At 49.5% G+C, this 57671-nt stretch carries 48 protein-coding genes and 1 tRNA gene (2 of these 49 only partly in view); 23 read left to right on the top strand and 26 right to left on the bottom strand.

Features of this window, described 5'->3' with window-relative positions:
• On the top strand, nucleotides 1–154 hold the 3' end of the coding sequence (locus DXD78_RS03065) for a DUF4373 domain-containing protein (RefSeq protein ID WP_117652488.1). The gene continues 686 nt to the left of window position 1, outside the view; 154 of the gene's 840 nt are visible here — the last part of the coding sequence; its start codon lies off the left edge, out of view; the stop codon is at nucleotides 152–154.
• Between the two features lie 127 nt (nucleotides 155–281).
• Here the strand turns inward: DXD78_RS03065 and DXD78_RS03060 are convergent, their stop codons facing one another.
• Nucleotides 282–878: an ACP phosphodiesterase gene (locus tag DXD78_RS03060; RefSeq protein WP_117652487.1), complete on the bottom strand. Its 597-nt coding sequence runs from the start codon at nucleotides 876–878 to the stop codon at nucleotides 282–284.
• Nucleotides 875–1546, bottom strand: a complete 672-nt coding sequence (gene lipB / locus DXD78_RS03055; RefSeq protein ID WP_255419753.1) for a lipoyl(octanoyl) transferase LipB — start codon at nucleotides 1544–1546, stop codon at nucleotides 875–877. Before lipB ends, DXD78_RS03060 begins: the two co-directional genes overlap by 4 nt.
• A 137-nt stretch (nucleotides 1547–1683) precedes the next feature.
• Between lipB and DXD78_RS03050 the strand changes: the two genes are divergently transcribed.
• Together DXD78_RS03050 and DXD78_RS03045 are read left to right on the top strand one after the other, a co-directional pair.
• Complete coding sequence (locus tag DXD78_RS03050) at nucleotides 1684–4530, top strand: TonB-dependent receptor (protein WP_117652485.1); 2847 nt, start codon at nucleotides 1684–1686, stop codon at nucleotides 4528–4530.
• A gap of 92 nt (nucleotides 4531–4622) precedes the next feature.
• A complete protein-coding gene (locus DXD78_RS03045) occupies nucleotides 4623–5456 on the top strand; it encodes a helix-turn-helix domain-containing protein (RefSeq protein ID WP_005828170.1) in 834 nt (277 codons plus the stop codon).
• 11 nt (nucleotides 5457–5467) lie between these two features.
• Here DXD78_RS03045 and DXD78_RS03040 read toward each other — a convergent pair whose 3' ends face one another.
• The 4 genes from DXD78_RS03040 to DXD78_RS03025 all read right to left on the bottom strand — a co-directional run bounded on the left by DXD78_RS03040 (nucleotide 5468) and on the right by DXD78_RS03025 (nucleotide 10271).
• Entirely contained in the window at nucleotides 5468–7162 is a 1695-nt protein-coding gene (locus DXD78_RS03040) for a heavy metal translocating P-type ATPase (RefSeq protein ID WP_035448221.1), read from the bottom strand.
• Between the two features lie 70 nt (nucleotides 7163–7232).
• Nucleotides 7233–7544, bottom strand: a complete 312-nt coding sequence (locus tag DXD78_RS03035; protein ID WP_005828167.1) for a heavy-metal-associated domain-containing protein — start codon at nucleotides 7542–7544, stop codon at nucleotides 7233–7235.
• 28 nt (nucleotides 7545–7572) lie between these two features.
• Nucleotides 7573–9789, bottom strand: coding sequence for a TonB-dependent receptor domain-containing protein (locus DXD78_RS03030; protein ID WP_117652484.1), 2217 nt, complete (start codon nucleotides 9787–9789; stop codon nucleotides 7573–7575).
• Between the two features lie 83 nt (nucleotides 9790–9872).
• The gene (locus DXD78_RS03025) at nucleotides 9873–10271 is read right to left on the bottom strand and encodes a hypothetical protein (RefSeq protein ID WP_034523146.1); all 399 of its coding nucleotides are present in this window, start codon (nucleotides 10269–10271) and stop codon (nucleotides 9873–9875) included.
• A 138-nt stretch (nucleotides 10272–10409) separates the two neighbouring features.
• On the opposite strand from DXD78_RS03025, the gene DXD78_RS03020 reads away from it, so the two are divergent.
• The 9 genes from DXD78_RS03020 to DXD78_RS02980 all read left to right on the top strand — a co-directional run bounded on the left by DXD78_RS03020 (nucleotide 10410) and on the right by DXD78_RS02980 (nucleotide 20797).
• Complete coding sequence (locus tag DXD78_RS03020; protein WP_117652483.1) at nucleotides 10410–11276, top strand: DUF3298 and DUF4163 domain-containing protein; 867 nt, start codon at nucleotides 10410–10412, stop codon at nucleotides 11274–11276.
• Nucleotides 11277–11313: 37 nt separating this feature from the next.
• Nucleotides 11314–11934 (top strand): 16S rRNA (guanine(527)-N(7))-methyltransferase RsmG, encoded by a 621-nt coding sequence (rsmG, locus tag DXD78_RS03015; protein WP_057253287.1) that lies wholly within the window; start codon nucleotides 11314–11316, stop codon nucleotides 11932–11934.
• A 15-nt stretch (nucleotides 11935–11949) separates the two neighbouring features.
• Entirely contained in the window at nucleotides 11950–12588 is a 639-nt protein-coding gene (locus DXD78_RS03010) for an MBL fold metallo-hydrolase (RefSeq protein ID WP_005828155.1), read from the top strand.
• A 31-nt stretch (nucleotides 12589–12619) separates the two neighbouring features.
• Nucleotides 12620–15469: an aminomethyl-transferring glycine dehydrogenase gene (gene gcvP, locus DXD78_RS03005; protein WP_117652482.1), complete on the top strand. Its 2850-nt coding sequence runs from the start codon at nucleotides 12620–12622 to the stop codon at nucleotides 15467–15469.
• Nucleotides 15469–16131, top strand: coding sequence for a hemolysin III family protein (locus DXD78_RS03000; RefSeq protein ID WP_009036899.1), 663 nt, complete (start codon nucleotides 15469–15471; stop codon nucleotides 16129–16131). Before gcvP ends, DXD78_RS03000 begins: the two co-directional genes overlap by 1 nt.
• A gap of 117 nt (nucleotides 16132–16248) precedes the next feature.
• Nucleotides 16249–17073 carry an ABC transporter ATP-binding protein gene (locus DXD78_RS02995; RefSeq protein WP_009036898.1) on the top strand — a complete coding sequence of 275 codons (825 nt, stop codon included), beginning with the start codon at nucleotides 16249–16251 and terminating at the stop codon, nucleotides 17071–17073.
• Entirely contained in the window at nucleotides 17070–17864 is a 795-nt protein-coding gene (locus DXD78_RS02990; RefSeq protein WP_083790039.1) for a hypothetical protein, read from the top strand. The genes DXD78_RS02995 and DXD78_RS02990 overlap by 4 nt, the downstream gene beginning before the upstream one ends.
• Before the next feature lie 3 nt (nucleotides 17865–17867).
• The gene (locus DXD78_RS02985) at nucleotides 17868–18236 is read left to right on the top strand and encodes a GntR family transcriptional regulator (RefSeq protein WP_009036896.1); all 369 of its coding nucleotides are present in this window, start codon (nucleotides 17868–17870) and stop codon (nucleotides 18234–18236) included.
• A 230-nt stretch (nucleotides 18237–18466) separates the two neighbouring features.
• A complete protein-coding gene (locus DXD78_RS02980; protein WP_009036895.1) occupies nucleotides 18467–20797 on the top strand; it encodes a TonB-dependent receptor in 2331 nt (776 codons plus the stop codon).
• Between the two features lie 111 nt (nucleotides 20798–20908).
• Here the strand turns inward: DXD78_RS02980 and DXD78_RS02975 are convergent, their stop codons facing one another.
• The 3 genes from DXD78_RS02975 to DXD78_RS02965 form a co-directional block, all read right to left on the bottom strand.
• Nucleotides 20909–21472 (bottom strand): nitroreductase, encoded by a 564-nt coding sequence (locus tag DXD78_RS02975; RefSeq protein WP_009036894.1) that lies wholly within the window; start codon nucleotides 21470–21472, stop codon nucleotides 20909–20911.
• Nucleotides 21473–21532: 60 nt separating this feature from the next.
• Nucleotides 21533–22657 (bottom strand): HpaII family restriction endonuclease, encoded by a 1125-nt coding sequence (locus DXD78_RS02970; RefSeq protein WP_009036893.1) that lies wholly within the window; start codon nucleotides 22655–22657, stop codon nucleotides 21533–21535.
• Between the two features lie 158 nt (nucleotides 22658–22815).
• The gene (locus tag DXD78_RS02965; RefSeq protein ID WP_009036892.1) at nucleotides 22816–23412 is read right to left on the bottom strand and encodes a YigZ family protein; all 597 of its coding nucleotides are present in this window, start codon (nucleotides 23410–23412) and stop codon (nucleotides 22816–22818) included.
• A gap of 131 nt (nucleotides 23413–23543) precedes the next feature.
• On the opposite strand from DXD78_RS02965, the gene DXD78_RS02960 reads away from it, so the two are divergent.
• Nucleotides 23544–24695, top strand: coding sequence for a glycerate kinase (locus tag DXD78_RS02960; protein ID WP_009036891.1), 1152 nt, complete (start codon nucleotides 23544–23546; stop codon nucleotides 24693–24695).
• On the opposite strand, the gene DXD78_RS02955 is transcribed toward DXD78_RS02960, so the two are convergent.
• The 12 genes from DXD78_RS02955 to ettA all read right to left on the bottom strand — a co-directional run bounded on the left by DXD78_RS02955 (nucleotide 24692) and on the right by ettA (nucleotide 41401).
• Complete coding sequence (locus tag DXD78_RS02955) at nucleotides 24692–26032, bottom strand: MATE family efflux transporter (RefSeq protein ID WP_009036890.1); 1341 nt, start codon at nucleotides 26030–26032, stop codon at nucleotides 24692–24694. The genes DXD78_RS02960 and DXD78_RS02955 overlap by 4 nt on opposite strands.
• 109 nt (nucleotides 26033–26141) lie before the next feature.
• Nucleotides 26142–26324 (bottom strand): hypothetical protein, encoded by a 183-nt coding sequence (locus tag DXD78_RS02950; RefSeq protein WP_005828120.1) that lies wholly within the window; start codon nucleotides 26322–26324, stop codon nucleotides 26142–26144.
• Between the two features lie 64 nt (nucleotides 26325–26388).
• The gene (locus tag DXD78_RS02945; protein ID WP_005836316.1) at nucleotides 26389–26790 is read right to left on the bottom strand and encodes an FKBP-type peptidyl-prolyl cis-trans isomerase; all 402 of its coding nucleotides are present in this window, start codon (nucleotides 26788–26790) and stop codon (nucleotides 26389–26391) included.
• 18 nt (nucleotides 26791–26808) lie between these two features.
• Nucleotides 26809–27384, bottom strand: coding sequence for a flavodoxin family protein (locus tag DXD78_RS02940; RefSeq protein ID WP_009036889.1), 576 nt, complete (start codon nucleotides 27382–27384; stop codon nucleotides 26809–26811).
• A 130-nt stretch (nucleotides 27385–27514) separates the two neighbouring features.
• Entirely contained in the window at nucleotides 27515–28762 is a 1248-nt protein-coding gene (locus DXD78_RS02935) for a DUF1015 domain-containing protein (RefSeq protein WP_009036888.1), read from the bottom strand.
• Nucleotides 28763–28978: 216 nt separating this feature from the next.
• Nucleotides 28979–29902: an NAD(P)-dependent oxidoreductase gene (locus tag DXD78_RS02925; RefSeq protein WP_009036886.1), complete on the bottom strand. Its 924-nt coding sequence runs from the start codon at nucleotides 29900–29902 to the stop codon at nucleotides 28979–28981.
• A gap of 110 nt (nucleotides 29903–30012) precedes the next feature.
• Nucleotides 30013–31080 carry a 3-phosphoserine/phosphohydroxythreonine transaminase gene (gene serC / locus DXD78_RS02920; protein ID WP_009036885.1) on the bottom strand — a complete coding sequence of 356 codons (1068 nt, stop codon included), beginning with the start codon at nucleotides 31078–31080 and terminating at the stop codon, nucleotides 30013–30015.
• Nucleotides 31081–31354: 274 nt separating this feature from the next.
• On the bottom strand, nucleotides 31355–32692 hold the full coding sequence (locus tag DXD78_RS02915) for a DEAD/DEAH box helicase (RefSeq protein ID WP_009036884.1): 1338 nt from the start codon (nucleotides 32690–32692) through the stop codon (nucleotides 31355–31357).
• 147 nt (nucleotides 32693–32839) lie between these two features.
• Nucleotides 32840–34129: a DNA/RNA non-specific endonuclease gene (locus DXD78_RS02910; protein ID WP_005828102.1), complete on the bottom strand. Its 1290-nt coding sequence runs from the start codon at nucleotides 34127–34129 to the stop codon at nucleotides 32840–32842.
• Between the two features lie 97 nt (nucleotides 34130–34226).
• The gene (locus DXD78_RS02905) at nucleotides 34227–36719 is read right to left on the bottom strand and encodes a choice-of-anchor J domain-containing protein (RefSeq protein WP_034528708.1); all 2493 of its coding nucleotides are present in this window, start codon (nucleotides 36717–36719) and stop codon (nucleotides 34227–34229) included.
• Between the two features lie 12 nt (nucleotides 36720–36731).
• The gene (locus tag DXD78_RS02900) at nucleotides 36732–39479 is read right to left on the bottom strand and encodes a TonB-dependent receptor (RefSeq protein ID WP_005828100.1); all 2748 of its coding nucleotides are present in this window, start codon (nucleotides 39477–39479) and stop codon (nucleotides 36732–36734) included.
• Between the two features lie 224 nt (nucleotides 39480–39703).
• Entirely contained in the window at nucleotides 39704–41401 is a 1698-nt protein-coding gene (gene ettA, locus DXD78_RS02895; RefSeq protein ID WP_005828098.1) for an energy-dependent translational throttle protein EttA, read from the bottom strand.
• Between the two features lie 138 nt (nucleotides 41402–41539).
• Between ettA and DXD78_RS02890 the strand changes: the two genes are divergently transcribed.
• Nucleotides 41540–41612 (top strand) — tRNA-Lys (locus tag DXD78_RS02890).
• A gap of 343 nt (nucleotides 41613–41955) precedes the next feature.
• Here the strand turns inward: DXD78_RS02890 and DXD78_RS02885 are convergent.
• Entirely contained in the window at nucleotides 41956–44160 is a 2205-nt protein-coding gene (locus tag DXD78_RS02885) for an alpha-galactosidase (protein WP_117652481.1), read from the bottom strand.
• Between the two features lie 100 nt (nucleotides 44161–44260).
• Complete coding sequence (locus DXD78_RS02880) at nucleotides 44261–45022, bottom strand: SDR family oxidoreductase (RefSeq protein WP_034525612.1); 762 nt, start codon at nucleotides 45020–45022, stop codon at nucleotides 44261–44263.
• Between the two features lie 213 nt (nucleotides 45023–45235).
• Between DXD78_RS02880 and potA the strand changes: the two genes are divergently transcribed.
• From potA to mtgA, 7 genes are all read left to right on the top strand, one after another.
• A complete protein-coding gene (gene potA, locus DXD78_RS02875; RefSeq protein ID WP_005828085.1) occupies nucleotides 45236–46642 on the top strand; it encodes a polyamine ABC transporter ATP-binding protein in 1407 nt (468 codons plus the stop codon).
• A 16-nt stretch (nucleotides 46643–46658) separates the two neighbouring features.
• Nucleotides 46659–47432 carry an ABC transporter permease gene (locus DXD78_RS02870; RefSeq protein ID WP_005828083.1) on the top strand — a complete coding sequence of 258 codons (774 nt, stop codon included), beginning with the start codon at nucleotides 46659–46661 and terminating at the stop codon, nucleotides 47430–47432.
• Nucleotides 47429–48220 carry an ABC transporter permease gene (locus tag DXD78_RS02865; protein WP_008663130.1) on the top strand — a complete coding sequence of 264 codons (792 nt, stop codon included), beginning with the start codon at nucleotides 47429–47431 and terminating at the stop codon, nucleotides 48218–48220. The genes DXD78_RS02870 and DXD78_RS02865 overlap by 4 nt, the downstream gene beginning before the upstream one ends.
• A 44-nt stretch (nucleotides 48221–48264) precedes the next feature.
• Nucleotides 48265–49602: an ABC transporter substrate-binding protein gene (locus DXD78_RS02860; RefSeq protein WP_193712459.1), complete on the top strand. Its 1338-nt coding sequence runs from the start codon at nucleotides 48265–48267 to the stop codon at nucleotides 49600–49602.
• A 32-nt stretch (nucleotides 49603–49634) separates the two neighbouring features.
• Entirely contained in the window at nucleotides 49635–50963 is a 1329-nt protein-coding gene (locus DXD78_RS02855; protein ID WP_005828079.1) for an MATE family efflux transporter, read from the top strand.
• Between the two features lie 100 nt (nucleotides 50964–51063).
• Entirely contained in the window at nucleotides 51064–51738 is a 675-nt protein-coding gene (locus tag DXD78_RS02850) for an OmpA family protein (protein ID WP_005828077.1), read from the top strand.
• 80 nt (nucleotides 51739–51818) lie between these two features.
• On the top strand, nucleotides 51819–52523 hold the full coding sequence (gene mtgA, locus DXD78_RS02845; protein ID WP_005828075.1) for a monofunctional biosynthetic peptidoglycan transglycosylase: 705 nt from the start codon (nucleotides 51819–51821) through the stop codon (nucleotides 52521–52523).
• A 75-nt stretch (nucleotides 52524–52598) separates the two neighbouring features.
• Here the strand turns inward: mtgA and DXD78_RS02840 are convergent, their stop codons facing one another.
• The 3 genes from DXD78_RS02840 to DXD78_RS02830 all read right to left on the bottom strand — a co-directional run bounded on the left by DXD78_RS02840 (nucleotide 52599) and on the right by DXD78_RS02830 (nucleotide 55680).
• Nucleotides 52599–53747, bottom strand: coding sequence for a cytochrome d ubiquinol oxidase subunit II (locus DXD78_RS02840; protein WP_005828073.1), 1149 nt, complete (start codon nucleotides 53745–53747; stop codon nucleotides 52599–52601).
• A gap of 20 nt (nucleotides 53748–53767) precedes the next feature.
• Entirely contained in the window at nucleotides 53768–55342 is a 1575-nt protein-coding gene (locus DXD78_RS02835; protein ID WP_117652530.1) for a cytochrome ubiquinol oxidase subunit I, read from the bottom strand.
• 116 nt (nucleotides 55343–55458) lie between these two features.
• Complete coding sequence (locus DXD78_RS02830; RefSeq protein ID WP_005836288.1) at nucleotides 55459–55680, bottom strand: DUF4492 domain-containing protein; 222 nt, start codon at nucleotides 55678–55680, stop codon at nucleotides 55459–55461.
• Between the two features lie 210 nt (nucleotides 55681–55890).
• On the opposite strand from DXD78_RS02830, the gene DXD78_RS02825 reads away from it, so the two are divergent.
• Both DXD78_RS02825 and DXD78_RS02820 read left to right on the top strand, forming a co-directional pair.
• Nucleotides 55891–57291 carry a TolC family protein gene (locus DXD78_RS02825; protein WP_117652479.1) on the top strand — a complete coding sequence of 467 codons (1401 nt, stop codon included), beginning with the start codon at nucleotides 55891–55893 and terminating at the stop codon, nucleotides 57289–57291.
• Nucleotides 57292–57303: 12 nt separating this feature from the next.
• A protein-coding gene (locus DXD78_RS02820) for an efflux RND transporter periplasmic adaptor subunit (protein ID WP_005828067.1) crosses the window boundary here: on the top strand, nucleotides 57304–57671 show its 5' end (the start). 862 nt of this gene lie beyond the right edge of the window; the window shows 368 of its 1230 coding nt (coding positions 1–368); it begins with the start codon at nucleotides 57304–57306; its stop codon lies off the right edge, out of view.

Below are 57671 nucleotides of genomic sequence, written 5' to 3'. Positions count from 1 at the left end.
GGAAATCAGGAAGATTCTGAAGTTATCGGACTACGGCAGGCTGGGAAACTACGTCTGGAAAATATTCAATGGAACAAACTGGAACAAGGTGAACAGCAAGGGAGGGTACATCATCTCGGTACTGGCAAGGGAGAAGCGGAGTACGGGAAGCTGATTCCACAGGGCACAAGCTATCAATAACATGTCATGCAGGAAATCAACAACGTGTGATACAAAAAACAAATATCGTGTCGGCAGGATATTAATTCCTTGCCGACACGATATTCATTCCTTCTTCGTCCTTAAAATTGTGACTTATAATTATGCTGATATTCAGCGCAAAACCTCTGCAATTCAATAAAAAATGGCTGGAACACAGCAAACAGTTCCTCATCGTGCTTTTCAAGGTATCGAATTGCCTTATCTACGGATATATCAATATGATGATATTCCACCATGATGTTCAAAGATTCTCTTATTCCGTTCAGAGTGGCGTATTTCTGCAAACGGTCGGTCAGGATAAAATGCCAGATAAAACGTTTGAACCGTAGCGGAAGATAGCGGTAATTGATAAGGAGGGAAAGATAAAAATTCCGGGTATACTTCCTCAAGGAGCCTCCGGAGAACGACTCGAAACGGGAAGCCAGCAAATAATCGAAATAAATATCCAGCAATACCCCCGAATACCGTCCGAATTCTGGTTGAAGCCTATGCACCACCTCGCAGACAGCCGGATGACGGTCGGTATAGTCGTCAATAGCGCGGTGAAGCTGAATACCCTTGGCTATATCCGGCGGATAATTCTTATAGGAGCTTCCCTTTACGGCATCGCCTACAAAATTTCCCAACTGTACTTTTCTGTTCGAACCGGAAAGGAATATATGTGCCAGATAGTTCATGACAAAAGATTTACCAGCTCCTTGCAAAGACGCTCCTTCACCTCTTCCATCGGCACTTCATGTCCCAGTTCTTTCTGCAAAGAAGTGACCCCCTTGTCGATGAATCCGCAGGGATTGATATAGCTGAAATAACGTAAATCGGTATTCACATTCAGTGCCAGCCCATGCATGGTAACAAAATGGCTGCTGCGCACGCCGATGGCACAAATCTTACGGGCACGGGGAGTATCGCCCTCCAGCCATACGCCCGTTGCCTTCTCCAGGCGTCCGGCAGCGATGCCAAACGAAGCACAAACGCGAATTACCGCCTCTTCCAGCAGATGCACATACTCCTTCAACCCCAAAGAAAAGTCCTCGAGGTTCAGAATAGGATAACAGACCAACTGTCCCGGACCATGATACGTAATGTCTCCACCACGGTCAATATGATAGAGCGTAGCCCCTATCCTGCGCAGTTGTTCTTCTCCCAGCAGCATATTCCTTTCTTTCCCGCTACGCCCCAATGTATAGACATGGGGATGCTCGCAGAGCACAATATGATTGACATAGCACTCTCCTGCCTGCTTGGCGTGTACAAGTGCGTCAAACCATTCCGTCTGCCGGCTCCATGCCCCGGCATAAGGAATCATGTTCCAATCTGATATTTCCAGTTTCATGCAAGCAAATATAGCACTTTTTTGAATTCACTCCCCGGATTTATCTTAAATATGTAGCATCTATTCATAAAAATACACCTTGATAATCTGATAATATCTCACGTACTTTGCAAACATTCTGATATAACTATTCACAAAAAGACAGACTTATGAAAAAAAGAATTCTAATAACGCTATTCGCAGCGTTACTGTTCAGCTTTTCCATATCTGCACAGATATTGAAGGGGCACGTATATGATGCAACGACCAATGAACCGCTTGCAGGGGCATCGGTCACCTACAAGCTGAAAGACACGCAAGGCGTAGTGACCGACATAAACGGTGCATACGAAGTACACCTGCCGGCGGGAGGTGTAGATTTGGTATTCAGCTACGTGGGATATGAGGATGTGCCAATGCCCATCGTCATCAGCAAAGGAGACATTATGCAGAAAGACGTGTACATGAAGGAAAGCACCAACCTGCTGGAAGATGTCGTGGTCTCGGCCGGACGGTTTGAACAGAAGCTGAGCGATGTGACGGTCTCCATGGATTTGATAAAGGCCAGTGACATTGCCCGCCAGGCTCCCACAGACATCACCTCGACACTGCAGACCATTCCGGGGGTGGATATCATCGACAAGCAACCCAGCATTCGAGGCGGTGGCGGCTGGACTTACAGCGTAGGTGCCCGCAGCCTGGTACTGGTAGACGGGATGAGCGTGCTCAGCCCCCAAAACGGAGTCATCAACTGGAACAGCGTACCTCTGGAAAATGTGCAGCAGGTAGAGGTCATCAAAGGAGCCTCCAGCGTGCTCTATGGTTCGTCGGCCCTGAACGGCATCATCAACATACGCACCGCACGGCCGGGACTGACCCCTCAGACCCGTTTCAGTGCCTATGTAGGAATCTATGACGACCCCGACAACAGCGATTACCAATGGAGTGACAAATCTTTCTGGAAAGAGGACAAATATCCGGTAAAGCCCTTGTTGCGCAACAGCCTTTTCAGCGGTGTACGCAATCCGCTCTACGAAGGTTTCGACCTCACCCACTCCCGCCGCATCGGTAACTTTGACGTCAGCGGCGGACTGAATCTCTTTACCGACGAGGGCTACCGCCAACAAGGTTACAACAAACGTTTCCACATCAACGGAAACCTCACCTACTATCAGCCGGATATGGGTATGAAACTGATGAACTACGGTTTCAACGTGGATTTCCTTTCCAACAAGTACGGGGATTTCTTCATCTGGCGCTCGCCCGGCGAGGCCTACCGCCCCTCTCCCTTTACTAATATGGGACGTGAGTCCAACAACTTCCGCATTGACCCTTTCTTCAACTTCACCAATCCTGAAAGAGGTACTTCACACAAAGTAAAGGGCCGTTTCTACTACAGTGCGGACAATGTGGTACGCCCTACACAATCCGCCTCCATTACGGATATTCTGGGCAACATGGGCACCGACGCACAAGTCATCCAGAACATTGCCAATGGAGACTACACAGCCCTCCAGCCACTGATGACCGGAGTTATCAAATGGCTGGGAAGCAACAAGCTGAGTGATTTGATGGACGGTGTCTTCGGCTCTCTGGACAACATATTCCCCAATGCCACCACTGCCGACTATTGCGACCTCATCTCCTGGGTAATGAGCAACGGCCTGCTGTCTGACATGGGAGGACTGCTTGAAGGGAAACTACCCAGCGACCTGGTTCCCTGGCTATCCGGTGTACTCAATCCGAAGCGCAATCAATCACCAACACGGACGGACAAGAATTACGACTATTATCTGGACTATCAGTTCAACAAGAAATGGGACGGCGGCGCACAAATCACCACGGGTCTGACTTACGAACATATCCGCACCTTCTCCGGCGAAACGGAAGAAGTACATCAAAGTGACAATGTTGCCGCCTATATGCAATACGACCAGCGCTTCTGGGACCGCCTCAGCGTATCGGCCGGTGTACGTGCCGAATACTACCGGATAGACAAGCACTACCGGGAAGCCGACACAAAGGTTTTCGGGAGCAAGATTCCTTTCCGCCCCGTGTTCCGTGCCGGGCTGAACTACCAGCTAGCCGATTACAGCTTCCTGCGTACCAGCTTCGGCCAGGGTTACCGTAATCCCTCCATCACCGAGAAATACCTTCGCAAAGACATCGGAGGTGTAGGTGTATATCCCAACTACAACGTACAGCCGGAAAAAGGATTCAATGCCGAGCTGGGATTCAAGCAAGGGTACAAGGCAGGCAATTTACAAGGATTTGCAGATGTCGCCGCTTTCTATACCCAATACAAGGATATGGTGGAATTCCAGTTCGGCCTATTCAACAATGCGGACCTGAGCATGATAAACAGCGTTACAGACGCCATACAAATGCTGAAGAACGGCAAGGGTTTCGGCATCGGGGCACAGTTCCACAACGTGTCCAAAGCACAGATTTATGGAATGGAAATCAGCACCAACGGCATGTACACCTTCAACAAAAACGCCAAGCTGCTCTATAACCTGGGATATGTATATACCGAACCGAGGGATGCCGACTACAAGAAACGCAATGCCCTGGAGAACACCTATACCGACCCGCTTCAGATGAAGGAGAAAAGCAATGACGGCAAGTACTTGAAATATCGTCCGAAACACAGTTTCAAGGCCACGCTGGACTTTCAGTGGAAACGCATCAACATAGGTGCCAACGTAAACTGGAAAAGCAAGATACTTGCCGTGGACTATATTATGCTGGACGAACGCAGCAAAAGTGAACCTGACCTGCTGGACTACGTGCGCGGCATCCTCTTCGGCTCGTCCAACGGGGAAACCCTGGCATCCTATTGGAAAAAGCATAATACGGACTATGCCACAGTGGACATGCGCTTCGGGGTGAAAGCCACCAAGGAAGTAGCTTTCCAGTTCATGATAAACAACCTGCTGAACAAGGAGTACAGCTATCGTCCCATGGCAGTGGGCGCGCCACGTACTTTCGTCGTAAAGATGGACGTTACATTTTAAAAAAAGAACATTTCATTTTAAAAACAGAATGTCTTCCGTTACTTTTTCCCGGAAAAGAATTACCTTTGTGCAAACTCTAAACGACAAAGCGTATGGAATTTCCTCAAGTCGACCTGCCAGTAGACATGATTGCATGGACTGAAGTAACGGAAGACATTCTAAACATATACAAACAGTCGTGCCGCCTGAAAGCATGCATCTTTGCACTATGCATAGAAGGTTCCATCACGGTATCCATCAATCTGATGGATACGGAAATCAAGCAAGGGGATTTTATTACCCTGCTTCCCGGAACTATCATACAGTTTTACGAACAAAAGGAAAAAGTGTGCCTGGGATTCGTGGGGTTTTCTTCCCATTGCCTCAATGGAGTCAACCTCATCCAGTCTACATTGAGCTCTTTCTCCAACATACTGGAGTATCCGGTACTGGCTGTCAACCCTACCGTCGCCTCCTACTTCAAGGACTATTTTGCCCTATGGGCACGCATCACGACCGGTCCCTATCCTCCCGATACAAAAATGGCTCAAAGCACATTGAACATGCTCCTCAGCGGCATAGACAGAATGTATTGCCACCGTCCGCAGATGCAAAAAGGGAATAAGAGCCGGAAAGAGGAAATATGCCGCGAACTGGTGCAGCTCGTCATCGAAAACTATACCCGCGAACGCCGCGCGCAATTCTATGCCGACAAACTGGGCATCTCCCTGCAACACCTCAGCACCACCGTGAGGCAGGTGACCGGCAGAAATGTATTGGACATCATCGCCCACGTCGTCATCGTAGACGTGAAAGCCAAGCTGAAATCAACCAACATGACCATTCAGGAGATTGCCTATTCCCTGAACTTCCCCAGTGCTTCCTTCTTTGGAAAATACTTCAAGAGGCACATGGGCATGAGTCCGCTGGAGTATAGGAACAGCTGAGAATACAGCCGTCAGAACCTGGAACTCAGACGAAGGCTGCTCAAAGCCACGGATACACAGGAAAGAGCCATGGCAGCACCTGCCAGCGCAGGACTCAGCAGGATGTCATAGACGGGATAGAGTACTCCGGCCGCGACAAAGATACCCACTGTATTATAGATGAAAGCCCAGAACAGATTCCGGTACATGAGGCTCACAGTCTGGCGAGACAACCGGAAAACTTTGGGCAACAGCAGCAGGTCTGAAGTCCTGAGAGTAATCATGGCGGTGTCCATCAACGTATCGGTCCCCTTTCCCATGGCAATGCTTACATCAGCACAGCTCAAGGCTTGCGCATCGTTCACGCCGTCACCTACCATGGCGACCGTTTTACCCTGAAGCTGCAGCTTATGGATGAAATCCTCTTTGTCGTCGGGCATGGCATCAGCCACAAAACGCATGATACCCAAACTGCCGGCCACGGAAGAAGCTGTACGCTCACCGTCTCCCGTAAGCATGCATATCTCGATGTCCTGGATACGCAGTTCCCGGATAGCTTCCATAGAAGTCACCCGCAACTGGTCCTTGATGGCAATAACGGCAAGTAAATCGTTCTCACGCCCAAAGTAGACAATACTGTTTCCGTCCGATTCATATTGTGTCAGCATATCGGCCAGGATATCCGACAAATTGGCTTGATAATCTTTCAGCAGTTTATGGCTTCCTACCCAATATTCCGCACCCTGATAGGCCACTCTGACACCTTTTCCGGTAATGTTTTCAAAACCGTCCAGGTGGGCAGGGATAACCTGCTCCTCCCCTTCCAGGGCCGTAACGATTGCTTCTGCCAGAGGATGGTCCGAAGTAGACTCGGCAGCAAGCAGTACATCTTTATAATGCTCCTCCTGCCCTTGCGCCCACAGCCAGCCTATTACCGTAGGATGTCCTTCTGTCAAGGTCCCGGTCTTGTCGAATACCACCACATCCACATTGCGCATCTGCTCTAAAGCGGAAGTGTCCCTGATAAGGATATGATTGCGGGCAGCTTTATTAAGGCCCGCCGCCAAAGCTACTGGAGTGGCCAGCCCTACCGCACACGGACAAGCCACCACCAATACGGACAAAGCGGCAAACAGACCGTGTGACACTACATCTATGCCTCCGAAAAACACCCATATAAAAAAGGTCAGCAGGGAAATGATGAGAATGACCGGGACAAAAAGCTCGGCAACGCGGTCGTCAATGCGTTGCTTCTCCGGCAGTACGCGGGCTGCGTTATGCTGCCAGCCTCCCAACCGGCAGATAGCCGCCGACACATTTCGCCGGGCACGTTCCTCCATAAACTCGCCGGTCAGGGAAAAGGCGATGATGACGGCGGCAACCCCATAATAGACATGCGGTTCCAGCCCGATGCCCAGCCAATAATCCGGGAAGAAAGTGTTGAACACACTGAACAGAAAAGCCACAGAGGTGGTAAGCGCCACCAGACGGTCTATATTGTTGCGGCCCGACCGGGTTCCCTTCCAGGCACCGGCATAAAAAGGAGCGCCGAAAAACAGCAGTACCGGAATTGCCAGTACCATCTGTATTTCACGGGTATAGGGTACATGCACAAAGACTGTAGAAAACAGTATCAGTACGATGGCAAAAAGCCATGCACCGACGACGCGCAATCCCGTGCTGTGCATATCCGGCACGGGATGTGCCTTAGTAATTATATTGCTCATTCGATTTATTTTTTAGATGGTTGTTGTTCCGCTTTAATAAAGCAACAACTGGAATGAGCAGTTTGTTCAATTACTTCTTATCGTCCTGCTTGGTTTCCTTGACAAACTCCGCTTCATAATGGAACTTTTGGAAACCTTCTTTCAACTTTTCCACATTGGTCTTGTCGGCATCATACGTGATGGTTACCGTCTTTGTCTTCAGGTCTGTGTGGAAGTCCTTCAGTCCCTTCTCAAAACGGATGTTATTGTTTATCTTCCTTACACAGTTCTCACACTTCATCTGTGCCACCTTGAACACGGCTGTACGGATGTCTTTTGCCATTGCGGCAGTCGTACAGAACAGTACGGCTGCCAAAGCAACTAAAAATCTTCTTGTTTTCATTGTTTTGCTATTGATTTAATAAATAATATTATATTCTCGGCAAGTTAAAACGGACACCTACATAGGCTTTTGCCCCATGCATCGGTCCCCACACCATCGTAGCATCAAAGTTGCTTCCCCAGGGATTGGAAGCATCGATGATGGGGTTTTTCTGCTTGAAGTTTGTCAGGTTCTCGCCACCGACGTATATAGACCAGCGACGGAAATAGCGCGTCACCTGGGCACTCAACTGCTCGAAGCCGCCATAACGCCTTTCCCACGACCAGTTGCCGTCTGTCAGTTCGTATGGAGCCGGCATGCGCCCGCCACCGTTCAACTGCAAAGTCACATCAAACTGCCACAATCCCAAAGGTGTCTGATAAGAAGCCGTCAGCAAACCTTTATACTTGCTGGTAAGGGGTTTCTCCATCAGCTCTCCGTTGTAATTCGTCTTGGCATCCGTCCAACGGTAAGCCGCGGTAAAGGTGAAACCCTGGAAGAACGGATAGCTTGCCTCCACCTGCACTACCTGCGAATAGGAACGGCCGTGAAGGTTGTAGAACAGAACGGCATGCGGGTCCGTATCCATATCCACCACCACCTGCTTGCTGAAATCCGTGTAATAGTATTCCGCATTCAGGTTCAAGGTTTTGCCGAACAAGGGAATATAGGCGGAAGTGCTTGCGCCATAGTTCCAGGCCTCATCCTGGTCAAGACGTTTGGCGATGTCTATCCGGCGGCTGCTTGCCAGCAGGTAGTTATTCTCGGCCAGCACATGGTTCGTGCGGTATCCCTTTCCTGCCGAAAGACGGAAATGTACATACTCGTTGGGATTGTACTTCACATGGAAACGCGGAGTGACGAAATAGCCGTACTCACTGCTATGGTCGCCGCGGATGCCACCCATCAGCACCAGTTTATCGTCCCAGTTGTAGGTGTACTGCACGTAGGCGCCGGGGACGGCTTCTTTGGTGAATTTCTTCGTCAAAGGCTGTGCGGCGTCATTGTCCAGGCGGTAGTGCTGGTCGTAGGAGTCATAGTTGAAGCTCAGTCCGGCAGAAAGGCTTTGACGCTTGGTCAGTTCCGTCTCGAACAGCAAGGAGGCATAAGCGTTGTGCTGGTCCACATCGTAGATTTTCCGTCCGTACAAGGCATCCTGCTTGTGCAGGGAGCCGGAAAGAATCAATGCCAGGTTGGTGTTCTTCTCCTTATTAAATATATAGGCGTTCTTGGTGAAGGCTTCGTAGCGGTCGGTACCTATACTTATCTTATAAGGGTCTGCCAGGGACGTTTTGCCATGGCTGACTTGCCCGCTGTTGCGGTCTTCTGTAAGCACTTTGATGCCTGCCTGGAAGACGTAGCGGTCGCCCATGTATGCCCAGCGGTTCCAGAGGTTGTACTGCTCCACACGGGGGATGTCGGCAAAGCCGTCGTCGTTGCTGTCGTGAGCTTTGGTCTCATTCTCGTAATGCGCCAGCAAAGAGGTGCTCCAACGTTTGGAGAGTTTCACCGTGGCATCGGCATTGGCTTCATAACGGTTGGTGCTGCTGGCAAAGAGGTTGGCGGAAAACCAATCGGCTTCGGGCAACTGGGGTTTCTTGAATTCCACATTGATTTGTCCCGTGATGGCCTCATAGCCGTTCTTCACGGATGAACTGCCCTTGCTCACCTGAATACTCTGCATCCATGGCCCGGGTACATAACCCAGTCCGTAGGGGGCGGCAGAGCCGCGGTAGTTGGGGATATTCTCCGTCATCATTTGCACATACGTACCGGACAAGCCGAGAAGCTTGATTTGCTTGGCACCGGTGGCGGCGTCAGAGTAGGTGACGTCCACCGAGGGATTGGTCACAAAACTCTCTCCCAGGTTACAGCAGGCGGCACGACTCAACTCGGCGCTACTTATCATATCTTCATTCATCACACTGTTGCGCAGCTTCATGGTGCCCAACTTACGGCTGACCACATTCACCTCGCTCAGTTCCACCCCTTCGCGCAAGACAATGTCGAGCGTCTCATTGCGGTTACTGACGTGTATCGTATCGTTCTCAAAACCGATAAAGCTGACTACAAGCATATGCTTGTCATTGGGTTTGGACAAGGAGAAAGTACCGTCCGCCGAAGTGGTGGTACCTTGGGTGGTTCCCTGCCAGAAGAGGTTGGCACCCGCAATCGGGTCGCCCAAATTATCCTTTACCGTTCCCTTTACCTGCGCCTGCAAGGCGGTGAAAGAGAACAGAAGAATGGCTATCAAACTATATTTCATTTCTGTTTTATACTTAAAGAAGTGATTAAAAAACAAACAGTTCCCTCCGGGCAATCCAGGTCATTGCCCCGTATAAAACAACACTAAATGAGAAGCGTGGAATAGAGCGCCAGATAATGACGCGAGCCGACGACATATGGCGGTGCTCCTGAAACAACTCTCGGAGTACAAGCCACCTGCGGCAAGGAGTGATCAAACAGCGGCAGTTGCTCGCAAAACAGTGTAAGGAATGGCACGAACGAAACAGACTCGTGTGCATGCTTCACGAAATCCACCTTGTAGTAGACGGCTGTACAGCCGGTATCCTTGCATGTTTGCCGTGAGGCACGATGTGTATTATGGCATTTGGAACAGCCGGAAGTGCAGCAGCTTTGCGTCGTCTCGCATCCGGCACAGCAATACTGAACTACAGAAATCCCCACTCCGCTTATAATGATAAGGGAGGAAAAGAGTACAGCCAGTATGTAACGGAGTTCCTTCATAAGCGCTGCAAAGATAGAAAGTTTTAACCGTTTGCCGGAATTAATTTTTCCTTTTTTATGTGTGCAGTTCGTTAATAAGTTCTATATTTGTCGATAAAGTTTTTTGATTGATATGTTGATTTATAAACGAAATTCAATATGAAAAAGCAAACTGTCAGCCTACTTGTCCTTCTGCTTGCGGCAAGCGGCTTTTTCTTTTCCTGCGGTAACACCGTGAACAAAAACGCATACGCGTTGGAGTTCGACAGTATACAAGTAAACGAAACCGTACATCTCTTCGGAGACACAGCCAATCCGGCCTGCAACCTCATCCTCAACTTTGCCTACGCCAGCCAGTCATCCGACGTGAGGCTGAAAGACAGTCTGAACGCCTTCTTCCTCTCCGCCTGCTTCGGCGACAAGTACATGGCGATGACACCCGAAGAAGCTGTCAAGAAATATACGGAGAAATATGTCAGCGACTACCGCAATGACCTGGAGCCGATGTACAAGAAAGACGAGGAGGACAAACAGGACGAGCAGAGCATAGGAGCCTGGTATTCCTATTATAAAGGAATCGAAAGCCATGTGCAGTTGTGCAATACCTTAATACTGACCTACCGTATAGATTACAACGAATATACCGGCGGCGCACACGGCATCTATATGTCCACCTTCCTCAACCTCGACCTAAAGACCCTAAGCCCCATCCACCTAGGCGACCTCTTTGAAGGCGACTATAAGGAAGCGCTGACCGACTTGCTTTGGAAACAGCTGATGGCAGACAACAACGTCAGCACCCGCCAAGAGCTGGAGGACATGGGTTACGCCACCACCGGTGACCTGGAGCCTATCGAGAATTTCTACCTGGACCCAACGGGAATCACCTTCTATTATAATGTATATGAAATTGCCCCATACGTAATGGGAGCAACCAAAATCACGTTGTCTTATGAGGACATAGCCCCTCTGATGAACGGTAAATTCATTGTATTGAGCAGCGCTATAAAAACAGACGGCGAATAGGAACTGTAATCAATTGTCTATCAACATAAAATTTACAATGGATTTAATACTCAAATATTTCCCGGACCTGACGGAAGAACAGAAACGGCAGTTTGCCGCACTCTACGACCTCTATCTGGACTGGAACTCTAAGATTAATGTCATTTCACGCAAAGATATAGAGAACTTGTACGAACACCATGTGCTGCATTCTCTGGGCATAGCCAAGGTAATCCACTTCAGGCCGGGGACACAGATTATGGACCTCGGCACGGGAGGAGGCTTTCCGGGAATCCCGCTTGCCATCCTTTTCCCCGAAGTACACTTCCATCTGGTGGACAGCATCGGAAAGAAAGTACGCGTAGCCTCCGAAATAGCCAACAGCATCGGGCTGAAAAACGTCACCTTCCGCCATGCCCGCGCAGAAGAGGAAAAAGGGAAGTTCGACTTTGTGGTGAGCCGTGCCGTGATGCCACTGACAGACCTACTGAAGATTATCCGCAAGAACATCTCCTCCAAACAACAGAATGCATTGCCCAACGGACTGATTTGCCTCAAGGGGGGCGAATTGGGAAATGAAACCATGCCCGTCAAGAACAAGACCACGTTGTGGGACTTGAAGGAGTTCTTTGAAGAGGAGTTCTTCGAGACAAAGAAAGTAGTATATGTAGGGGGATAAATCTAAATACATAATATGAAAATAAAGAGATTCGAATTTAATATGTTCCCGGAGAACTGTTATGTGCTTTGGGACGAAACCAATGAAGCGGTCGTCATTGACCCGGGCTGTTTTTATGAGGAAGAAAAGCAGGCCTTGAAAAACTTCATCATCAAGAATGGGCTGAATGTGAAACATCTGCTGAATACCCATCTGCATCTGGACCATATCTTCGGCAATCCTTTCATGCTGAAAGAGTTCGGTCTGAAGGCCGAAGCCAACCAGGCCGATGAGTTCTGGATTGACGAAGCGCCGAAACAAAGCCGCATGTTCGGCTTCCAACTGCAGGAAGCCCCCGTGCCCCTGGGCACTTATCTGCACGATGGAGACATCATCACCTTCGGCAATACAGAACTGGAAGCCATCCATGTGCCGGGACACTCGCCAGGCAGCCTGGTGTACTATTGCGCGGCAGACCACTGCATGTTCTCGGGGGATGTGCTGTTTCAAGGCAGCATCGGCCGTGCCGACCTTGCCGGCGGCAACTTCGACGAACTGATAGAGCATATTTGCAGCCGTCTGTTCATCCTGCCCAACGACACGATTGTCTATCCCGGACACGGAGCACCGACTACCATAGGAATAGAAAAAGCGGAGAATCCGTTCTTCCGGTAAATATACAGCAAACTTTTAAATCATTACAGCCATGAAAAACGACCTATTGGCCTACCGCCACATCGGCATCAGCGAAAAAGACGAGGAAAAGATGCTCCAAAAAATAGGAGTGAAAAGCCTGGACGAGCTGATTGATAAAACCATTCCTGCCAACATCCGCCTGAAAGAACCGCTGGCTCTGCCCAAGACAATGACGGAGTATGAATTCGGACAGCATATTACAGGACTGGCTGCCAAAAACAAACTTTACACAACCTATATCGGTATGGGATGGTACAATACCATCACTCCTGCCGTTATCCAACGGAATGTATTCGAGAACCCCGTTTGGTACACTTCCTATACCCCCTATCAGACCGAAGTCTCACAAGGACGCCTGGAAGCCCTGATGAACTTCCAGACTGCCGTATGCGACCTCACCGGCATGCCCCTTGCCAACTGCTCCCTGCTGGATGAAGCGACTGCCGCAGCCGAAGCCGTGACGATGATGTACGCCCTGCGTCCGCGCGACATGCAGAAATCGGGCGCCAACGTGGTATTTGTTGACGAAGCCGTCTTCCCGCAGACACTGGCAGTAATGACTACCCGCGCCATTCCGCAAGGTATCGAGCTGCGTATAGGAAAATACCATGAAATGGAATTCACGCCGGACATCTTCGCCTGCGTACTGCAATATCCCAACGCTACCGGCAACGTGGAAGATTATCGCGCCTTCGTGGAAAAAGCCCATGCAGCCAACTGCAAAGTGGCCGTTGCCGCCGACATTCTGAGCCTCGCCCTGCTCACCCCTCCGGGAGAATGGGGAGCTGACATCGTCTTCGGAACCACACAACGGCTCGGTACACCGATGTTCTACGGCGGGCCGTCGGCAGCCTACTTTGCCACCCGCGACGAGTACAAGCGCAATATGCCGGGACGCATCATCGGCTGGTCGAAAGACAAATACGGCAAGCTGTGCTACCGCATGGCGCTGCAAACCCGCGAGCAGCACATCAAGCGTGAAAAGGCGACTTCCAACATCTGTACCGCACAAGCACTGCTTGCCACGATGGCTGGCTTCTATGCCGTATATCACGGTCCGGAAGGCATCCGCACCATTGCAGAACGCATCCACAGCATTGCCGTATTTCTGGAAGAAAGTATCAACAGACTGGGATACAAGCAGGTCAATGTACAATATTTCGACACGCTCCGCTTTGCACTGCCCGACACCATTTCGGCACAGCAGATACGTACCATCGCCTTGAGCAAGGAAGTGAACCTGCGTTATTTCAAGAATGGGGACGTAGGTATGAGCATCGATGAGACTACGGACATCACTGCCGTCAACGTACTGCTCTCCATCTTTGCCATTGCCGCCGGAAGGGATTGGGAAAAGGCAAGCGACGTACCCATGGCAAGCAGCATCAGCGCGGAGATGAAACGCCAAAGCACCTATCTGACACATGAAGTATTCAACAAATACCATACGGAAACGGAGATGATGCGCTACATCAAGCGTCTCGACCGCAAGGACATCTCACTGGCACACTCCATGATTTCCCTCGGCTCGTGCACCATGAAGCTGAACGCTGCCGCAGAGATGCTGCCGCTCAGCCGTCCGGAATTCATGAACATGCATCCCCTGGTGCCCGAAGACCAGGCCGAAGGTTACCGCGAACTGATAAGCAACCTCAGTGAAGAGCTGAAGATAATTACCGGCTTTGCCGGTGTCAGCCTGCAACCCAACTCCGGTGCGGCAGGCGAATATGCAGGACTCCGCGTCATCCGCGCCTATCTGGAAAGTATAGGACAAGGGCACCGCAACAAAATACTGATACCGGCATCCGCACACGGCACCAACCCGGCATCTGCCATCCAGGCAGGCTTTACCACCGTGACCTGCGCCTGCGACGCACAAGGCAATGTGGATATGGCCGACCTGCGCGCCAAAGCGGAAGAAAACAAGGCGGACCTCGCCGCCCTAATGATCACCTACCCTTCCACACACGGTATCTTTGAAACGGAAATTGTGGAAATCTGCCACATCATACACGCCTGCGGTGCGCAGGTATATATGGACGGTGCCAATATGAATGCCCAAGTAGGCTTGACGAATCCCGGCTTTATCGGTGCGGATGTCTGCCATTTGAATCTGCACAAAACGTTCGCCTCTCCTCACGGTGGCGGCGGACCGGGCGTAGGTCCCATCTGCGTGGCAGAGCATCTGGTTCCGTTCCTTCCGGGACACAAATTGTTCGGCAATGCCGCCAACCAGGTGTCCGGAGCTCCTTTCGGCAGTGCAGGTATCCTCCCCATTACTTACGGCTATATCCGCATGATGGGAACAGAAGGGCTGACACGGGCCACAAAGATAGCCATCCTCAGCGCCAACTACCTGGCAGCCTGCCTCAAGGATACATACGGCATCGTTTACCGCGGTGCTACCGGCTTCGTAGGACACGAAATGATATTGGAATGCCGTAAGGTGCACGAAGAGACGGGCATCAGCGAAAACGACATCGCCAAGCGCCTGATGGATTATGGATATCATGCCCCTACCCTCTCCTTCCCGGTACACGGCACACTGATGATTGAACCGACGGAGAGCGAAAGCCTTGCCGAACTGGATAACTTCGTGCAGGTGATGCTGACCATCTGGGACGAGATTCAAGAAGTGAAGAACGGCGAAGCCGACAAGACGGACAACGTGCTGGTGAATGCCCCCCATCCCGAATACGAAGTGGTAGCCGACACGTGGGAGCACAGCTATACCCGCCAAAAGGCAGCCTACCCGATAGAAAGCGTGCGCGAAAACAAGTTCTGGGTGAACGTGGCACGTGTAGACAACACGTTGGGAGACCGTAAACTGTTGCCCACATGCTATGGATGCTTCGACTGATGAAAAGAAAGCGTAACGGACTATTTTATAGTAAAAAAGAAGAAACCATCAATTCCATCTCCCATGGCATCGGCATTGCCATGGGAGTAATTGTAAGTACACTATTCCTGATAAAATGCTACCAAGTACAGAATCTTTGGGCAGCATTCGGTGTATGGCTCTATCTGTTCGGCATGGGCGGTTCATATCTTGCCTCCACACTCTACCACTCCCTGAAACATCATAATCCGTGGAAACGACGCTTGCGGCATTGGGACCATGCGGCCATCTATTGGCACATTGCAGGCAGTTACTCCCCCATCACGCTCATTGCATTGAGAGAGGACGGCGGTTGGGGCTGGGGACTGTTCGGCTTCGTCTGGCTATGCGCCATTATCGGCACTGTTGTCAGCTTCCGCAAGATGGAGGAGCACAGTTACGTGGAAACAGTGTGTTACATCCTGATGGGGCTGTCCGTACTGGTAGTATTCAAGCAGCTTTTCGCCCTCTCCCCCACAGCCTGCTACTGGATTATTGCCGAAGGAGTATGCTACATCACGGGAGCCGCCTTCTACTCCTTGCGCAAGGCACGGTACATGCACTCGGTTTTCCATTTCTTTGTATTGGGCGGTTCAGCCTGCCACATGGTGGCTGTATGGGACATACTGGTGAAGATGCTGTAAGCAAACGACAAGCGCACAACTGCTAAAAGAAGTTAATAAGCATCTCTCCCCCTTGCTTTTCTCCATAACTTACCCTACGTTTGCAGTGTTGTACATCAGTACAACACCAATAAAGTTATGATAACGATAGAGAACACAAGCTACGGTTACAAGTCCAATCCACTTATTTTCAACAATATATCTTTGGAAATAGGAAACGGTATATATGGACTTCTGGGGGAAAACGGTGTAGGCAAAACGACGCTGATGCATCTCATCTGCGGACTACTCTTTCCCAAAAACGGAAAGTGCAGTATAGACGGAAGAAACACGGCAGAGAGACAGTCCGAAGGGTTGGCCCGTTACTTCTTCCTGCCCGAAGAATTGCAGATGCCTACCGAAAGCATCGCCAGCTTCGCTGCACGCCATTCCGTATTCTATCCACATTTCAATCAGGAAGAATTCAAGCTGAACCTGGAAGAGCTGAAAATCAACCGGAAACAAAAACTCTCTTCCGTCTCCTACGGACAACAGAAGAAGGCAATGCTGGCATACGCCTTTGCCCTGCATACTCCATACATCCTGCTCGACGAACCGACAAACGGGCTGGACATCACCTCCCGCCAAGCCTTGAAACGTATCATCAGCCGCAGCATGGACGATGAAAGCACGCTGCTCATCTCCACCCATCAGGCGCACGACTTCGAGAATCTGCTGGACCATCTCGTCATCCTTGGCAAAGGCGAAATATTACTGAACCGTTCGCTGGACGAAATCAGTAACCGGCTTCTCTTTGCCCGTACGGACATCCTGCCGGCAGAAAGCATCTACAGCGAACAAGACTTGTCGGGCCATTTCTCCATTCTCCCCAACGAGGACGGAGAAGAGAACACACCGGACATCGAACTGCTGTATAAAGCGGTGCTGCAACAACCGGAAAAGATACAGAGCATGTTTCAATGAAAATCCATCATACAAACAGAACTATGAACGCAACTTTTAATCTGAAACGCTTCCTGCTACTGGAACAATATAAAAGGAATGAGACCGGCAGGCACCTGCTTTGGTCGGCAGCCGTCGTATCGTTCATCTGCATCCTGTGCATTCTCTACGACATAAACCGCGGTGGAAGTTATTACGGCAAACATACCTCTGCCACCGAATTCTCCCGCTACGTACTATGGTTTATCCTCATGGCCCCCTGCCTGCTGGAAACAAATTTCAGCAAACGCAGCTCTACTCTCGATATACTGCTGCCGGCATCGGCATTCGAGAAGTTCCTGCATATCTGGATAAAATACCTGCTGCTGCTTCCCCTATTCTGCAGCCTGCTGATAGCCTGCCTCAAAGGTCTGCTGTCCTTAAGCGGCAGCGAGTTCCTGCAATATTTCGCAACGCACATCACGATGTTCCGGATACACAACACCCAGATACTGACCAATGCAATCCTGCATGCTTCCGCCTTCATCGGCTACTTCGCCTTCAGTCGGCAAGTCCTGCTGAAAAGCTTCACCATCTTTGTAGGCTCCATTGCCGTCTGCATAGGAATTGTAACTTTTGTGGCCTCCCTCATGCCCGAAGCCAGAGCGGACGGATATTGGATGGATAACATTGCCACATGGCCCCACACCAACTATCCGTTGTCGGCCGGTGCACAAGCCATCGTGACTTTCTGCAATTATGCGGCTCCCATCAGTGTGCTGCTCGGTTCATGGGTATCGAGCTACTTCCTGCTCAAAGAAAAACAACTGTAGCCTATGGACTTCAAGACCAACAAGCCGATATACCAGCAGATTGTAGACTTCTGTTTCAGCAAGATTCTCACCCGCGAATGGCGGGCAGAAGAGCGGGTGGTATCCGTGAGGGAGCTCTCCACACAACTGGCAGTGAACTCGCGCACCGTGCTGAAGGCCTATGAATACCTCCAGACGGAGGACATCATCTACCCGGAACGGGGAATGGGGTTCTACCTCTCCAAAGATGCGGTGAAGAAAGTGATGCGAATACAGAAGAAAGAGTTTTTTGACAACCAGCTTGCCGACATGTTCCGCAGCATGGAGCTACTCGGCATCAGTATAGAAGAAATAACAGAACGATATAACAAACTTAAAAAAGACGGTTCATGAAGAGATACGCAAAGACTGCATTATGGATTACCTTCGGACTCCTCTTCGGACTTACGATTGTCAAAGTTTCGACACTGATGTACGAGATTTATTCCTTCATGCATTCCTAACTTTCATCGGACAGACGAGGAAAGTATAAACAACTGATATACAAGCTTCAGCATCTTCCCTTAGCGGGAAGAGTGACTTTTACATCCCTATCCAACAGTAACAGACTAATACAAACGATTATGAAAACCAAACTTTTTTTACTATTGCTTGCCCTCTCCGTACTCCGTACGCAGGCACAGAGCCTCTCCATCAAAGGACGCGTCACGGACGCCTCGCAAGAAGCAGTTATAGCCGCCAATGTGTCATTATGGACCATAGACTCTACTTTGGTGACCGGAGTAACCTCGGATGCACAAGGCAAGTTCGCCCTCCCTAAAATCAAGGCAGGCGACTACCGCCTTTCCATCTCCTTCATCGGCCTCCAAAGTGAAAACATACTGCTGAAACTGAATAAAAGCCTCGACCTGGGCGATGTACAGTTGCAGGAAGATGCCGTGAGCCTCGGTGAAGTGACGGTATCTGCCAGCAATGTGCTGCAGCGGGTAGACCGGCAAATCATCCTACCTTCCGAAAGCCAGCTCAAACGCTCGTTCGGTGCCTACGACCTGCTGAACAATCTCGGCATTGCCCGTCTGCAAGTGGACAATCTGAGCAACAGCATGAGCGTCAGCGGTGGCGGGGCCGTACAAACCCGTATCAACGGCATTAAAGTGACAGACAAGGAGATAGCGGCCGTCAGAGCCAAAGACGTACTGCGTGTGGAGTTCATCGAAGACCCCGGCAAGCAGTACGGAGACGATGAGCTGGGCGCCGTAGTCAACATTATCCTGCGCCGCCGCGAAACGGGCGGTGTCGTGAACTTCCAGCTCTCCGATTCGCCCCACACCCTATGGGGAGAGAATTTTCTGAGCGCGAAGTTCAATTACAAGAACTCCGAATGGGGCATCGACTACTTCAACAAGAACGGCAAGTATCACAGCCGCCTCGAATCCCACGAAACCTTCTATCTGGGCGACCGCACCATCGACCGCATCAAGGAAGGCATCGAAGACGAGTCGCCCTCTCTGAGCTTCATCAACAACCTGAATCTGACGTACAATCTGACGAAAGCGGACAAATATGTATTCAATGCCATCTTCCGTAACAACCTCAGCAATGCCCCCTACCAGAATGAACTGAACAAGATGTGGGCAGTGGGCAGCACGGAGTCCATCTATTCGTACGTCAACAACCACACATCCAGCTACTCTCCGGCGCTCGACCTTTACTTCCAGCATACCCTGCCCCATCAGCAGAGCATCCAGATGAATGTGACGGGAACGCTCATCCATACCAAGAACAACCGGAAATACAAGGAGTACAAGGACGAGAACGCACCGCTGGCAGACATCCAGACATTAGTGGACGGCGACAAGCGCTCCGTCATCGGCGAAGCCATTTATGAAAAGAGCTTCAAGGAGGTGAAGCTGAGCGGCGGTGCCCGCCACTATCAGATGCGGACAGAGAATGAGTATAAAGGTTCCAATCCCACCACCTCGAAGATGGACCAGTCGCAAACATCCGCTTTCTTCGAGGTGCAAGGCAAGGTAAAGGACTTCAGCTATGCGGGCAGTGTAGGAATGACACGTGCCTGGTTCAAGGAAAGTGAGGAAGACCATGCTTACTATACCTTCACGCCCACCGTGCGGTTGAGCTATAATCTGAAGAAGGCGGGATTCCTGCGCTACCGGTTCAACATCAGTCCTGCCATACCGTCGCTCGGTTCGCTGACTGATGTGGAGCAGGCGATGGACACGATACAGATAGTCCGCGGAAACCCGTTGCTGAAAACGTATCAACAGTTCACGAACTCCTTGTCTTACAGCTATTCGAAGAAGCAGTTCAATGCCAATCTGAGCGTGCGCCACCAGTATTATGACAATCCCATCATGGAAAGCATCTTCGTGGAGGACGGCAAACTGATACTGAAGAATGAAAACCAGCGGTCGTTCCAAAGCCTGAATACGGAACTGATGGCCGGCATAAATGGCGCTACACTGTTCGGACTGAAAGATTTCTTGACGCTTTATGCTTCGGGAGGATATACGCGCAGTTGGTCGGAAGGCCTGAACTATAGCCATATGTACGATGAATTCTATTACAGCGTGATGGCGCAAGTGCAATATAAAGACTTCTCGCTGCTCGGGCAGTTCCGGAAAGTGCAGAACAATTTCTTCGGCGAAACCATCAAGAAGAACGAAAACCAGACGGCATTCATGGCAATGTACACCCGGCAGAACCTTCAGGCGGGAATCGGTATTATGTTTCCCTTCACCAATAACTATAAAGTGGGAAAAGAAAGAATCAGCAAAGTGGCTCCTTTCCGTTCCGAGACATTCGTCAGGGAGACGGGACAGATGGTCGTGCTGCGCGTGGGCTATACATTCGAGTTCGGACGCAAGCACAAGGCGGGCAACAAGGGGCTGAACAACAGTGATACGGACAGCGGCATCATCAATATGCAGCGATAACCCATTTCCTCTGTGAAGAGGAAGCCCAACGGAGAGTGGCGGAATTATACGTTATTTTGCTTCATGTATGATTAATTACCTGACCGCCACCTCTCCTGCGGGTATCTCTGTTTAGCGGATGATGGTCACCGTACCTTCCTTCACCTTTTTCTCCTTCACCGGAGCATCGGCGGGAGCATATCCCAGGGCTGCGCAGCCATATACCTTATGGCTCTCGGGTACACCCAGCTTTGTCAAGAAAGCGCGGACATCGGGGTCGTCGCAGGTCTGCCCCAACTGGTTAATCCAGCAGGAACCGATGCCGAGGGACTTGGCTGCAAGAAAAATATTCTCCAGAGCGCAAGCGCAATCCATAGCAGCCCACCATTGGGTAGGCTCGTTGGAGACAATGACCAGCGTGGGGGCATGATAGTAGCAGCAATAAGTCTGGCTATGTCCACGTTCCCGTGTATGAGGGTCGTCACTCTTGGCAAAGGCGCCTTTGATTTTATCATTCAACTCTTTCAGTACTTCCTTATTCTGAATGGCAGTGAAGTGCCACGTCTCCAAATGCATACCGTTGGGGGCATAAGTAGCCGCCTCAAGGATAAGATTCAAATCTTCTGCGGAAACCTGCTGTTCCATATAGGCACGGACGCTACGGCGTGCCTTGATAGTTTGTAATGTCTCGTTCATTTGTTTAATTGAGAATTGATAGTTGATAATGCACATCAGTACGTGTTCAGTGGGGCTGTTTCACCGTTTCACCAGCCCAATCTTTACATTCAGCTTGAAGTACCAGACGCCGTTCTCGCGCTCCAAGAAGCCGTATTTATCTTTCTCTACGGCACCTTTCTCCAAACGTGTGTTCTGATAAAGGAAGTCTGCAAAGACCTGCGGACGGGATTTGTGGTAGCAAAGTACCTGCCCGCTGCCGTCCGTCAGGAAGAAGCCTTCGACGGCAGAGTCCGTACCGTTATAAATTTTGGCAGGGCGCATGCCGAGGGCAAGTGCCAGCAGGAACTGCTTCATCTTGAACTCGTAGAAGCGGTGCTTGTTTATCAACTCGTCCTTTATCTTCAACGGATTCATCTCCTTGATGCGCTCCGTCAATTCGCTGATGCGGGTGATGCCGTCCAAGTGCATCAAGCGCACCATCTCGGCAAGCATGCGGGGGAAGTGGAGGTCTATCATCAGCAAGTTGCAACGGAACACGCGGTCGGCAACGTCGGCATACTTCAGCACGCCGCCCAGTCGCTCAATCATCATCATGCGTTCTGCCACTTCCGTAGGAGATTCCGGCAGGGCATTCACCTTGTTCACCGTGGGCACGGCAAACTTGACACCGCTTTGCTCCAGCTTCAGATTCGCCGTGCGCCCTCCGTCCAGCAACGGATTCATCGGGGCGAGACGACAACGGACATTGAAGCCCGTCAGAGGTGCTTCGGGATGCCAGAAGGCAACGGAAAAGTCGGTACGGTCTTCCGTCTTTGCTTCCAGGTCGAAGATGTTGGCAGCATCCAGGAAGGCTTCCAAGCCTTCGGACACTTCCACTTCCTCGCCCGAAACGTTCTTCAGCAGATGCAGGATAAGTGTTGCCGCATCGCCAAAGTCCTCGCGGGGAAAGCGCAGCTCCTCTTTCTCGCCCGGAACAAACGAACCGTCCTTCCCGGTAGTTCCGCTGACAACGCGTACTTCCTGCGCTTCGATATAGTAACGGCGCGTACCGTCATGCTCTTCCCTCTGTATCAAGGCAACGGGCCAGCGCAGGGTTTCGTCTTTTTCAGCTTTCGGTGTGCCCAATGACACGGCTCCATCCGCCAGCAGGCGAAAGAAGGTGTAGAGCTCGCCCAGTTCTCTTTTTGTTGCACTAAATGCCATAAACTTTCTTTTGTTTAAAGGGGGGGAGTCAGCCTTTCATAAGAAGTGGTACCGTTTCCGCAAAGAAAACAGTCTGTTCCTCATAGGAAAACAACTTGTTCCGTTAAAGGAAACGAACAACTTCCCTATTAAAAGGGGCTCTTATCCCATTTGTTGTATTATTCAAACCTTAATGTTTCTACTTTCTCCAACCGTGCCCGCAACTTCGGCATCATGGACTGACGGATGCGGAGCGTCATACGGCAGTCCATATCATACGACTGTTCCAGAATTTCCGGCTCCTCCTCCTTCACCACCCGCATCACATCGTTCATGAAGGGGTATTCGAAGAGGAAAGTCACCTCCTCATCTACCGTCTTTTCAATGATGGTGGCAGCGGCAATGGCTTCGGCGGCAGCAGCCTTATAAGCTACAATCAGTCCACTCGTACCCAACTTGATACCGCCAAAGTAGCGCACTACGATGACGAGAATATCCGTCAGTTCGTTGGAATTGATTTGTCCCAGAATCGGCTTGCCTGCCGTACCCGATGGTTCGCCGTTGTCGTTGGCACGGAAGTCCTTCCGCTCATGGCCCAACATGTAGGCATAGCACACGTGGCGGGCGTCGTAGTATTTCTTCTGGTAAGTTTCCAGATGCGCCTTCACCTCCTCTACTGTACGCACCGGCAGGGCAATAGCAATGAACTTGCTGCGCTTTTCAGTGTAAATGCCCTCGGAAGGGGCAACGATGGTTTTATACGTATCTTCGCTCATGCTGCAAAGATAATGCAAACCGAAGAGAGAACTTTCATGCTTGCATGAAAAAGAAATGAAATTTTGTATATACCTTTGTAATTGTACAACTTGTCATCCGAAGCATGACGAAATTATAAAAGACCGCATTTATGAAAAAGATAGTGATTGCCCTTGATTCCTTTAAAGGATGTCTCACCTCGGCAGAAGCCGGAGAAGCTGCCGCCCAAGGGGTACATGCCGCATGTCCCGAATGCCGGACCATCGTGCTCCCTGTGGCCGACGGTGGAGAAGGCATGCTCGACGTCCTGCTTGCAGCCAGTAACGGAAAACGTATCACCGTCCGTGCCCACGACCCGTTGATGCAACCGTGCGATGCCAGTTACGGCATCTCCGGAGACGGCAATACCGCATTCATAGAGATGGCCGCCATCAGCGGACTGCCTCTGGTTCCTGCCGACAAAAGGAATCCGATGAAAACCACCACCTTCGGAACGGGCGAACTGATACGCGATGCCCTGGAACGGGGATGCCTCCGTTTCGTCATCGGACTTGGAGGGAGCGCCACGAACGATGCCGGTCTGGGAATGCTGCAAGCATTGGGATTCCGTTTCTTCGATAAAGAAGGACACGAAGTGGGAAGCATGAAAAAAGGCATCGCCCTATGCGGTGCCCTTCTATCGGCAATCAGCTCCATAGACAGCTCTTCTGCCCATCCCGCACTGAAAAAGGCATGTTTCACGGCGGCGTGTGATGTACGCAATCCTTTCTTCGGTCCCAATGGAGCAGCCCACGTATTCGCTCCCCAAAAAGGAGCAGACGCGGATATGGTGAAGGAACTGGATGTTGCTATGCAGCATCTTTCGGACGTCATATTCCGCACTACCGGCAAAGACGTATCCTTGCATCCCGGTGCCGGTGCGGCAGGCGGTATGGGGGGCGGTCTCCACGCATTTCTGGATGCACAGTTGAAACCCGGCATAGAGCTTTTTTTGGAAACTCTGGACTTTGCAGAAAAGATTAAGGATGCCGACCTCATCATCACTGGAGAAGGGAAATCGGACCGGCAGACTCTTATGGGAAAAGTGCCTTCGGGCATCTTGCAGGAAGCAAGAAGGCAACATATTCCCGTCATCCTGCTGGCAGGAGCGATAGAGGATGCCGGGATACTGAATGCAGCCGGATTCCGGGGCGTATTCTCCATTACCCCCTCTCCCGTCTCTTTGGAGCAGGCCATGCAGCCTGAATTTGCTCAAGAAAATATCCGAAGGACAGTGGAGCAAATTTGCCGGATTTTCTTTTAACTCCCTCTAACTCCTTTAACATACCGATAGCACCAGATACCAACTACATCGGCAATCAGCCAGCCGATGGGGATAGACCACCAGATGCCTGTCACCCCAATCTCAGGTATCGAAGCAAACCAGTAAGAAAGAACTACACGGGTGCCCAGCGACAGCACGGTCAGCACAACAGACATGCCCGGCATACGGATGGCCCGATAGTATCCGTACAGCAAAAACAAGATGCCGATGCCACAGTAGAAAGCACCTTCGATGCGTAGGTACGCCACTCCCACCGCAATAATCTCCGTCTCGTCCGGACGGACAAAGATAAGCATCAGTGGCTCGGCAAACACGAAAACCAGCACGGACACGAGGAGTGAGAAAACAACCGCTGTGACAAATGCACTGCGAACACCCCGGTGGATACGGTCGTAACGTCCGGCCCCGAAGTTCTGTGCAATAAAGGTGGAAAAGGCGTTCCCAAATTCCTGCACGGGCATATAGGCGAAAGAGTCAATCTTCACAGCTGCCGCAAAAGCTGCCATTACCGCTGTTCCAAAGCTGTTGACAAGTCCCTGTACCATCAGGATTCCCAGATTCATCACCGACTGTTGGACGCAAGTCAGTGTAGAGAAGGAAGCTATTTCCTTCAAGCAAGTACGGTCAAAACACATGTCTTCATGATGCCATCGCAGTTCCGGACGCCTTCTGTAAGTATAAATGATGATGCCCAGAGCAGCTACTCCTTGAGCAAGGACAGTGGCCGAAGCCGCACCCTGAATCCCCCAATCCAGTTGTAGGATAAAAAACAAGTCGAGCGCTATATTCAGAACGACAGAAACTGCCAGAAACCAAAGCGGAGTGACAGAATCCCCTACTGCACGCAGCAGAGATGCGTAGAAGTTATAGATAAAGGTGAAAACTATACCGCAGAAGATTATCCACAAATAGCTGCGCATCATGCCGTATATGTCTTGCGGAACCTGCAACAGCCGGAGAATAGGATCGAGCCAGATAAAAACGGCTACATTCAGTATCAGTGTCACGATACCTATCAGTACAAACGAACTGAATATGCTACGACGCAGTGCTACATGGTTTCCGGCACCATAATGTAAAGAGAACACAGTGCCACTGCCCATCGCCAGTCCCAGCAAAACGGATATCAGGAAAACCATCAGTGTGTATGCCGAACCGACCGCCGCCAACGCCCCTGCACCAATGCATTGGCCTACAATGAGCGTATCTGCAATGTTGTAGCATTGCTGCAAAAAAGACCCTACCAGCATGGGTAGGGTAAAATGCAATAAAGTACCGGTTATGCCTCCTTGAGTGAGGTCTCCTTTCCGTAGCATCCTGCTTTTGTTTTTAAGAGTTTCATTTCCGGGTACAAAGATACAAAACCCTCCAACAAATCATCTGGACTCGACGAAGAAAGAGGCATGTAATAAAAAAAGCAGAGGGTTAACCTCTGCTCTCCATACTGTTTTTGTCAGGATTCAGAATCTTTACGACCTGACGAACATCTCTCTTGTCTGCATTACCGTAAAGGCCAATCTGTTGTCCGGGTACTGTTCCCTTTTCATGTTCTGCCTGGGACAATGCTACTTTCGGGTCAATATGCCCTGCTTTCTTATCTATATTCATACCTATTGAGTTTTTCTAAATTCTTATATGAGAACAAGATAAAAAAGCAAATTGTTCAGCAGTGTCACGAGATATTTAGTAATTCCACTTCAAATATCAGTGTGGAATACGCCGGAATGGGTCCACTGGTACGTGTACCGTATCCCATGGTGTAAGGGATATATACAATCCAACGACTTCCGGGATGCATTCGTAGCAAGGCAATCTGCCAGCCCTCAATCACTTCATTCAGACGAAAAGCCTCCGGACAATTCCGTTTCCACGAATTATCGAACTCACGCCCATTGATAAGCGTGCCTTTATAATGCACAGATACTACACTGTTGAGACGTGGTGTCAGACCGTCTCTGCCTTCCTCCAATACCCGATAAAGTATGCCGCAAGGCAATTCCTTGATTCCTTCTGCCGTACGCAACTGTTCCAGAAACTGTTCGTTCTGCAATTTATATTCTTCTTTTCTACCCATATTGACTTTTTCAATACTTTACAATAATTTGTGCACTGCTTTCTTGCAGTTCCGCATATCCTTTTCCGTCAGCTCAGGATGCTTCTTAGTACCTCCCCTCTCAATGGTTTTCACAATCTTGAAACCACTCCATTTCAGAATCTCCCTGAAAGCTTTCACCACACCGTGCGTCTGATTATAGAGAATATTGAAAGGATAAGGGGTAGTACAAGTGCTTACCACAATCGCTTTCTTGCCCTTATGAAGCGGAAGGGGTATCCCCCAAGAGTTCTCCCCCATCATACCGTAAACCATACGGTCGAAAAGCACTTTCACTTCTCCCGGCATGTTTCCCCAATAGCAAGGGGCACCGATTATCACTGCATCGGCTTCTTTCATAGACTGCAACACTCTCTGTGCCCCATCCTCGGGCAGACAACACTTCAATGAACTGCGACACTTCATGCAACCGATGCAGGGATGTACCTGCAACTGTGGAACGTCTATATAAACTGTTCCAACTCCGCAGCCTTCAAGTTCCTGCTTCATCAGCTCCAACATTTTCGACATGTTGCCATGACGGCGGGGACTACCGTTAAGAATCAATACCTTCATTGTATACTCTCAATTTTTCGGCAAAGGTCGGCATTTTCTACATAATAACCTTATTATTCTGTTTTAATCCGAAAAAAACGGGGATGTCTTTTAGTGGAAGACATCCCCGTTTCAGTTTATATCAATTCATTTAGTCCAGTTTATGAATCACCAACCCCGAACGCAACTTCGGCTCAAACCAAGTTGTCTTGGGAGGCATGATGTTGCCCGTATCGGCGATGTCCATCAGCTGCTTCATGGAAACGGGATAGAGGGCCAATGCCACTTTCATCTCACCGCTGTCCACCCGCTTCTTCAACTCTTCCAAACCACGGATGCCACCTACAAAGTCGATACGCTTGTCGGAACGGAGGTCTTTGATGCCAAGCACTTCATCCAGTATCAGATTGGAGGAGATGGTTACATCCAGTACACCAATGGGGTCGTTATCATTATAAGTACCCGGTTTGGCAGTAAGGCTGTACCACTTTCCGTCCAGATAGAGGGAGAAGTTATGCAGTCCGGACGGCTTATAGATGTCCTCACCTTTCTCCTCCACGATGAAATTCTTGCCCACAGCGGCCAGGAACTCTTCGGGAGTCATGCCGTTCAAGTCCTTCACCACCCGGTTATAGTCAATAATAGTCAACTGGTTGGCAGGGAAGCACACGGCCATGAAGTAATTGTACTCTTCGTCACCACGGTGATTGGGGTTTTGCTTGGCTTTCTCTGCACCCACCAAAGCGGCAGCGGCGCTGCGATGATGCCCATCGGCAATGTAGAGGGCGGGCATTTGGGCAAACTCTTGGGTAATGGCATCAATGTCCTCCTGCTTGTCTATAATCCAGAAGGTATGACCAAAACCGTCACCCGGAGCGATAAAGTCGTATACCGGTTTCCCGGCTGTATAACGGGAAATGATGGCATCCAGCGCAGCATTATCGGGATAGGCAAAGAACACGGGTTCAATATTGGCATTGTTCACCCGAACATGTTTCATACGGTCCTCTTCTTTGTCACGACGAGTCAACTCGTGCTTCTTGATAACACCGTTCATATAATCGGGAACATAGGCACCAACAACAAGACCGTACTGTGTCTTGCCGTTCATGGTCTGGGCATAGACGTAATAGTTTTCTTTATCATCTTGCACCAGCCAGCCTTTCTCTTGGAACATACGAAAGTTCTCTGCAGCTTTCCGATAAACACGTTCGTCATGTTCATCCGTACCGACGGGAAAATCTATTTCCGGCTTGATAATATGATATAAGGACTTCTCATTACCTTCCGCTTCTGCACGTGCTTCTGCAGAATTCAATACGTCGTAAGGACGGGACGCTACTTGTTCCACCAAATCCTGAGGGGGACGAATCCCCTTAAAGGGTTTAATTATAGCCATAAGAGAGTGTTTTATATGGATTATTGAGGTTTCTTTTTCACGAAATATCTTACCAGATAAATTGCACTACCTAATATCAGTACAATAGATACGCCCTCGCAAAAGCCGAGGGCGAAATCTGACAATTCATTTCTGAATATACTACTTAATGAAAATATACCAGCACCTATTGCTAAATAAAGAACTGAACATTTATAGGTAGTCTTACTATTCATCTCATTTTCTGTTTACGCGGAACTTCTCGCAACCGTCTTTCAGGAAGCCTACAATCTGCTTGGCAGCGGCAATACCTGCGTTGATATTGGCTTCGGCAGTCTGGGCCCCCATCTTTTTCGGTGTAGAGAAATAACGTCCGGCAAACTTGGCTGCAAACGTTTCGTGGGCTGCAGGCATAATGTCTGTCATGTATTTCAGGTCGGTACGCTCTTCCATCAGCTGGATAAGCTCGGCTTCATTGATGACTTCCTTACGGGCTGTGTTCACCAGCAGGCCACCTTTCGGCATTTTGTTCACCAATGCATAATTGATGGAATTCTTCGTTTCGGCAGTTGCAGGGATATGCAGGGAAACGACGTCGCAAGCAGAGTAAAGTTCTTCGGCAGAATCCACAGCCTTCACTCCATCCTTCTCGATTACTTCTTTCGGACAGAAAGCATCGAACGCATAAATCTTCATACCGAAACCTTTGGCAATACGGGCTACGTTGCGACCCACGTTACCATAAGCGTGGATACCCAGTTTCTTGCCCATCAGTTCCGTACCGGAAGTACCGTTATACATATTACGGACAGCCATCACCATCAAGCCGAAAGCCAACTCGGCCACAGCATTGGAGTTCTGTCCCGGAGTATTCATTACACATACGTTGTGGGCAGTAGCTGCTTCCAGGTCCACATTGTCATAACCGGCACCGGCACGCACCACAATCTTCAGTTCCTTGGCGGCATCTAGCACTTCAGCATCAATGATGTCACTGCGGATAATGATAGCGTTTGCATCTTTCACAGCCTCCAGCAGCTTGGCTTTTTCACCATATTTCTCCAGCAGCACGAGTTCGTAACCTGCTGCTTCTATTTCTTTACGAATACCGTCTACTGCCACTTTGGCAAACGGTTTGTCTGTTGCAACTAATACTTTCATAATTTCATGATATTAAAAAGACTCACCACAGATGACACAGATTATCACAGAGTTTAATCATAAAAACAATCTGTGCAAATCTGCGTAATCTGTGGTGAAAAACAATATTATTAATGAAGTTTCTCAAATTCCTGCATGCAGTCAATCAAAGCCTGCACGCTTTCCTTCGGCATGGCATTATAGCAGGATGCACGGAATCCACCTACAGAACGGTGTCCCTTGATACCTACCATACCTCTTTCGGTAGCGAACTTCAAGAAGTCAGCTTCCAATTCCTTGTATTCGGGAGCCATCACAAAGCAGATGTTCATGCGTGAACGGTCTTCTTTGGCAGCCGTACCTACAAACATTTTGTTACGGTCAATTTCGGCATACAGCATATCGGCCTTTTCGATGGCACGGCGTTCCATTTCCTTCACGCCACCCTCTGCCTTAATCCAGCGCAATGTCTGCAGGGCTGCATAGATGGGGACAACGGGAGGAGTATTGAACATAGAGCCGCTGTCCACATGCGTCTGATAGTTCAGCATGGTCGGAATATAGCGGGATACCTTACCCAGAGCGTCATTCTTCACGATGACGAATGTAACACCGGAAGGAGCCAGATTCTTCTGCGCACCACCATAGATACAGATATATTTGGACACGTCGATAGGACGGGAGAAAATATCAGAAGACATATCGGCCACCATCGGAACGTTTACGTCCAAATCCTCTTTCAGTTCCGTACCGTAGATTGTATTGTTGGTAGTGATGTGGAAATAGTCTGCATCAGCAGGCACTGTATAGTCCTTCGGAATATAGGTATAAGTAGATTCAGCGGAAGAAGCGACTTCAACTACTTCACCGAATGCCTTAGCTTCTTTCATGGCTTTCTTGGCCCATACACCCGTATTCAGGTAAGCAGCTTTCTTTTCAAGGAAGTTGAAGGGTACCATGCAGAATTCCAAACTGGCACCACCGCCCAAGAACAGTACCGAATATCCTTCGGGGATATTGAGCAATTCTTTGAATAATGCCACAGCTTCGTCCACAACGGGTTGGAAGTCTTTGGCACGGTGGCTGATTTCCATCAGTGAGAGGCCTGAGGCATTGAAATCAAGAATAGCCTGTGCCGTATTCTCAATCACCTCACGAGGAAGGATAGAAGGTCCTGCATTGAAATTATGCTTTTTCATTTGAAGTTTGTTTTGGTTATACAATTTCGTTCATTAATGTCTTTCGACTTTGCGAAATTACGGAAATATTTCTTCAAAACAAACCTTTCCTGATGAAATTCTATTTTTAAGCCGCATTTAGCTTACTTTTTAATGGTTTATACAAGATATATGCACCATTTTGTTATCTTTACTTATCAAGGATAATACTTTTAGAGAAACTAAAAGCAAGGCGGTTTCATTACTTCATATTCAAAAGAATAAGCGCAAATAAAATGAATATTTATAAGATAAATCACTTTGCTTCCTCGATAACAGTTTTCATTCCCTTGATTTTTTCACCGCGTACCAGCGTCAACAATTGTTTCATTTTACTGCGGCGCACGGCTACAAAGGCATAGTGTTCCTTTACATCCACCTGCCCGACATCTTCACGCGCCATTCCTCCTTTTTTATACAAGAAGCCGACAATATCTATCTTGTTCAACTTATCCTTTTTCCCTTTACCTATATATAAGGTAGCCCATCGGGGCTTGGCCGGTTTGGGAAGCGTCTCCGGAAACTCGTACGTTTCGATGTCTTCAGAAATGTACTCGGGTACCCGCTCCTCGACATGCAGAACAAGATATGCATTTCCCGATGCCTCCCAGCGGGCAGTACGTCCATTACGGTGTGTATAGGCTTCCTCGTTTACGGGAGGATGGTAATGCACCACATTCTCAATACCCGGAATATCCAGTCCGCGGGCGGCAAGGTCTGTAGATATCAGTACGGCGCAACTGCCATTGCGGAACTTGTAAAGCGCACGTTCGCGGTCGGGCTGCTCCATACCGCCATGGAACATGTCGCAAGGGAACTTCCTGGCTTGCAGGTACCCGGCAACACGCTCCACGCTTTCACGATAATTGCAGAATACCAGAGTGGAATGATAGCCGAGAGTACAAAGCAGATTATAGAGGGTCTCCAGCTTGTCCTTCTCCGGAGAAACGACCTTATGCAGCCGCAGACGCGGAGCAAGGGCTTCCGGAGCAAGAAAATCAAGCTTCATGAGCCGGGAGCCGGAAGACGGGGAATCACCTCCTACTCCGGCAAATTGCGGTATTTCCTCTGCATCGGTGGCCGAGAGAAGCACACGCTTTTTCAGTGAGGGAAGCTGCCCGATAACCTCTGCCATCTCGTCATGGAAACCGAACTCAAGACACTTGTCGAATTCATCTATCACCAGAGTGACGACAGTGGCGGCATTGAAATTCTCTTTCCTCAAATGGTCGCTCATACGTCCCGGAGTACCGATAATGACGGCGGGATGAATGCCTTTCATTGTCCGGTGTTCTTCCATAGCAGGGCGTCCGCCATAGCAGCTCATAGCCTTGAAAGGAGTTCCCATGGACTTGAACACAGTTTCTATCTGCAAAGCCAATTCGCGTGAAGGTACTAGTACAAGAGCCTGCACACTTTGTATATCCGCTTTCAAGGTCTGTACCAGCGGAAGGAGGAAAGCCAGTGTCTTACCCGAACCGGTAGGCGAAAGAAGCACTAAATCTTGGGCTGATTGATAGGCTTCCTTAGCAGCCTCCTGCATCGGAGTAAGTTCTTGTATCTTCAAATTATGAAGTATATCCGAAAGTTCCATGAATATCTCTTTTTTTAATCAATATGCAAAGATACGGATAAGAAGTCAGTTTCCATCAAAACGAAAACAGCTTTTAAGAAAGCTACCTAAATCATGACATGCCCGTCATACTAAAAGGGGAGACTCTCCTTATAGTTTCTGAAGCTTTTACCAAGCCCAATCGTCAGCACTATAAGTAGCTTCTACAGTCTTCTCTATCTCATTAGGCAGGTTACAGAAGAAGTCGATACCGGTTTCGTACTCCAAATTTTTAATAGAAACGGCATAAACCATAAATTCATCTTTTCCAGGTTTTTCTGGCAATAATTCAGAATGAGGGACTAAAAAAGCGATAGTATGATAAACCCCTGCCTTCTCGCTCAACAGAGCCATGTAATAATAGCTGGGGCAAATGAGTCCGCCAAGTGTCAGCCCGTCGGCATTGGTGGTGGGATAAAGCCCGTCATTGGCTTTCTTCACACCTGTGAAATTGGTAAGCAAACGGTCAGTAGTACCACCTTTCACGACATAAAGTTTGTCGTATGTGCCATTGATGGTGGAACGTCCCCAAGTCTGCACCTGCTTCTCAAGAGCCGCCCAATACTTTTGATTGAAACTCCCTATCTGTGGCGAGATATTACTGTAGTAGAAGGTCTGCTTATTGGCACTTTTACTGTACACACGGTCTTCGCTGGCACAAAGATGCCCCTTGTCGTACCCATCGCTCTTATGCATGGATTCAGTCACCTCCACGCTGTTGTCAATATTGGGGTCGTCTTGATTCCACTCGTTGGCACGCTTCACGTTGTCTTGCGCAGTAATCGGGTCGAAACTGAATGCCACCCAAGCCGAATGCTTCTTGGAAGCGATGTATTCCAAAGAGAAATTGAGTACCTGCCCGGCACCTTCCTCATCAGACACGCCTGCATAGTATTCAATATATTGATTGGTTGCATTGAGAGCTGGGATTTCAAGATTGTCTGCTTTATTGTTATCAGCAATATTGGCATTTTTCACATCTATATCCTCAGAAGCCACATACTCTATGCCCACTTCATTACCGTGAATATAGGCCACGCGGAGCTTGCCCATCTGATAATGATTGTAGCGGTTGAAACGCACCCAATAGCACGTAGAGGGTTTCACCTCAACGCTTTCGCTGAAAGCATCGGCAGACGGAACAACAGTAAGCCCTTCCAGCGACTCACTATTAACAGGAGCAAATGCGTAATTACGCCCGGTAAAAGCTTTGGACTGGATATAGAAAGGGGTGCCGATAGCCTTGGGCTTATACACGTTGAAACCATTGTCGCTCGACTCATAGCCCTTCATCACGTAAGTATCCGAACCCTGCTCGGTAGGTATTATCTCGGGAATGAGCGAAGCCTCTGAAGAATCATCACATCCAGCCAGCCAAATTCCGACCAGCAAAAGAAATAAGTAAGACAGTTTTTTCATCTATGTTTCTAAATTTGATTTTACGATACTAAGAATGCAAATGTGGTAATGGACAGTAAAGTCCATTACCACATTGTCTATTGCACAACCTCAGGAATTATTCCTTCACCACAAAGTTACTCATGTAGAATGTAGGAGCAAATCCAGGATCAGTATTACTTGCATAACGGAATGCCACATATACTTTCTTGCCCACATAGTCGGCCATGGAAGTACGCATTTCGATCTCTTTAGAGCTTGTAGGCCACTCGAACGACAACGGATCACTCCAAGCCGCTCCCTGCAATGCTGCAATCTTCTCTTCCTCAGTAGCAGTAGAAGCCGCAGGGATATAATTTTCGGACACATGTACAGACACTGCGTTCTCAATTTTGCCTCCATACAAATAGTCTGCCGAAGCAGTGAATACCATCTGTGGGGCAATAGCTTCGGTAAGATCTACCTCACCGGTTACAAGCCATGCCTCCGTATCGCGGTTACGCTGATAATAACCGCTTGCCTTGATACGGGTATAACCTGCACCTGCACTCCATACATAATTCATGCCATCAAGCTTCACATTTACAATCTGGGCATCGTTATGAAGTTCACCAGCAAAGTCATTGCTATAATACTCTTTTGCTTCCATCCATTTGCCGTCAGTCTTCAGGAATGCCATTTCAGCAGTTTCCGTTTCGGTATTCTTCTTCACCCATGCAGTGCCATCGAAGCCATATTCATCGGCCATCACATCATACTCCTTATTTCCGAAATAAACTACTGCCTTGACATCCCCGCTCTGTGCGTAAGGGAATGCATTCTTCAGATAAACGGGCAATACGGCATCAGCATCGCTCAAATAGTCCGAACCGGTAGAAACATAATCGGCAGGTTGCATCACACGGATACCGATACTTGCGCTTTCTTCGTAGGCAGTCCAAGCCGAACCGTCATACTGGTAGAGAGCAGAAGCATTTGGCTTCACGTCTGATGCACGGGTAACGGCACGAGCAGGCATTTCAGCTTCTGATTCAGGAATCTCCTTATAAATATCCACACCCTCATAATACCCTGATACGGTACTTGTAAGTGACATATTCTTAAACTCTACAGTAGGCGCACACTCTGTAGTACTCTTATAACGGAAAGCAATGGCTATCTTCTTGCCCTCGTAAGCACTCAGGTCAATATCACCGGAATTTACATAATTCCAATTCTTGCCTTCCGGCCATTGAGGTACATTCAGAGCCTTCCATTCAGCAGTAGCCACATCATCCACATAATCTTCCGAAGCCAGCAATTCAATAAAATCAGCACGATTGTTACCATTCAAGAAATTAATGGCAATATCTACCTTAAGAAGAGGAGCCTTCGCTTTTGCTAAATCTATAATAGGAGAAACCACCCATGCTTCCGATTCAAAATCGCTATCTCCTACATGAGCACTACCCTTCCAACCATATTTACCATCCACCTTCCATACATTAGTTAACGTGCCGGTAAGTTTCACATTTTGAGTAGTGAAACCGCCCTCGTTTCCATTGAACGACTCATTCATATAAATGCCCAACGTAGCATTCGGATAAGAACCGTATGAATAAGAGTTTCCTTTTTCATAGAAATTCAGCTTGATGATTTTGTCCTTTTCCACATTTTTTACATCAAATGCCTTACGGTCATAGTTGTAAGCAAAGCTCCAATCCCCACCCTCGGGTATGGAAGTACCGATGTTGAAACTGTTAAACGTACCACTCTGATAAATGAACTTGCCATCCGGACGTTGCATAGTGAAACCTTTTTCCGTAGGAGTAAGTGTCATGATATGATTGGACACATCGCTGGTGATGAAACCATCCGCAATCTCTACCGGTTCACCCTCCATATAACCATACGTCTTATCCGGGTCTTTGAACTGACCGAAAGGAATCCAAGTATTGTCCTTCGTCGGAGCCACAATGACATAATTACCTCCTTCGGCATCAATAGAAGTTACTTTCTGGTATACCATTTTCACTGCACCGCCGCCTGTACTGGGCTCGGTCTCCGACCAAGCGTAATTCACTTGGCACACATCTCCCGTCTTCGGGTTCTTGATACCTTCCTTCAACAAAGCAGGAAGCTTCTTCAACGTAGAAGGGGTGAGATATTTCACTACCATGCTTTCCCCCCATACTGTAGCGTAATTGTCAGAAGTAAGATCGAAAGTCTGAGCTTCGTTTATCTTCGAGAGATATTCAGGTTGCTCCTTGCCGATATTGTACTGCACCAGCACCTTGGAACCATCTGACAGATATGCGTAGAGCGAATCGACAAATGCAGGCAGATAATCTTCAGGAGCTACCATATCAGTAAACATCTTGGTTTTACCCAGCTGGTTCAATGCCGTAAGATAAGTCTGCCCCTCGGGATCCTTGGCGAGAGCTATCCCTTGGTTCTTCGGCATAGAAGCTATTTTGCCATAATGGGCATCAGCCAATACGAGGGTATCGGTACTGACATCCGTGATGGTTTCTTTTTCATCAAATCCGGGGAAATTATCCTCGTTATAATCGCAGGCCCCAAGTGCAAACAGCGAAGCCAGTGCGGTTCCTAATAATATATGTTTTTTCATAAATATGTTCGCTTAGAAATTCAACTTCAATCTTACAGTATAAGTACGTCCCCAACCATAGATAACACGTGTGGCCGTCTCCCAGTCATGGTTACTTCCATCGCGTGCATCGGCTATGTACTCTTGGTTGAACAAGTTGTTCACATTGCCGCTCAGTGTAGCACGAATCTTACCGAAGTCAAAGGTATATCCTGCACTTACATCAAATGTGCTCCATGAAGGAATCTCCCAAGGTTTTTCCACCACGTAAGCCTCTTTTTGAGTGGCTTGGCTCGCATCAATGTCATAATCGGCATAATTGCGTGCAAAGAAGTTCCAGTCTGCATTAAGACGCAAGCCTTTCATTGGGCGGAATGTCACTCCCAAAGCAGCTGTAGTCTGAGCAGAACCGCCCACCTGTACATTATCCATTTCAATGGTATACTTGTACTGATCTACATTACTCATATCTGTCACCACTTCACCACGGCTATTCGCCATAATCTGGCCTTCAGTATTCATCATGAAGCCTTTCGCTGTCCCATTCCAGCGCCAGTCTCCCCAAGAGAACATACCGTTAACTTCCATCCAGCGGAAAGGCTTGGCAATAAAGTCAAGCTCTATACCCATGTGGTTAGCCTGCGCACCGGTCATGTTCATTGTCCAACGCTGGGAAGCCCCGTTTACGTCTTCATAGGATCCGGTATCATATAAAGCCTTGTCTTTCCACATAGTATAATAGGCGTTTACATTGGCTGAAAAATACTGGCTACGATATCCATAACCTAATTCGAAAGAGTAAACTTTCTCATTCTTAGCATCGGGATTACGCTCATGTGAACTCTGAGAATTGATGAAGGTATTATCAAAAATAGGAGCACGGCTGATAAATCCGGTATTGAAGAATACGTTATTGTAATCATCAAGGTTGTAATTCAAACCAGCTTTCACATTGCCTCCCAAATAATGCTTCTTCGAAGACAGCTGTTTGTCACCACTATAATAAAAACGGTCTTTACGCCAATAACTGGTATTTGTAAGACCACCTGAAACAAATGCACTCACTTTATCTTTATTATACTCCAATTGGGCAAAACCACCTTCGTACATCACAAAACCGTCGTAGTCACGACGAATCACATCTCCTACTCCCAACTTCTGGTTTACCCAGGAGGTGACTCCACCATTCACACTATTCTCAGCCAATACACTCTTACGGTTATAAGAGTCTACATAATACTGCCCTCCAAAAAGATCGGTAATGACATTCTTGTGCAAACCTTTATAATAGCGGAAGTCAATACCACCATAGAAATCAAAGTAATCACCAAACTTAGTGGTATAAGTAGAAATCAATCCTGTCCAGAAATGGTCGTTCGAGGCTTTGTTCATAATCATCAGCGAACCTTTATAACCGGGCATTCCACTCACATTCACCGGATTAGTATAGTTATCTGCATTAAGCTTATCCACAGCATCATAATCAAAAGTACCATCAGGACAACGGAACTGAGTGTTCACCGTACCATCACTGGCCGTACCGTACCAAGAGCTGGTGTACCCCGTTACCCCCGTACCACTATAGCCCGCACCAGTACCGATAGACATATAAGCTGCTGTACTGAGGCTTGACTTATGGTTGATTTGCCACAAATGATTAAGAGACATCTGGGGCTTATGGTATTCGTTACGTGAAGAGTTCATCACTTGTCCATTGCGATAACCGAAAGTAGAGTTGTAACGATAGGGACTTTCCTCACCCATCCATTGTTTTACACGCTGATACTCCTTGATATTCAAACCATTTGCCATATTACGCTGATTATGCCACTGAGGTGCTCCAAAAGCTGTAAATGAAAGTTGATGGTTGTCATTGATACGTTTTGCAATACTCATGAACCAAGTGTAGGCCTCGGATTCCGTACCTTGAATATAACCGTCGCGTTTATCTCTGGCACCCAATAAAGTAAAGGCCCAACCATCTTTTGTCAGACCGGAAGAGACACTGAACATCACTTTACTGTAGCCGTCATTACCCATGCCGTAAGAGATGAAGCCGCCTTTCTTGGCATCAGTAGTCTTGGTTATAATGTTTTGTGAGCCACCTACTGAAGGAGTTGACACCTTGCTGGCACCAAGTCCACGTTGTACCTGAATACTGCTGGCCACATCAATCAAACCACCCCAGTTACTCATGTATACTTTCTGGTTTTCCATTCCGTTCATGGGTACACCGTTAATCATCATAGCCACATATTCTGACTTAAAACCACGAATCTTTATGTTGGAATCACCAAAGCCACCTCCCTCATTAGAAGCATAAACACCCGGAGTAGATTTCAAGATTTGCGGTAACTCCTGAGAACCTATCTTATCTTCAATAAATACGGGGTCGACAGTAGATACTGCAACCGGAGTCTTGCGTGCCACAGCAATAGACGATGTAATCACTACGTCCTTCAGCATCACAGCATCCGGTTCCATTGGGATAGCACCCAAATCCACAGAAGCGCCCTTCTGCGTAATCTTCTTCTTCTGGTCTTTATAACCCACGTACTTGAATAGTAATGTCGCATTCGAAGCAACGCTTTGCTTGAAATAGCCATCAATGTCGGTCACCGATCCTTGTGTAGTACCTTCCACCATGACGGCGGCACCCACTAACGGTTCACCTGTTTCTGAATCAACAAGCTGACCTCTCACTGTAGTCTGAGCAAATGCAGCGGCACTAAATACCGACAACACTGCAACCAACAGGAATTGAATTAGATGTTTTCTCATAATTCTGTTTTTTGTTAATAGATAGTGTTAATTAAACATTAATTTATGTTTTAAGTCGCAAATATAACTAATAAAAACGAGATTAATGTTATATTTATGTTACATTTTTTGAAGGTAGAAAGGCTTTTTTGAGATATTTTTAAACAAAAAAAGCCCTGCATTCTACAGCAGGGCTTTCGTATTGTCAACAAGTAAAAGAATATACTTTCAAATTCGCACCGAAATCAATCATTCATGAGCTTTCTATAACGTACACGGGTGGGTTCTTCTTTCCCAAGACGTTTCTGTTTATTTTCCTCATATTCTGAATAAGAACCTTCAAAGAAGAACACATTGGAGTCTCCTTCGAAAGCGAGGATATGCGTACAGATACGGTCAAGGAACCAACGGTCGTGACTGATGACCACAGCACATCCGGCAAAGTCCTCCAAACCTTCTTCGAGGGCACGGAGCGTATTCACGTCGATGTCATTGGTGGGCTCGTCCAGCAACAGCACATTACCTTCCTCCTTCAGGCAGAGCGCCAGATGCAAGCGGTTGCGTTCACCACCGGAAAGCACCCCACAGAGCTTTTCCTGGTCGGCACCGGAGAAGTTAAAACGGGACAGATAGGCGCGTGCATTAATGTCGCGCCCTCCCATGCGAATCAGATCGTTTCCGCCGGAAATGACCTGATATACGCTCTTGTTGGGGTCGATATCCTTGTGCTGCTGGTCCACGTAGGCAACCTTTACGGTCTCCCCCACCTCGAATTCGCCTTTGTCTGCCTTTTCCAGTCCCATGATAAGACGGAAAAGCGTAGTCTTACCGGCACCGTTAGGGCCGATGATACCCACGATACCGTTGGGTGGAAGCATGAAGTTGAGGTCATCGAACAACAGTTTGTCACCGAACGCCTTTGCCACATGCTTGGCTTCAATCACCTTATTACCCAGACGGGGACCGTTCGGGATAAAGATTTCCAGCTTCTCTTCCTTCTCCTTCACATCCTCGTTCAGCAATTTGTCGTAGGAGTTCAGACGCGCCTTTCCCTTTGCCTGACGGGCCTTGGGAGCCATGCGCACCCACTCCAGCTCGCGTTCCAGCGTCTTGCGGCGCTTGCTGGCGGTCTTTTCCTCTTGCTCCATGCGCTTGGTCTTCTGTTCCAGCCAACTGGAGTAGTTACCTTTCCAGGGAATACCTTCGCCACGGTCCAGCTCAAGAATCCAGCCGGCAACGTGGTCGAGGAAGTAACGGTCGTGCGTTACGGCAATCACCGTACCCTCGTACTGCTGCAAGTGTTGTTCCAGCCAGTCGATGGATTCGGCATCAAGGTGGTTGGTGGGCTCGTCAAGAAGAAGCACGTCGGGCTTCTGCAACAATAGGCGGCAAAGGGCCACACGGCGGCGCTCACCACCGGAAAGATGTTCTACGGACTGGTCTTCGGGCGGACAACGGAGGGCGTCCATGGCGCGTTCCAGCTTGCTGTCAAGGTTCCAGGCATCGGTCGCGTCAATGATGTCCTGCAACTCGGCCTGGCGGGAGAAGAGCTTGTCCATCTTGTCCTGGTCCTCATAATATTCGGGCAAGCCAAACTTCTGATTGATTTCCTCGTATTCTGCCAGCGCGTCCACAATGGGCTGCACGCCTTCCATTACAATTTCCTTTACGGTCTTGGTGGGGTCGAGGTACGGTTCCTGGGCCAGATACCCCACAGAATATCCCGGCGAGAACACCACTTCGCCCTGATAGGACTTATCCAATCCGGCGATAATCTTCAGCAGGGTCGATTTACCCGAACCGTTCAGACCGATGATACCGATTTTTGCCCCGTAGAAGAACGAGAGGTAAATGTTCTTCAGTACCTGCTTGTTGTTCTGCTGAATGGTTTTATTCAGCCCAACCATAGAAAAGATAATCTTTTTATCGTCTACTGTTGCCATGTATTTAATGATTAATGTTCAGTGATAATGATTAATATCAAGGATTGATGGGGACAAAGATAAGAAAAAAGATGATATTATTTTGCAAATTTCAAAAAAGTATCTATCTTTGCACCCGCTTAACAGCAATGAAGGATTGAATCGCTAGCTCAGCAGGTAGAGCACAACACTTTTAATGTTGGGGTCTTGGGTTCGAGCCCCAAGCGGTTCACATAGAAACAAAGCCAGAAGGCGACAAAAAGAAAAAAGTCCTACAATATCAATGTATTGTGGGACTTTTTTTATGTTTCCATCTTACCTGAAAGTCCCAAAAGGGTACGAAAAGAAAAGTTGGACATCCAAACAGTGGTACAATTGGTACAGTGGGTACAGCGCCTCTTCTGCTTCACACACATGCGCTTATGTACATTACTTCATAACGCGTACATTATTTATATACATGCGTGTGTGAGATAGAAGAGACGCTGTACCCACTGTACCAACTGTACCCATAAACCTCACCTTTACGCCGCTCAAGTTCACCTTTACACGGCCCAACCTCACCTTTGCTTATGTCACTTCACCTCTTCCAGATAAAGCACACGGCTCGAATAGTCGTTCTGCTTGTGATAGTCCACCTTATGGTTGTAGGGAATCTCCAGCCCGTTTGCCATGAGGTAGGCACCACTGAAACTCTTTCCTTCGTAGTTCAAGGGAACATTATCTATACGGTTCAGTTCATGCACCCGGTATTGCTTGTCGGCACAGAGCCCTGCCATCTTCACACGCGGCAGGTGCTGGTTACAGAAATGTTCCGTCTTCCACCAATAGAAGACTGCCTTGTCCTTCTCCGGAGCCACGTACATCAGAGAAGCCACACCTTGCTTGTCATAAGGAGAGAGCAGGCGGTAAATGTCTCCCAACTGTACTACGGGACGAATGGTCTTGTACTCGGCAATGGCATTCTTGCAAAGAGCCTTTTCTTCTTCCGTCATATTTTTGGGCTGGATTTCCATACCCAAACGACCACTCATGGCAACGTCTATCCGATATTTCAGAGGGATGGTGCGGAACGTCTGATGATTGGGGGCAGCACTGATATGCGATGCCATAGCGATGGCGGGGAAGAAATAGGAAGTTCCCCACTGCATATAGACACGTTGCAGGGCATCGGTATTGTCGCTTACCCAGAACTCGTCGAAGTAAGGCAGCACTCCGTAGTTGGCACGACCGCCGCCACTGGCACATGCCTGGATGGTAAGGTCGGGATATTTGGCACGGATGCGCTGGCAGATTTTCTCGAAGCCGCGGTGGAATTCGATGTACATGTGGCTCTGATTATCCTTCGTCAGATATTGCGAACCGTGGTTCTGGACAGACATATTGGCGTCCCACTTGATGTAATCTATTTCAGGATAAGAGGTCATCAGGTTGTCTACCACACCGAAAACGAAGTCCTGCACGGCAGGATTGGCAAGGTCAAGCACTACCTGCGTGCCGCCGCGTCCCAACACAACGTCACGTTCGGAAGCTTTAAGTACCCAGTCGGGATGCTTCTCGTAGAGTTCGCTGGTAGTGTTCGCCATCTCCGGCTCAATCCAGATGCCAAACTTGACGCCATGTTTCTTGGCATCACTCAGCAAGCCTTCAATGCCGTTCGGAAGCTTGTTCTTGTCCACCACCCAGTCGCCGAGTGATGAGCTGTCGTTCTTACGGGGATACTTGTCGCCAAACCAGCCATCGTCCATCACGAACAACTCGCCACCCATGGAGACAATGTCCGCCATCATTTGGTCCATACCTTGCTGGTTGATGTCAAAGTACACGCCTTCCCAACTATTCAAAAGAATCTTGCGGGGGGTAGTGCCGTGCGCCAGTTTGTGCAGGCGTGCCCAGCGATGGAAGTTACGGCTGCCGCCACTCAAGCCTTCATTACTATAAGTCAGGGCAAGTTCGGGAGTGCGGAAAAGCTCGTCCTTCTTCAAGGAATAAGTAGAGTTCTCTTCGTTGATTCCGGCAAAGAAATGGTGGTATTCATCATCGTGCGTCTCAATGCGGAGCTTGTAGTTGCCGCTGTAACAGAGGGCTGCACCAATCACGTTGCCCGTGTTCTCCTGCGGACGACCGTCGAGGGAGAACATCACTTCGGCATGGTCAGTATGGGAATTGCGCACACCGTCCTTATTCTTGATAACCTTCATGCCCGGAGTGAGAGGTTCCTGCGTCAAGACCCCTTCATTGGCCCAGGAACCGGAGAGATGGGACAGCCATACATCGCCACGGCGGATGGGCAGATAGCCGGAAGCAAACTGATTGAGCACCACCGACTTCTTCTCCTGATGGGAGATTTCAGTCCAGGATTCTATCACGTCGGCATCCTGCCAGGCACGGTAACAGACGTTGACGAAGAAGGGATACACCTTATCCTTCAGTGCCACGACAGTCGTCACGACATTCCCTTCCTTTTCGGTAGTCACGTTCAATACTTCGAGCTGGAGGGTCATGTTACCGTCGGCATGCTTCACAGCGAGGGCCGTCTCCACGGGAGCATTCAATCCATATTCGGGATAGGCTGCATGGTTCGCTTCTGCCGCAGAGATATTCTGCAAGTCGGCTTCAGAAAGTCTGTTACCATAATACAAGTGTCTCAGTGTACCGCCTTCAGGAGCCGAAAGCACCAAAGAGGTTTTCGGAGTGGATACACATACGTTTTGAGCCAACAAACTGCCGGTCAGCAGCAGTACTCCAAAGAGGAAATTTGTTCGTTTCTTGAAATTCATGCTTTTCTTGTTTAGATTCTATATTCATTTAGCTGTGCGCAAATGTAGGCGTTTCCCCGAAGATAAAATAGTATCATTTTATCATATCCTTATACAAATTCTATTTCCGGCTGACAATTGTCCCCGTGGCTTGGTTGGCAGGCATCACCAGCACTTCCGCAATCTGGATATGCTCGGGGACGGCAGCGGCGAAATAGACCACTTCGGCTATATCGTCGCCGGTCAGCGGGCGTATACCTTTATATACATTATCGGCCGCCTCCCGGTTACCACGGAAACGGACGACGGAGAAATTGGTTTCCACCAACCCCGGCTTGATATTCGTTACGCGTATCGGGGTATCCACCAGGTCGATGCGGAGTCCGTCGGAAAGGGCCTTGACGGCAGCCTTGCAGGCACAGTACACACTGCCTCCCGGATAAGCGTAATCTCCGGCAATGGACCCCATATTGATAACGTGACCACGGCCTCGCTCCACCATACCGGGAACCACGAGGCGGGTCATGGCAAGCAAGGCTTTCACGTTAGTGTCGATGACAATGTCCCATTCATCCAGGTTACCTTCATGTTCCTTGTCCACCCCAATGACGAGTCCGGCATTGTTCACCAGTATGTCTACCGCCTTCCATTCCTCCGGAAGGGATTCGAGGGCGGCATGGGCAGCCTGCCGGTCGCGGACATCGAAAGGAAGCAGATACACATCGGCTCCATATTTCTCCAACAATTCTTTCTTTACAGCATTCAGTTTCTCCACATTACGGCCATTGAGTATAAGCCGGTAACCGTTCATGGCAAATTTACGCGCGCAGCCTTCCCCTATTCCCGAGGAGGCTCCGGTGATGAGTACAATCTTCTTTTCCATCATGTTATTAAGTTTTAATATCAATACTGCCAACAAAGGTATTACTTATTATTTTAACTTCATAGGAATAATGAATTTTAGAGTAAGGCGAAAAATCCCGATAAATTATGTAACTTTGCACCCGCTTTTTGAAAGCCCGAGAAACTGTTTTGATTTTATTTCAGCTTTCTTCTGAGATTTGTTTAATTCGTTTGGATAAAGTAAAAGACGCTTATGCAAAAGTCCGATTGCATCATCGGTGTGGAGCACGTATCGAAATTTTTCGGAGATAAGGCCGTGCTGAATGATGTGAATTTGTCTGTCCGTAAGGGCGAGTTTGTAACAATACTGGGACCGTCCGGCTGCGGAAAGACAACTCTGTTGCGCCTCATTGCAGGCTTTCAGACAGCCTCGGAAGGAGTGATAACCATTGCCGGAAAGGACATCACACAGACACCGCCGCACAAGCGTCCGGTAAACACCGTGTTCCAGAAGTACGCCCTCTTCCCCCACCTCAACGTGTTCAACAACATTGCCTTCGGGCTGAAGCTGAAGAAGCTGCCCGGTGCCACCATCGAGAAGAAGGTAAAGCAAGCCCTGCGCATGGTGGGCATGACGGACTATGAGGACCGCGACGTAGACTCCCTCTCCGGCGGGCAGCAACAGCGCGTAGCCATTGCCCGAGCCATCGTCAACGAACCCGAAGTGCTGCTACTGGACGAACCCCTTGCCGCCCTGGACCTAAAAATGCGCAAGGACATGCAGATGGAGCTAAAGGAGATGCACCAGAAGCTGGGCATCACCTTCGTATATGTGACCCACGACCAGGAAGAGGCACTGACCTTGAGCGATACCATCGTCGTGATGAGCGAAGGACGCATCCAGCAAATAGGCGTGCCGACGGACATCTACAACGAACCCATCAACTCCTTCGTAGCAGACTTCATTGGTGAAAGCAACATCTTGAACGGAGTTATGATAAAGGATAAAGCCGTCACCTTCTGCGGACACGAATTTGAATGCGTGGACACGGGATTTGGCGAGCAGATGCAGGTAGACGTAGTGATTCGCCCCGAAGACATCTACATCTTCGATGTATCCGACGCCGCACAGCTGACGGGGACCGTAACCAGCTGCATCTTTAAAGGCGTACACTACGAAATGCTGGTGCAGACGCGCGAAGGCTACGAGCTGATGGTGCAGGACTACCATGCCTTCGAGGCAGGACGCGAAGTCGGCCTGCTGGTGAAACCCTTCGACATCCACGTGATGAAGAAGGAACGCACCTGCAACACCTTCGAGGGAAAGCTGGTGGACGAGACGCACGTAGACTTCCTGGGCTGTAACTTCGAGTGCCTCCCCGTGCAGGGCATCGAGCCGGGCAGCGCCGTGCAAGTGGAAGTAGACTTCCAGCACGTCATCCTCGAAGACAACGAAGAGGACGGCCGTCTGACGGGTGAAGTGAAATTCATCCTCTACAAAGGGAACCATTACCACCTGACCGTGTTTACGGACTGGGACGAAGACATCTTTGTCGACACCAACGACGTGTGGGACGACGGCGACCGCGTAGGTATCACCATCGCCCCTCAAAATATACGGATTGTTCAATCTCTTAATAAGGAAGGAAGTGCTCAATAAGTTATCCCATTTCTTCATGCGCCGGCGCAACTGGACGGTACCCTACGCGCTGTTTCTGCTTGTATTTGTCATAGTACCGCTGCTGCTCATCGTGCTCTATGCCTTTACGGACGACGGAGGGGCGTTTACGTTGGCCAACTTCCGCAAGTTCATGATGCACCCCGAAGCGATGAACACGTTTGTCTACTCCATCGGAATAGCCGTTATCACCACGCTGGTCTGCCTGCTGCTGGGCTATCCGGCAGCGTATATCCTGAGCCAGAAGCAATTCAACACCTCACGCACCATGGTGGTGCTGTTCATCCTCCCCATGTGGGTGAATATCTTGATACGTACGCTTGCCACAGTGGCGCTGTTCGACTTCCTGAACCTGCCGCTGGGCGAAGGTGCCCTTGTGTTCGGTATGGTCTACAACTTCCTGCCGTTCATGATATACCCCATTTACAACACTCTTCAGAAGATGGACCACAATCTGATTGAGGCTGCGCAGGACTTGGGAGCCTCTCCTACCCGCGTATTCGGCAAGGTGATTCTGCCGCTCTCCATGCCGGGAGTGATGAGCGGCATAGTGATGGTGTTTATGCCTACGGTTTCTACCTTTGCCATTGCCGAGTTGCTAACAATGAACAACATCAAACTGTTCGGCACCACGGTGCAAGAGAATATTTACAACGGAATGTGGAACTACGGTGCCGCCCTCTCGCTCATCATGCTGCTGCTGATAGGCATCACCATCCTCTTTACCAACGAGGAGGACGGGGCATCGAATGAAAGCGGAGGTGTGATATGATGACACGAATCTTAACCCGCGGCTACTTGTGGCTGCTGCTGGCGTTGCTCTACTCGCCCATCTTAATTATTATGATATTCTCCTTCACGGAGGCAAAGGTGCTGGGCAACTGGACGGGATTCTCCACCAAGCTGTACAGCTCCTTGTTTACGGGCGGGATGCACCACTCGCTGATAAATGCCATCTGGAACACATTCGCCATTGCCCTGCTTGCCGCCACCGCCAGTACGGCGCTGGGCAGCATTGCAGCCATCGGCATCTTCAATCTGCGCTCGCGCACACGGCAGGTAATGAACTTCGCCAATGCCATCCCGATGATGAATGCAGACATTATCACCGGTGTGTCGCTGTTCCTGCTGTTCGTCAGCTTCGGCATATCGCAAGGATTCACCACAGTGGTACTGGCACACATCACTTTCTGCACGCCCTACGTGGTGCTCAGCGTAATGCCCCGGCTCAAAAAGATGAACCAGAATGTCTACGAGGCGGCACTCGACCTGGGCGCCACACCGTTCCAAGCACTGCGCAAGGTTATTCTTCCGGAGATATTTCCGGGTATGATAAGCGGATTCATCCTTGCTTTCACGCTCTCCATCGACGACTTTGCCGTGACCATCTTCACCATCGGCAACCAGGGGCTGGAAACGCTCTCCACCTACATCTACGCCGATGCGCGCAAAGGTGGACTGACGCCGGAACTGCGGCCACTCTCCACCATCATCTTCGTGACGGTGCTGGTGCTGCTGATTGTAATCAACAAGCGGGCCGAACGGACGAAAAACGATTGATGTGAGTGATGAGTTATAAGTTATCAATTGTCAAGAACAAGATGATGAAAAGGATAATAAACATACTGATTCTACTGTGCTGTATCGCATCCCTCTCTTCTTGTGGAAACTCCACAGAAGAGCGCAGCCGTGTACTGAAGATATACAACTGGGCGGACTACATCGATGAAGATGTGCTTGCCGAATTTCCCGACTGGTACAAGCAGCAGACGGGCGAAGACCTCCGTATCATCTACCAGGTGTTCGATATCAACGAAATCATGCTCACCAAAATTGAGCGCGGGCACGAGGACTTCGACGTCGTATGCCCCTCGGAGTACATCATCGAACGCATGCTTCGCAAAGACCTCCTGCTACCCATCGATCGCAACTTCGGCCACACGCCGGACTACATCCCCAACGTGTCGCCCTACATTCGCCACGAGCTGAACAAGACCTCGCAACCGGAACGCCAGACCGAGGACTATGCCGTGCCCTACATGTGGGGCACCGCTGGTATCCTCTTCAACAAAAAGTTTATTACCGCCGAAGAGGCCGGCACATGGGACATCCTCTGGGACTCCAAAAACCGCGGCAAAATACTGATGAAGGACAGCTACCGCGATGCCTACGGTACCGCCATCATCTACGCCCACGCCCGGGAGCTGGCCGACAGCACCGTCACCGTAGAGCAACTGATGAACGACAACTCCCCGCAGGCCATCGCCCTGGCCGAGCAACGCCTCAAGGAGATGAAACCCAACATCGCCGGCTGGGAAGCCGACTTCGGCAAGGAAATGATGACCAAGAACAAGGCGTGGATTAACTTCACCTGGAGCGGCGACGCCGTCTGGGCCATCGAGGAGGCCGATGCCGTGGGTGTGGAACTGGACTACACCGTCCCCTGCGAAGGCAGCAACATCTGGTACGACGGCTGGGTAATCCCCCGCTACGCCCGCAACGTGAAGGCGGCAAGCTATTTCATCAACTACCTCTGCCAGCCTTCCGTGGCACTGCGCAACATGGATGCCATCGGCTACGTCAGCGCCGTAGCCACACCGGAAATCATGGAGGCCAAGACCGATACCACGCTCGACGTGCACTCCGACCTCAGCTACTTCTTCGGCCCCCTGCCCGGAGCCGACAGCCTGCAGATAGACCCGGTACAATATCCTGACCGCCGAGTAGTGGAACGCTGCGCCATGATACGCGACTTCGGCGACCGCACGGAACTAGTGCTCGAGATGTGGAGCCGCGTGAAAGGTGACAATCTCAACACAGGCATCGTGCTGCTCATCTTCGCCGTTTTCGGTCTGCTCTTCATCTGGCTGGTATATGCCAAGATACGAAAGTACAAGCAGAAACGCCACCACCGTCTCCGCAGAAAGCGGAAAAGGGGATGAGCAACACATTGTTTACCTAAAAACCCGTCAACGTGCAAGGAACAAAGAATCTGACACAAGGCCCCATCAACCGCCAGCTTTTCACGCTGGCAATGCCCATCATGGCCACCTCGTTCATCCAGATGGCCTACAGCCTGACGGACATGGCATGGGTAGGGCGTCTGGGCAGTGAGTCCATGGCTGCAGTAGGTGCGGTAGGCATACTGACGTGGATGTCCGGCTCCATCGCCTTGCTCAATAAAGTGGGCGCCGAAGTCAGCGTAGGCCAGTCCATCGGTGCACGCAGCGAAGAGGACGCACGCAGCTTTGCCTCGCACAACATTACGATTGCCCTGCTCATCTCCGTCTGCTGGGGAGGCCTGCTCTTTCTTTTCGCCCGCCCCATCCTGAACATCTTCGAGCTGAAACAGCATATCACGGACGCCGCCGTGACTTATCTGCGCATCGTGTCGACGGGACTGCCTTTCATCTTTCTCTCCGCTGCCTTTACGGGCATCTACAACGCGGCAGGACGAAGCAAGATTCCGTTCTACATCAGCGGGACGGGACTGATAATGAACATCGTCCTCGACCCTCTGTTCATCTTCGGCTTCGGTTGGGGAACAGTGGGCGCGGCACTTGCCACATGGCTTTCCGAAGCTACAGTATTCGGCATCTTCGTCTACAAACTCCGGGGGAAAAGCGCCGTGCTCGGAGGTTTCTCCTTTATCGTTCCGCTGAAAAAGAAGTACACCCGGCGCATCTTCAAGCTCGGGCTGCCCGTGGCTACGCTGAACACGCTATTTGCCTTCGTCAATATGTTCCTCTCGCGCACCGCCTCGGAGCAGGGAGGACACATCGGACTGATGGCATTCACCACCGGTGGACAAATCGAGGCCATCACCTGGAATACTTCGCAAGGATTCTCCACGGGGCTGAGCACGTTCATCGCCCAGAACTATGCCGCGGGGCAGAAGTCGCGCGTGAAGCAAGCATGGCGCACCACCATGTGGATGACGGGCGTATTCGGAAGCCTCTGCTCACTACTGTTCATCTTCTTCGGCAGCGAGGTGTTCTCTATCTTCGTACCCGAGGCCGAAGCCTACCGTGTGGGTGGAGATTTCCTCCGCATCGACGGCTATTCGCAAATGTTCATGATGATGGAAATTACCATGCAGGGCGTGTTCTACGGACTGGGACGGACAGTGCCGCCTGCCATTGTCAGCATCGGATGCAATTACATGCGTATTCCGGTGGCGTTATTGCTGGTGCACATGGGTATGGGAGTGGATGCCATCTGGTGGGCAGTAAGTGGAACGACCGTTGCCAAAGGTCTTATACTGACAGCCTGGTTCGTCCTCATCAAAAGGAAAATTCTCTAAAAAAGGACAGAACTGGCGAACTTTAGAAAGAAGAATATGGTTATTATATACATAAATTTGCAACATTAAAGATAAAGTCAACTTTTAAAGAAAAAGAGTTATGAAGAAGATGAAATTTACAGTATTACTTTTGTGCGGCGCATTGCTGCTGGGCAGTTGCGGCACAATGAACAACAAGGCCAAAGGTGGAATAATCGGCGGTGGCTCCGGTGCAGCAGCAGGTGCCATTATCGGCGGACTGATAGGTAAAGGCAAGGGGGCAGCCATTGGAGCTGCGGTAGGTGCTGCAGTAGGTACGGGTGCCGGCGTTGCCATCGGACACAAGATGGACAAGAAGGCTGCCGAAGCTGCCAAGATTGAAGGCGCCCAAGTGGAGCAGGTGACGGATGCAAACGGCTTGCCGGCTGTCAAAGTATCCTTTGCGGCAGGTATTCTTTTCGGCTTCAACTCCGCAGCACTGAGCAACGAGGCAAAGGCTTCCCTGCGCGAACTCGCACAGATTCTGAAGGAAGACCCGACAACCGATATCGCCATCATCGGCCATACCGACAAAGTGGGTACTTACGAAGCCAACATGAAAGTTTCCAAGAACCGCGCCTATGCCGTAGAGAACTATTTGCAGGATTGCGGCGTATCTCCGGCCCAGTTCAAGAAAGTGGAAGGCGTGGGATACAACGAATACGACGAAAGTCTGTCTGCCGACCAGAACCGACGCGTAGAGGTATATATGTATGCCAGCGAACAGATGATTAAGAATGCGGAGGCAGCTAATTAATATGGTAAAGTGATTAATGTGTTAATGTGCCAATATGCATATTGGCACATTAACACATTAATCACATTGGCACTCTCTCCATGAAACTCCCGAAGCCTTTGCGGTTCCTCCGCAACATCATATTATTCTTCTTTATTTCCACTATCCTAGCGGTAGTGGCTTATCGTTTTGTACCCGTCTACATCACGCCACTGATGGTTATTCGCAGCGTGCAACAGGTCTTTAAGGGTGAAAGTCCATGCTGGCACCACACTTGGGTATCTTCCGACAAGATATCCCCTCACCTGCCTATGGCCGTCATTGCCTCGGAAGACAACCGGTTTGCCACACACAACGGATTCGATTTCATCGAGATACAGAAAGCGATAAAGGAGAATGAAACAAGAAAACGGAAACGGGGCGCAAGCACCATCAGCCAGCAGACGGCAAAGAATGTATTCCTATGGCCCCAGTCTTCCTGGGTACGTAAAGGACTGGAAGTCTACTTCACCGTACTAATAGAGTTCTTCTGGTCCAAAGAACGTATCATGGAGGTCTATCTCAACTCCATCGAAATGGGAAAAGGCATCTATGGCGCACAAGCTGCCGCCAAATACAAGTTCAAGACTACAGCAGCCAAGCTCTCTGCCGGACAGTGCGCACTAATAGCGGCAACATTGCCCAACCCCATACGCTTCGACTCAGCACACCCCTCCCCTTACATAAAGAAAAGGCAAGGACAGATTCTACGATTGATGAAACTGGTACCCAAATTCCAGCTAAATGAGAAGCGGACAAAAGAATAAGAAGAGGATGTATCAAAACAGTTAATAGCACACAGATGACACATCCTCCTTTAATTTTTAATTCTTAATTTTTAATTAATACGCGTGTCCTCCCTCTTCCATCTCCTTCGCATCAATCTTGCGATTGTCGATACTGCGCCAAGCGTAGAAGATGTAGGCAAGAACGAAAGGAACAAGGATAGAGACATAAGCCATAACCTTCAGTGTGAACTGGCTCGAGCAACTGTTTGCCAACGTGAGTGAGCTTTGCAGGTCGTGGGTAGAAGGATAATAGGCCGTATTGTTATAGCCTGCCACAAGCAGCAGTGCCAATACCGTAAGCACCGTCCCTGCACCGGCAAACCAGATACCCTTGTCGAATGCCGGCTTCCACAGCGTGCGGATAATGCCCCAGAGCACAGCCACCACACCAACCAGGAATACAAGCAGCACTACCGGCATCTGCAGGAAGTTCGTCAGATACTTGTAAGGTTCCATGAACACCTCTCCCGTTTCCGGGCGTACAGCATAGCCGTCGGCAAGCAGCGTACGGATGACGAAGGCCAGGAAGAATACCAGGAACAACGCCGTATTTCCCCAAAGTGCCCGGCGGCAGCGTTTCACCAAATCATCCTCATTGATATTATTAATAAAATAAAGCGCTCCCAAGATACGTGCCAGGAAGAACACAGCCAGCCCCAGCACCACATTCCACGGATTAAGCAACGCATCCAACCCATGCCAGCCGTTAGCCCATTGACTGATAACCGGCATTGCCGCATCTGCGATATTCCCTTTATTGATATAGAAGTTAGACCCCGTGAAGAACGTGGCCACTGCCCCACCCAGCAATACCGGACCTACCACTCCGTTTATCACCAGGAACGTGCGATACGTTGTCTTGCCCAGCAGATTTCCCGCCTTCGACTGAAACTCGTAGCTGACAGCCTGCAACACAAAGCTGAACAGAATAATCATCCACAACCAATAAGCTCCTCCGAAACTGGTACTATAGAACAACGGAAACGAAGCAAAGAACGCGCCTCCAAACGTGACAAGCGTTGTAAACGTGAACTCCCACTTCCGTCCCGTAGAATTAATCATCATCTTCTTCTGCTCCTCCGTCTTCCCCAGACAGAACAGAAGCGAATTACCTCCCTGCACGAACAGCAGGAATACCAGCAGTGCTCCCAGCAAGGAGACTACAAACCACCAATAGTGTTGAAGAAATATATAAGCATTCATTGTGAGTTATGAGTTATAAGTTATGAGTTATGTGACGGTGTGTGCGTTTCGGTTTCAGGACCTTTGCGAATAGCCTTCAGCATAATTCCCACCTCAGCAATCAGCATGACAGTGAAAAGTACCAGGAAGATAAAGAACGTGGTCTGCACGGAGCCTACATCCAGCTTAGAGATGGCGGCACTCGTGGGCAGCATATCTTGGATGGCCCACGGCTGGCGACCACACTCGGCAACCACCCATCCGGCTTGTCCAGCCAGATAGCCCAGCGGAATGGTGAGCATAGCCACCCAATGCATCCATGGCATCCGCGACAAGTCTTTCTTATAGGCCAGGAACAGCACCACAATAAAGAAGAGGATGAAGTATCCACCCAACATCACCATCACACGGAACATGTAGAACGTAAGGGACACATTGGGCACCAGCTCGTTCACGTCCTTGATATAACCGTAACCGAAATAGGCTACATTATCTTTCAACACTTTGGCAGCCACCTCTGCATCCGCCTCATTGCCCGCAGCCTTGGCTGCACGATAGGCGGCAAACGCACCGATAGCCGTTTTTCCTTTTTCTATTTTCTCCTCTGCCGAAAGCGCTACGGTACCATCGCTCAACGGATATCCACCTTTCAGCAGGTCATTGATGCCGGGAACAAAAGCATCCATCTTGCGCTCGGCAAGCAGCGACAGCATCTTCGGAATTTCCACACGGAAAAGGAATGGGTCTACTCCGTCCTGCGGTGTCTGCTTGGCAGGATTCAGCAGCCCGAACGCTACCAATCCGGCACCTTGCCGCCCTTCATAATAGCCTTCCATAGCAGCCAGCTTCATCGGCTGCTTTTGCGCCACCTGATAGCCCGAGCCATCACCCGTCCAGGCAGAGAGCACAGCGGCACACAGACCTACCCATGCGGCAATCTTTACACTTGCCAGCGCAAATTTCTTCTCGCGCTTCTTCCACAGATACCAGCAGCTCACCCCCACTACAAACACGGCAGCCAGTACCCAGCCGGACAGCACACTGTGGAAGAACTTGTTGACAGCCATCGGCGAAGTGGCCACAGCCCAGAAGTCTACCATCTCGTTGCGTGCCGTATTGGGATTGAACTCCATGCCTACGGGATTCTGCATCCAGGCATTGGCAACCAGAATCCACCAGGCGGAAATCGTGGCGCCCAGCCCCGTAAGCCAGGTAGATGCCAGGTGGAAACGCTTGCTCACCTTATCCCAGCCGAAGAACATGACGGCGATAAACGTTGCTTCCATAAAGAAAGCCAAAATACCCTCGATGGCAAGCGGTGCACCAAAGATATCGCCCACAAACCAACTGTAATTACTCCAGTTCGTACCGAATTCAAATTCCAGAATGATACCGGTTGCTACACCAATGGCAAAGTTGATACCGAAAATCTTCATCCAGAATTTAGCAGTACGTTTCCAAAATTCGTCACCCGTACGGTAGTACGCTGTTTCCATGATGCCCATAATTACCGCCAGTCCAAGTGTCAGCGGCACAAAAATCCAGTGATAGATGGCGGTCAAGGCAAATTGGGCTCTCGACCAGTCAATCAGGGAAGTGTCAATGTGTCCAAGCATAAGAATCAAGTTATGAGTTATAAGTTATGAGTTATTAAGTTTTTAAGTTATCGGGTAAGAACAGAGAGACACGGAGAATTTATAAGGGCAAGGAAATAAACTCCGTGTCTCCGTGTTTAGTCGCCCAGACTCCGATGGATAAGCTCATTACTGACATAGCCTTCCTTGTCATCGCCCACCACGGGGGTATTCAGAAACCGTGGGAAGAAGAAAAGGCGGAGAATGAAGAACATGATGAATAACTTCACAAGAATGATAAGCCACAAAGTACGCCCTAACGTCATACTTCGAAAACCTTCCAAATAAAAACGCCAAATGTTTACCGCAGTCTGTTTCATGCCGATAAAATTATAATGATTACAAATATAAAATACTTTTATATAAAGAACAAATAAAAAGGTGAAAAGTTGAACAGAAAAAAGACTTCTCCCATTCATCGGTACAAAAAAGATTTTAGGCGAGGAAAATTCACTCTACGTCTATCACTTTTGCAATCCTTTCTCCACCCCACTACATTTGCAAATGTAAAACCATAGAATAACGAAGATATGACGAACGTAAAAAGATTGACAGTGATAGCGCTATGTATGGCAAGCTGCATGGGAGTGGCCGCCCAAAACGGCACTTCCACGCAGATACCCGGCAGTTCCGAGCAGCCAGCCGACAGCCTGCCCGGCCAATGGGACTTGCAAGCGTGCATCGACTATGCCTTGCAGCAAAACATCACCATCCGCAAGAACCGCCTCAGTGCGGAAAGTGCCCAGGTAGATGTAAAGACCGCCCGAGCCGCTCTCTTCCCCAGCCTTTCGGCCAGTGTGAGCCAGCGTGTCGTGAATCGCCCGAAGAGCGAGACAAACACCATCATCGACGGCGACAACATCACCAGCAGCCAGAGCAAGACTTCCTATAACGGCAGCTACGGCATCGATGCCAACTGGACCCTCTACAACGGCGGGAAACGCCTCAACACCATCAAACAACAGCAACTGAACAACCGCATTGCCGAACTTAGCGTAGCACAGAGCGAGAACAGCATCGAAGAAAGTATCGCACAAACCTACGTACAGATACTCTACGCCGCCGAAGCCGTGAAAGTGAACGAATCGACCCTGGAAGTGAGCCAAGCCGAATGCGAACGCGCCCGCCAGCTTCTCGAAGCAGGAAGCATAGCCAAAAGCGACCTGGCACAACTGGAAGCGCAGGTAAGCACCGACAAGTACCAACTGGTGACCGCACAAGCCACCCTGCAAGACTACAAACTACAACTGAAACAACTCCTGGAACTGGACGGCGAATCCGAGATGAACCTCTACATCCCCACACTCGGCACGGAAAACGTACTGGCACCCCTGCCCACCAAAACGGACGTTTACCGTTCTGCCCTCGTGCTCCGTCCGGAAATAGAAGCCGGCAAACTGAATATACAGACATCCGACCTCGACATCAAAATTGCCCGCGCTGGCTATCTGCCTACGCTGAGCCTCAGCGCCGGCATCGGAACCAGCCATGCCAACGGCAATGACTTCACCTTCAGCGAGCAAGTCAAACAGAACTGGAACAACTCGCTGGGCTTCACCGTAAGCGTGCCTATCTTCAGCAACCGGCAGACCAAGAGTGCCGTAGAGAAAGCCAAGATTCAGAAGCAGACCAGCGAACTGGACCTGCTGGACGACCAAAAAACGCTGTACAAGACCATCGAAACCCTCTGGCTCGATGCCAACAGCGCCCAGCAGCGCTACGCCGCCGCCACAGAGAAACTGAAAAGTACGCAGACCAGCTATGAACTGATTCAAGAGCAGTTCAACCTGGGCATGAAGAATACCGTAGAACTGCTGACTGAGAAAAGCAATCTGCTCAACGCACAGCAGGAGACACTGCAAGCCAAATACATGGCCATACTGAATATGCAGCTACTGAAGTTTTATCAAGGAGAAAAAATCGAATTATAATACCTTATATATATGAACAAAAAAAGAATCATCCTCATTGCCGTAGCTGCCGTAATCATAGTGGGCGGCGGCGTATGGCTCTTCGGTGGTGCCAAGGCCAAGCACAAGGTGACCTACGCCACAGCAACCATCCATAAAGGCGAGATTTCCGAATCCGTAACCGCCACGGGGACCATCGAACCGGTGACGGAAGTGGAAGTGGGTACCCAGGTGAGCGGTATCATCGACAAGATTCATGTAGACTACAATTCCGTAGTAACCAAAGGCCAACTCATTGCCGAGATGGACCGCGTGACACTGCAAAGCGAACTCGCTTCGCAACGCGCCGCCTACAACGGTGCAAAGGCCGAATACGAGTACCAGAAAAAACTCTACGAGCG

This window comes from Bacteroides sp. D20, assembly GCF_003436255.1.
Classification (GTDB): domain Bacteria; phylum Bacteroidota; class Bacteroidia; order Bacteroidales; family Bacteroidaceae; genus Bacteroides; species Bacteroides uniformis.
Note: the sequence above shows the minus strand (reverse complement) of the source record. Positions and strands in the feature narration are given on the sequence as shown.

Bases quoted from the DNA above. Each gene is read 5' to 3' on its own strand.
- DXD78_RS02830 (WP_005836288.1), bottom strand. From the start codon at position 55,680: ATGAAACAGACTGCGGTAAACATTTGGCGTTTTTATTTGGAAGGTTTT.
- DXD78_RS02990 (WP_083790039.1), top strand. From the start codon at position 17,070: ATGAAAATCCATCATACAAACAGAACTATGAACGCAACTTTTAATCTG.
- DXD78_RS02835 (WP_117652530.1), bottom strand. From the start codon at position 55,342: ATGCTTGGACACATTGACACTTCCCTGATTGACTGGTCGAGAGCCCAA.
- DXD78_RS02870 (WP_005828083.1), top strand. From the start codon at position 46,659: ATGCGCCGGCGCAACTGGACGGTACCCTACGCGCTGTTTCTGCTTGTA.
- DXD78_RS03000 (WP_009036899.1), top strand. From the start codon at position 15,469: ATGAAAAGAAAGCGTAACGGACTATTTTATAGTAAAAAAGAAGAAACC.
- DXD78_RS02905 (WP_034528708.1), bottom strand. From the start codon at position 36,719: ATGAAAAAACATATATTATTAGGAACCGCACTGGCTTCGCTGTTTGCA.
- DXD78_RS03060 (WP_117652487.1), bottom strand. From the start codon at position 878: ATGAACTATCTGGCACATATATTCCTTTCCGGTTCGAACAGAAAAGTA.
- DXD78_RS03035 (WP_005828167.1), bottom strand. From the start codon at position 7,544: ATGAAAACAAGAAGATTTTTAGTTGCTTTGGCAGCCGTACTGTTCTGT.
- DXD78_RS03040 (WP_035448221.1), bottom strand. From the start codon at position 7,162: ATGAGCAATATAATTACTAAGGCACATCCCGTGCCGGATATGCACAGC.
- DXD78_RS02995 (WP_009036898.1), top strand. From the start codon at position 16,249: ATGATAACGATAGAGAACACAAGCTACGGTTACAAGTCCAATCCACTT.
- DXD78_RS02900 (WP_005828100.1), bottom strand. From the start codon at position 39,479: ATGAGAAAACATCTAATTCAATTCCTGTTGGTTGCAGTGTTGTCGGTA.
- DXD78_RS02915 (WP_009036884.1), bottom strand. From the start codon at position 32,692: ATGGAACTTTCGGATATACTTCATAATTTGAAGATACAAGAACTTACT.
- DXD78_RS02925 (WP_009036886.1), bottom strand. From the start codon at position 29,902: ATGAAAGTATTAGTTGCAACAGACAAACCGTTTGCCAAAGTGGCAGTA.
- DXD78_RS02860 (WP_193712459.1), top strand. From the start codon at position 48,265: ATGAAAAGGATAATAAACATACTGATTCTACTGTGCTGTATCGCATCC.
- DXD78_RS02945 (WP_005836316.1), bottom strand. From the start codon at position 26,790: ATGGGTAGAAAAGAAGAATATAAATTGCAGAACGAACAGTTTCTGGAA.
- gcvP (WP_117652482.1), top strand. From the start codon at position 12,620: ATGAAAAACGACCTATTGGCCTACCGCCACATCGGCATCAGCGAAAAA.
- DXD78_RS02985 (WP_009036896.1), top strand. From the start codon at position 17,868: ATGGACTTCAAGACCAACAAGCCGATATACCAGCAGATTGTAGACTTC.
- DXD78_RS03025 (WP_034523146.1), bottom strand. From the start codon at position 10,271: ATGAAGGAACTCCGTTACATACTGGCTGTACTCTTTTCCTCCCTTATC.
- DXD78_RS03030 (WP_117652484.1), bottom strand. From the start codon at position 9,789: ATGAAATATAGTTTGATAGCCATTCTTCTGTTCTCTTTCACCGCCTTG.
- DXD78_RS02940 (WP_009036889.1), bottom strand. From the start codon at position 27,384: ATGAAGGTATTGATTCTTAACGGTAGTCCCCGCCGTCATGGCAACATG.
- DXD78_RS02975 (WP_009036894.1), bottom strand. From the start codon at position 21,472: ATGAACGAGACATTACAAACTATCAAGGCACGCCGTAGCGTCCGTGCC.
- DXD78_RS02950 (WP_005828120.1), bottom strand. From the start codon at position 26,324: ATGAATATAGATAAGAAAGCAGGGCATATTGACCCGAAAGTAGCATTG.
- ettA (WP_005828098.1), bottom strand. From the start codon at position 41,401: ATGGCAACAGTAGACGATAAAAAGATTATCTTTTCTATGGTTGGGCTG.
- mtgA (WP_005828075.1), top strand. From the start codon at position 51,819: ATGAAACTCCCGAAGCCTTTGCGGTTCCTCCGCAACATCATATTATTC.
- DXD78_RS02960 (WP_009036891.1), top strand. From the start codon at position 23,544: ATGAAAAAGATAGTGATTGCCCTTGATTCCTTTAAAGGATGTCTCACC.
- DXD78_RS03010 (WP_005828155.1), top strand. From the start codon at position 11,950: ATGAAAATAAAGAGATTCGAATTTAATATGTTCCCGGAGAACTGTTAT.
- potA (WP_005828085.1), top strand. From the start codon at position 45,236: ATGCAAAAGTCCGATTGCATCATCGGTGTGGAGCACGTATCGAAATTT.
- DXD78_RS03050 (WP_117652485.1), top strand. From the start codon at position 1,684: ATGAAAAAAAGAATTCTAATAACGCTATTCGCAGCGTTACTGTTCAGC.
- DXD78_RS02965 (WP_009036892.1), bottom strand. From the start codon at position 23,412: ATGAGCGAAGATACGTATAAAACCATCGTTGCCCCTTCCGAGGGCATT.
- DXD78_RS02970 (WP_009036893.1), bottom strand. From the start codon at position 22,657: ATGGCATTTAGTGCAACAAAAAGAGAACTGGGCGAGCTCTACACCTTC.
- DXD78_RS02885 (WP_117652481.1), bottom strand. From the start codon at position 44,160: ATGAATTTCAAGAAACGAACAAATTTCCTCTTTGGAGTACTGCTGCTG.
- DXD78_RS03045 (WP_005828170.1), top strand. From the start codon at position 4,623: ATGGAATTTCCTCAAGTCGACCTGCCAGTAGACATGATTGCATGGACT.
- DXD78_RS02980 (WP_009036895.1), top strand. From the start codon at position 18,467: ATGAAAACCAAACTTTTTTTACTATTGCTTGCCCTCTCCGTACTCCGT.
- DXD78_RS02880 (WP_034525612.1), bottom strand. From the start codon at position 45,022: ATGGAAAAGAAGATTGTACTCATCACCGGAGCCTCCTCGGGAATAGGG.
- DXD78_RS02955 (WP_009036890.1), bottom strand. From the start codon at position 26,032: ATGCTACGGAAAGGAGACCTCACTCAAGGAGGCATAACCGGTACTTTA.
- serC (WP_009036885.1), bottom strand. From the start codon at position 31,080: ATGAAAAAGCATAATTTCAATGCAGGACCTTCTATCCTTCCTCGTGAG.
- DXD78_RS02865 (WP_008663130.1), top strand. From the start codon at position 47,429: ATGATGACACGAATCTTAACCCGCGGCTACTTGTGGCTGCTGCTGGCG.
- DXD78_RS02840 (WP_005828073.1), bottom strand. From the start codon at position 53,747: ATGAATGCTTATATATTTCTTCAACACTATTGGTGGTTTGTAGTCTCC.
- DXD78_RS02825 (WP_117652479.1), top strand. From the start codon at position 55,891: ATGACGAACGTAAAAAGATTGACAGTGATAGCGCTATGTATGGCAAGC.
- rsmG (WP_057253287.1), top strand. From the start codon at position 11,314: ATGGATTTAATACTCAAATATTTCCCGGACCTGACGGAAGAACAGAAA.
- DXD78_RS02910 (WP_005828102.1), bottom strand. From the start codon at position 34,129: ATGAAAAAACTGTCTTACTTATTTCTTTTGCTGGTCGGAATTTGGCTG.
- DXD78_RS02850 (WP_005828077.1), top strand. From the start codon at position 51,064: ATGAAGAAGATGAAATTTACAGTATTACTTTTGTGCGGCGCATTGCTG.
- DXD78_RS02935 (WP_009036888.1), bottom strand. From the start codon at position 28,762: ATGGCTATAATTAAACCCTTTAAGGGGATTCGTCCCCCTCAGGATTTG.
- DXD78_RS03020 (WP_117652483.1), top strand. From the start codon at position 10,410: ATGAAAAAGCAAACTGTCAGCCTACTTGTCCTTCTGCTTGCGGCAAGC.